This is a genomic window from Streptosporangium sp. NPDC023825, from assembly GCF_040639575.1.
Classification (GTDB): domain Bacteria; phylum Actinomycetota; class Actinomycetes; order Streptosporangiales; family Streptosporangiaceae; genus Streptosporangium.
The window spans coordinates 1-57,671 of record NZ_JBFAAE010000022.1 but is presented as its reverse complement, the minus strand read 5'-3'; the positions used below and the strand labels follow the sequence as shown (position 1 = coordinate 57,671).

Sequence of the window (57,671 nt, the reverse complement as noted above, 5' to 3'; positions counted from 1 at the left end):
GCCGCGTCTCCCAGATGGGAAAGGGACCGACGGCCCGCGTCCCTGAGGAAACCGCGGCCCGCGTTCCCGGGGAGACCGCGGCTCGCGCCCCCGATGAGACCGTGGCCCGCGCGCCCAGGGTCCTGGTGCGGCGGGCGCTGCCGACCGATCCCGCCGTGCGGGCCTCCGCGTCCCTGTTCTTCGCCGAGGCGGAAAGGCAGGGCGTCACACCGGGCCGCAGGATGCTCTACGTGGGCCCGGAGGCGGCCGGTGAGCACGTGGCCGCCTGCCTGCGCGTCGAACCCGGCGCCGAGGTGATCGCCCGCCGGAAGATGATGACGGCCGACGGGATCCCGGTGCGCATCGCCACCAGCTACTTCCGGGCGGACCTGTTCGGGGGCACCCGCCTCGCCGAGCCCGGGTTCGTCAAGCCGTCGCTCCAGTCGGCACTGGTCGCCCTCGGCCACACCTTCGGCCGTGCCGAGGAGAACCTGACGGCCCGCCCGCCGACATCCTTCGAGTACGAGACCCTGGAGCTCGAACCGGGGGAGTGGGTCGTCCAGGTCCTTCGCGCCGGCTACTCCGACGAGGACGTGCCCGTCCACGTCCTGGAGACCATCTGTGCCGCGAACAGGCACGTCTTCCCGATCGGCCAGGTCTCCGGGCACGACGAGTTCTGACCGGCCCCCGGCCGCCCGGCCCGGTCACGGCGGGCCGGCCGGAGGCGGATCGGGCCCGGCCGCCCGCGGTGCCCGCGGCGGCCTGGCGCGCGGCCGCGCCCACGCCGGGGAGGTGTTCCCCGCCCGTGAAAAGGGGAGGCCGGGGCGGGCGGGACGACTGTATGGTCGGTGGTGTGACCTGGCGACATTGATCCTCAACGATCGGTCGGTCCGGCGCGAGCTGCCGTGGACCTCCGGAGATGCCGAGCATCCCGAGTCCGCCCAGTCTCCGCGAGAAGGACCTCATGACCACTTCTTTTCACCGTGCGCCAGAAAAGCGGGCGAAGCGCCTGGCCGCGACCCTCTACGCCTACACCCTCCTTGATGAGTTCGTCCTGTTCTACCCGTTCTACGCATTGCTGTTCGTCGACACGGGTCTGTCGACCGCCGAGATCTCCTCACTCCTGGCGATCTGGTCGGTCACCTCCGTCGCGCTGGAGGTCCCCTCGGGGGTGTGGGCCGACGCCGTCTCGCGGCGCGCGCTGCTCGCCCTGGCGCCGCTGCTGGCCGCCACCGGCTTCGGCCTGTGGGTCGCGGCCCCCTCCTACTGGGCGTTCGCCGCGGGCTTCGTGCTGTGGGGCGCCTCCGGAGCGCTGCAGTCGGGCGCGCTGGAGGCGCTGGTCTACACCGAACTCGACCGACTGGGCGCGGCCGGCCGCTACGCCGCGATCATGGGCCGCGCCCGTGCCGTCGGCACCGGCGCCGTCGTGGTGTCCATGGCGGTGGCCACACCGGTGTTCGCCATGGGCGGCTATCCGCTGATCGCCGTCGGCAGCGTCCTGGCGTGCGTGCTCGCCACGGTGGCCGCGCTCGCCTTTCCCGAACACCGCGTACGCGCCGGACAGGAAACCGGACGGGAAGGCGAGGGGGCCGCGGAGGGGACCGACGAGGAGGAGACGCCCGCGGGCGGCTATGCCGCGATCCTGCGCGAGGGGCTGCGGGCGGCGCGCGCCGACCGGCCGACGCGCCGGGCGTTGCTGCTGGTGCCGGCGGTGACGGCCCTGTGGGGCTCGCTGGAGGAGTACACCCCGCTGCTCGCGATCGGCACCGGCGTCGCCACGCACGTCGTGCCGCTCCTGGTGATCATGATCTCCGTGGGGATCGCGGCCGGTGGCGTGCTCGCGGCGGCCGGGCGGAGCTTCACGGACCGGGAGTTCGCCGCGCTCCTCGCGTTCGGGGCGCTGGCGCTCGGCGCGGGCGCGGCCGGCGGGACCGCGGCGGGGTTCGTCGCCCTCGCGGCGGCCTTCTGCGCCTTCCAGATGGCGAGCGTGCTGGCCGACGTACGGCTGCAGGAGAGCATCACCGGTCCGGCCCGCGCCACCGTGACCTCGCTGGCCGGGCTGGGCACCGAGCTGGGGGCCGTCCTCGTCTACGGCGGCTACGCCGCGGCCTCGGCGCTGGCCGGCCATGCCGCGATCTTCACCGCCTCCGCGGTGCCGTACGCCGTCCTCGCCCTGGTCCTGTTCCTCGGCGGGTCCCGCTCGCGAAGATCGGCGACCGCCCGGGCCCCGCTCGGCGGTCCGTGAGACAGGCCGGGTCGGCGGGCCGTGAAGCGGTCCGTGAGACAGGCCGGGTCGGCGGGCCGTGAAGCGGGCCGGGAGGCGGGCCGGTCCCGAGCCGGGTTCGAAGCGGGCCGGGGGCGGGCCGGTCCCGAGCCGGGTTCAGCGCTTCGTGAAGCGGGGCAGGCCCAGCTCGGCGAAGACCGGGCGGTGGTCGGTGTCCGGGAGGCGGTGGACGCCGAAACTCCTGATCGCCATGCGCGAGTCGGCGAGCACGTGGTCGATCGTCACCCCGGGGACGGGCTCCCAGCCCTGCTGCGGCCAGGTCGGCGTCAGGCCGTGCCCGGTGACGTCGGCCGCGTCGCGGTAGCCGCTGTCGAGCAGGTCGCGTACCAGCCGGTGGTCGAGGGTGGCGTTGAAGTCGCCCGCGAGCACCCGCAGCTGCCCGCCCGCCCTGGGCAGCGCCCGCAGTCCCTGGTCCCAGCACGGCACCCTATCGCCGTACCGGGGCGCGCAGGGGTGGACCGAGACGACTTCGATCTCGTGGCCGCTCGGGTGCTTGACCACCCCTCGCGCCTGCCGGAACCTGCCCAGCGCGATCAGCGGCTTCTCGACGATGGGGTACTTGGAGTAGATGCCCGAGCCCCACACCCCGTCGACCGCGCGGTCCACGACGTGGGGCATGCGCCGGCGCAGCCCGGCCGCGTCCAGGCGCTCGCGCGCGGCCGGGGTGACCTCCTGGAGGGCCAGCACGTCCGGGTCGAGGGAGCGCACGAGCCTTATCAGGACGTCGGTGTCGCCCGCGCCGACGGCGAGGTTCGCGGCGAGCACCCGCAGCCGCCCCCCGTCGGCAGCGGGCTGATCCGTGTCGCCGAAGTACCGGGGGAGTACGGCAGTCGCCAGCACCGCGCTCGTGACCAGGGCGACGGCCGAGGCCGCCCAGCGGCGCAGTCCCAGCGCCAGGAGCAGCGGGATCGCCGAGGCCGCCGCCACGTACGGCGTGAAGGCCACCAGGGCGACCCACTGCCAGAGCGGGGTCCACCCGCCGGCCCTGAGCGCCGCCCAGGCCGCGAACGGCAGCACCGCCAGCCAGACCAGCAGGCCCACCCATCTCGATCTGATCATGCACCCGGAGCGTAACGGTCTTCTGTGCAGATTCGGTGGAGATCTACGTCTTTACCGGCACGGATGGGTGCTATCCGGTCCAGCGGCCCTCGCCGGACAACCGGCACGAAAGCCGGCGGAGGCGCCCGGTACCCGGGTCAGGAGCCGCCGGTGAGGTCGTACGCCTGGGCGATGAGCTCGAAGGAGCGGGCCCGGTCGGCGGTGCTGTGGACCATCGTGGTGATCATCAGCTCGTCGGCCTCGGTGCGCTTGCGGAGATCCTCCAGCCCCTGCCGCACCCCGGCGGCGTCCCCCAGCACCACCTTGGACAGGTGGTCGTCGAGGAAGTCCCGCTCCATCGGGCTGTACGGGTAGTTCTCGGCCTCCTCGGGCGTGGGGATCGGCTGCGGGGCCCCGCGCCGCAGCCGCAGCATGGACAGCCCGCCGGAGCGGGCCAGGCGCAGCGCCTGCTCGGGGGTCTCGGCGGCGACCGCGGAGACGCCGATCATGGCATACGGCCGGTCGAGGACGGCGGAGGGTTCGAAGGACGACCGGTACAGATCGAGGGCCGGGACGGTGTTGTTCCCGCTGAAGTGGTGCGCGAACGCGAACGGCAGGCCGAGCATCCCGGCGAGCTGGGCGCTGAAGCCGCTGGAACCGAGCAGCCAGATCGGCGGGCGGCCCGACTCGGGCGAGCGGGGCACCGCCACGACCCGCTCCAGCGGGTGGCCCTGCGGGAACGCGCCGTCCAGGAAGGCCGTCAGCTCGGCCAGCTGCTCGGGGAAGTCGTCGGCGTCCAGGCCGTGCCGCCCGCGCAGGGCCCTCGCCGTGGCGGGGTCGGTGCCGGGGGCCCGGCCGAGCCCGAGGTCGATACGGCCCGGGTGCAGCGCGTGCAGGGTGCCGAACTGCTCGGCGACGACCAGCGGGGCGTGGTTGGGCAGCATGACGCCGCCGGAGCCCAGCCGGATGCTCCTGGTCGCGGCGGCCAGATGGGCGATCAACACCGCGGGCGAGGAACTCGCCACGGACGGCATGCCGTGGTGCTCGGCCACCCAGATTCGGTGGTAACCCCACTCCTCCGCGCGCCTGGCCAGCTCGGTGCTCGCCTTCAGGGTCTCGGTGGGCGTCACTCCCGAACCGACGGTCGCCAGTTCGAGGATCGACAGGGGCACCTCTGAGGAGCCGCGGGCCGTCCCGCGGATGTTGCCGTCATCAGCCATGTAGGCGGCAACCCGGCGAGGCGAAGGTTTATTTCTGCCGGTCACCCGGTGTCGATCCCGCGCGAGCCGGCGACGGCGAGTCAGGAACCGCCCGCGGAGGCGTGCGAAGGGGCGGGCGGAGCGGCGCGCGGGGCGGCGTGGAGGTCGTGGCCGGAGCTCAGCCGCTGGGCGGTGGCGGTGAGGCCGGCGATCAGCTCGGGGAGCCGGTCGTCGCCGAGCCGCACGGCCGGGCCCTGGATGGCCAGCGCGGCCAGCACGTTGCCGTGGCCGTCGTGGACCGGGACGGCCACGGCCCGGACCCCGGCGACGCGCTCCTCGAAGTTGATGGCCGTGCCCCGGGCGCGGATGCGGTCGAGTTCGGCCTCCAGCCCGGCGCGGGTGGTGATCGTGGCGTCGGTGTAGCGGGCGAAGGGCTCCTCCATGCCCACCCTCGGGTCGCCGAAGGCGAGCAGGACCTTGCCCATCGCGCACACGTGGATCGGGTTGCGCTGGCCGGGCTCCTGCTCGTAGCGGAGCGGCTGCCGCGAGGGGACCTGGAGCAGCACGGCCACCTCGTCGCCGATGCGCACGCCCAGGTTCACGGCCTCCCCGGTCAGGTCGCGCAGGGCCTCCAGCTCGGGGATCATCGTGGTCGCGCCGAGGCGCTCCAGGGCCAGGCGGCCCAGCGTGGCGGTGGTGATCCCGAGGTGGTAGCGCTCGGTCACCGGGTCCTGGCCGAGCATCCCCGCCGAGTGCAGGGCTCGGACGATGCGGTGGGCGGTGCTGACCGACAGGTGGAGCAGCTGCGCCACCTCGGTGGGGGAGAGGGTCGTCGACCGCTCGAACGCGCGCAGCACCGCGATGGCGCGTTCGATCGCCTGGGTGCCCCTGCGGGTGGCGTCTTCGAGCTTCGGCTTCATCAGGTCCACCATCCCAGCTTAGGGCGGAAAGCTATTCCCTACACTCTTGACGGGTTTTTGGGGTATTACTACTATGTGGAATGAAGATCTTGCCATGTGGGATCTGGCTCGTTTCCCTGAGAGGACCCCCGTCATGCCTGTCCGTCGGCTTCTGCGACCGCTGGCCCTGCTCTTCTCGGTCGTTCTCGCGTTGACCGCCTGTGGTGGCGGTACCCAGTCGGCCACCACAGGCTCCGGCGGTGCGGGAGGCACCCTCAAATGGGGCTGGTCTCTTCCCACAACGTGGGATCCGGTCACCTCCAGTGCCGGTAACGACGTCAACGCCCTGTCCCTCGTCTACAGCGCCGTCACCCGTCTGGACGACCGGGGCGACGCCGCCCCCGGCCTGGCCACCGCCTGGAAGTACGCCGACGGGGGTGAGAGCGTCACCTTCACCCTCAGGGCCGGGCTGACCTTCTCCGACGGCTCCCCGCTCGACGCCGAGGCCGTGCGCAGGAGCGTCCTGCGCGGCCGGGACCAGAAGGACTCGCTGATCGCCTCCCAGCTGCGCGGGGTGAAGGACGTCGAGGTCGTCTCGCCCACCGAGTTCAGGATCCTGCTCGACCGGCCCGACTACCAGATCCCCAACCTGCTCGCGGGAAAGACCGGGATGATCGTCAACCCCCGGGCCTTCGAGGCGGACGCCAAGGCCGTCGGCGCCAAGCCCGCCGGCGCCGGGCCCTTCACCCTCACCCGGCTCGTCCCCGGCTCGCACGCCGACCTGGTCCGCAACCCGTCCTACTACGACGTTGCGAACATCTACCTGGCCACGTTCGAGCTGAAGAACGTCTCCGAGCCCGCCACCGTCGTCGCCGGGCTCCGGTCCGGTCAGTTCGACGTCGCGATACTGCCCGCCGCCCAGATCGACGCGGCCAGGGCGGCCGGGCTGAAGGTCGACCTCATCCCGTCGCTGACCGTCCGGGTCCTGGACGTCAACAACAGGATCGCGCCGTTCGACAGCCCCAAGGTCACCGAGGCGCTGAAGTACGCGGTCGACCGCAAGGCCCTGCTGGAGACCTCCGGCTTCGGCGTCGGCGAGGTCAACACGCAGCCGTTCCCCAAGGGCCACCTCGGCTACAACCCCGAGCTGGAGAACCTCTATCCGTACGACCCCGCCAAGGCCAGGAAGCTGCTCGCCGAGGCGGGGTTCCCCGGCGGCGTCGACATCCCGCTGACCACCGCCACCCCCGAGGGCCTGCCCGAACAGGTCCAGGAGCAGCTCAAGGCCGCCGGGATCAGGACCACCATCAAGCTCATCGCCCCGGCGCAGCACACCCAGCTCGTCTACGTCCAGCACAACGTGGCCCTCGCCCCCGACGGCTTCGTCGGCCGCGAGTCGCCGCTGCAGGCGCTCGGCGTCGTCTACGGGCCCGAGGGCCTGATGAACCCCGGCCGCAACACGCCCAAGGCGCTGCTGGAGCAGTTCGACAGGATCCGCACCACGCCGCCGGACGATCCCGGCTACGCCAAGGCCGTCCAGGACGCGGTCGCCATCGGCGTCAAGGAACTGCCCAACGTCTGGCTGTTCAGCACGCCGCGCATCTTCGCCCGCAGCCCCAGGGTCTCCGAGCTTCCCGCCAACCTCGCGGTGCAGCGCTTCGACGGCGTCCGGGTGGCGAACCCGTGACCGCGCCCGTGACCGCGCTGGGATCACGCGCCCCCGCGACCGCGCGGCAAGCCAGGCAAGCCAGGCAAGACAGGCAAGCCGGGGAGGCCGGGGAGGCCGGACGGGTTCGCGGACCCGTCGCGACGGGGGGCCGGACGGGATCCGCCCGCACCCGCCGGACGGCGGGGAGAGCCCGGTGGCGCGCGGTGGCGCGCGGATCGGCCGCCCTGGTGGTCGTGGCGCTCGCCTCCACCTTCATCACCTACGGGCTGGGCGCCCTCGGCGACGCCAACCCGGCGGCGGCCGTACTGGGGGAGACCGCGACCCCCGCGGACATCGCCAGGATGAGCCACGAGTTCGGGCTCGACCGCCCCTTCCTCGAGCAGTACGTCACCTGGCTGGGCAACGCCCTCACCGGAGACCTGGGCCGCTCCTGGTTCACCCAGATCCCGGTCGCCGAGAGCATCGCGCAGCGCCTCCCCGTCGACCTGTCGATCACCGGCCTGGCCGTGCTCATCGCCGTCCTCGCCGGGGGAGCGGCGGGCATCGGCGCGGCGGTGAGCAACGGCGGCGCGTTCGACCGGATCGTGACCGCCGTCTGCGCGGTCGCCTCCACCCTGCCCGCGTTCGTCGTGGGCATCGGGCTGATCGTGGTCCTCGCCGTGATCGTCCCGGTGTTCCCCTCGGGCGGGTACGTGCCGCTCTCCCAGGACCCCGTCCAGTGGCTGCGGCTGATCACCCTCCCGGCGATCGCGCTCAGCCTCGACGCCGCCGCGGACCTCGCCAGACAGCTCCGTACCGGCCTGGTGGCCGCGCTGCGGGAGAACTACGTGACCGGCGCGACGGTCCGCGGGCTCCCGCCCGGGCGGGTGCTGTTCCGGCACGCGCTGCGCAACGCCGCGGGCCCGGGGCTCACCGTGCTCGGGATGCACATCCCCCGCCTGATCGGCGGCGCGGTGGTCACCGAGGCGGTGTTCGCGCTGCCGGGTCTCGGCCAGCTCACCGGCGAGGCGGCGCTCAAGCACGACGTCCCGGTGATCCAGGGCGCGTTGCTGACCACCATCGCGCTGGTGCTCGTCTCCAACGTCACCGTCAACGCGGCCGTCGCCAGGTTGCGGGGCGCGCGATGACCTCCTTCCGCAGGGCGTGGCGGCTGCCCTCCGTCAAGCTGTCCGTGGCGATCCTCGCCGTCGTGCTCCTCGTCGCCGTGTTCGGCGGCTCGCTCGCCCCGTACGACCCGATCGCGCAGAACCCGGGGCTGCGCCTGCTGGGGCCGTCGGAGGAACACCTTCTCGGCACCGACTACCTCGGCCGCGACGTGCTCAGCCGGCTGCTCGCCGGGACCGGCCTCTCGGTCGCCGGGGCGGCGGAGGCGGTCGCCGTAGGGCTGGTCCTGGGCGCGATCCCCGGCCTGGTCTCGGTGTTCTCCGGCCGGGTCTTCGAGTGGACGACGATGCGGCTGGTGGACGCGCTGCTCACGCTGCCGTTCGTCATCTTCGCCATCGCCGTCGCCGGGATCCTCGGCAACGGCCTGCACCAGGCGATGGCCGCCATCGGGCTGCTGCTCGCGCCGGTGTTCTACCGGGTCACCCGTACGGCGGCACTGGGTTTCACCCGCGCCCAGTACGTCGAGGCGGCCGAACTGCTCGGCGCGTCCCGCTCCCGGATCCTGCGCACCCACATCGCGGGCAAGGTGCTGCCGACGGTCGCGGTGACCGCGGCCGGGGCGTCCGCCGCGGCGCTGCTGGCCGTCTCCTCCCTGGCCTTCCTCGGCATCGGTGTCGAACCCCCAGCCCCCACCTGGGGCGGGATGCTGGCCAGTGACCTCGGCTACCTCCACCAGCGGCCGCTGGCCCCGCTCGCGCCCGCCCTCGTGATCATGCTGACCGTCGGCGCCCTCAACGCCCTCGCCGACGCCGTACGCGACGCGACCGGCCTCCACACGGAGGGACTCTCCATCGAAAGCGCCGGAGACCCTCACCTCGAGGGCCCCCGCGCCGCGGGCGTCCACACCGGGGGCCTTCACCCCGAGGGCCTCCGTGCCGAGGGTCTCCACATCGACGAGAGCGAGGAGCTCCATGCCCGCTGAAGCGCTGTTGAGCGTGCGCGACCTGCGCGTGACCGTCTCGGGAGGCCGGGCCGAGGCCGTACGCGGCGTCTCCTTCGAGGTCGCCCCCGGCGAGGCCGTCGGCCTGGTCGGCGAGTCGGGCAGCGGCAAGACCCTCACCTGCCGCGCCGTCCTCGGCGCCCTGGCCCCCGGCTGCTCGGTGAGCTCGGGCGAGATCGGGTTCGGCGGCCTCGACCTGACGGGGGCGAGCCGCAGGGAGTGGCTCGGGATCCGCGGGCGCAGGATCGGCGCGGTCTTCCAGGACCCGGCCTCCTACCTGAACCCGTCCCTGCCGGTCGGCGACCAGCTCGCCGAGGTGCTGCGGGTCAAGCTCGGCCTGCGACGGCGCGCGGCCCATGAGCGCGCCGTCGAGCTGCTGGACGCGATGGGCCTGCACGACCCGGCCCGGGTCCACGGCCAGTACCCGCACGAGCTGTCCGGCGGCATGCTCCAGCGCGTCCTGATCGCCATCGCCGTCTCCTGCGACCCCGAACTGCTGATCGCCGACGAGGCCACCACCGCGCTCGACGTGACCGTCCAGGCCGAGGTGCTGGAACTCCTCGCCCGGCTGCGCGCCGAGCGCGGCCTGTCGATCGTGTGCGTCTCCCACGACTTGGCGGTCATCGCGGCGCTCTGCGACCGGATCGTCGTCTTCTACGGCGGCGAGATCGTCGAGTCGGGGCCGGCACGGGAGATCCTGGCCCGGCCCCGGCACCCCTACACCGCGGCCCTGCTGCGGGTCGCCTCGGTCGGCGACTGGGGCCGGCGGGCACTGGAGGTCATCCCCGGCCGGCCGCCGGCCACGGGTGCCACCCTGCCGGGCTGCCGCTTCGCCGGCCGCTGCGCCTTCGCCGAGGAGGCATGCTCGGCGGCTCCCGTTCCTCTCACCACCCACCCCGGCGGGCGCGAGGTTCGCTGCCTGCGTTCGGAGCCGGCGGGTCGCGACGCGGTGACCGTCGGCGCCGGCGCACGGGGGACGGGCCTGTGACCGGCCCCGCGCGTGTCCCCGCGACCGGTTCCGCACGTGTCCCCGTGGCCGGTTCCGCACGTGTCCCCGTGGCCGGTTCCGTGGCGGGTTCTGTGAGCGTGGCCGATTCTGTGAGCGTGGCCGGTTCCGCGAGCACCCCCGGGACCGGTCCGGCGAGCGTGCCGCTGCTGGTCGTGCGGGGGGTGAGCGTGTCGCTCGGCAGGCCCGCGGTGCGGGTCCTCAGCGACGTTCACCTCACCGTCCGGGCCGGGGAGATCGTCGGGATCGTGGGGGAGACCGGCTCCGGCAAGACGACCCTGGCCAGGACCGTCGTCGGGCTGGTCAACCCGGACTCGGGCTCCGTCGAGGTGGACGGCGTCGAGATCTCCTCCCTGCGGGGGAAGGCGCTGCGGGCGCACCGCCGTGCCGGGAAGGTGCGGTTCGTCTTCCAGGACCCGCTCCGCTCGCTCGACCCCGACCACAGCGTGGAGACCGTCGTCGGCGAGGGCCTGGCCGTTCGCCGGGTGCCCCCGGCCGAGCGCGCGGCCAGGGTGCGGGCGGCGCTGGAACTCGTCGGCCTGGACCCCGCCCTCGCGGCCAGGGCCCCCGGCCGGATATCCGGCGGCCAGCGGCAGCGCGTCTCGATCGCCCGGGCGATCGTGTCGGAACCGTCGCTGCTGATCTGTGACGAGCCGGTCAGCGCGCTGGACGCCTCCAACCGCAACCACATCCTGCGCCTCCTGGACGACCTGCGCGGGCGGCTCGGCGCCGGTGTCGTCGTCATCTCCCACGACCTCAGCTCCCTGGCAGGCGTCGCCGACCGGGTCGCGGTCCTCTACCGGGGCCGGATCGTCGAGGAGGGGCCGATCGGCGAGGTGTTCGACGACCCCCGCCACCCCTACACCGCGCTGCTCGTCGCCTCCGCCCCGCGAGTCACCGGCAGCGCCCGCCACTCCCTGGAGCGGCTGAGGACGGCACCGGCCGGCACCACCGGCGCCACCGGCGGCTGCGTCTTCGCCCACCGCTGCCCGTTCGCCACCGAGGCCTGCTCGGCCGTCCCCGAGCCGGTCGCCGGGGACGGGCGCGTGGTCGCCTGCCACCACGCCGCCACCTGGCCCGCGCAGGCCGCCGGGCCCCGGCCCGCCGCCGTCCCGGTGAGTGTCCGGGTCGCCGGTCCTCTCCCGGCCGCCGCTCCTGGTCCCGGCCCGGCCTCCGTGCCCGACTCCCTCGATCCCGGCCCGGCCTCCGTGCCCGACTCCCTCGATCCCGGCCCGGCCTCCGTGCCCGGCTCCCTCGATCCCGCCCCCGCTCCCGTCCCCGATCCCCTCGATCCCCTCGATCCCGGCCCCGGCCCCGCCCCCGTCGCCGGTTCCGTTTCCCGCTTCGCCACCCGTTAAGGAGCACACACATGTCCATCGAGATCCTCGGCATGGTCGGTACGAAGGACTTCTCAGAGACCCACGGTTCCTTCGTCGACGGCCCGCCCATCGACGTCCCTTACCTGGCCGGGTTCGCCCGCGCCCACGAGGCCGCCGGGTTCGACCGGGTGCTGATCGGCTACGGCTCCTCCTCGCCCGACGGGTTCGCCGTCGCCGCGTCTGTGCTGCACACCACCGAGCGGCTGCGCGTGCTGATCGCGCACCGGCCGGGCTTCGTCGCCCCGACGGTGGTGGCCAGGAAGCTCGCCACCCTCGACCAGCTCACCGGCGGGGGCAGGGTCGCCATCCACCACATCACCGGCGGCGACGAGGCCGACCAGCGCCGTGACGGCGACTTCCTGGACCACGGTGCCCGCTACCGGCGTACCGGCGAGTTCATGTCCGTGCTGCGCCGCACGCTCACCTCGGCCGAGCCGTTCGACCACGAGGGCGAGTTCTACCGGTTCGAGGGCGCGTACAGCTCGGTCAGGGCCGACATCCCGCTCTATTTCGGCGGAGCCTCCCCGGCGGCCGTCCAGACCGGGGCCGAGCACGCCGACGTCTACATGCTGTGGGGCGAGCCGCTGGCCGAGACCGCCGAGCGGATCCGGCGCGTCAGGGAGGAGGCGGCCAGGCACGGCCGCGAGATCACCTTCAGCCTGTCCACCCGGCCGATCGTCGCCGCCACCGAAGCCGAGGCGTGGGAGCGGGCCGAGCGGATCAGGGCGGCGACCGCCGAGCGGGTCTCCGGCGGCGGGCTGCGCTGGAGTGCGGGGAAGAGCGAGTCCACCTCGGTCGGGGCCGCCAGGCTCCAGGAACAGGGCGCCGAGCGGGAGGTGCACGACGAGCGGCTCTGGTACGGCGTGACCAACCTGACCGGTCCCGGCGGCAACTCCACCGCCGTGGTCGGCACCGCGGAGCAGGTCACCGAGGCGCTGCTGAGGTACCACGACCTCGGCGTCACGACCTTCCTCATCCGCGGCTTCGACCCGGTGGGGGACGTCGTGCAGTGGGGTGACGAGCTGGTGCCGCTGCTCCGGCAGGGTGCCGAGCGGCGCGTACCCGCGGGCGTGGGCGCGTGAGCGCGACCCGCGCGGCCAAGGGATCCGGTCCCGAGCGGCCCGGGCGCACCCGGCAGGGCAGGGCCGGGCGCTCCCGGCGGACCGATCACCCGGGACACGGCACGGGAGGCACCCCGGCGAGCGCCGAGGCGGCCGGCGGCGGGCAGCCGCGCGACGTCTTCCTGTCCGCCTTCCGCAGGCACGCCGCCGGGGTCGCCGTCGTCACCGCCCCCGGTCCCGCCGGCTTCACCGCGACCTCGCTGACCTCGATGTCGCTCGACCCGCCGCTGCTGTCGTTCGGCATCTCGGCCGGATCGTCGAGCTGGCCGGCGATCCGCGACGCGGACGGGTTCGTCGTCCACATCCTCGCCGGAGACCAGCGGGACCTGGCGGAACTGTTCGCCAGGAAGGGCGCCGACAGGTTCGCCGACCGGGACCGCTGGGAATCGCTCCCCGGAGGGGAACCGCTGCTGTACGGGACGGCCGCGTGGCTGCGCTGCCGTACCCAGGAGCGGTTCATGGCGGGAGACCACCGGCTGGTCGTCGGCCGGGTCGTGGAAGGGCACACCGATCCCGCTCACCCCCCGCTGCTCTACCACGACGGGGGTTTCGGAGCGCTCGCGCCGCACCCCTCCGACCGAACCAGGAGCGACTGATGCCGATCGTCCTTCCCGAGGACCCGTTCCACCGCCGCCTGCACCACATCGCGCCCGGCGGCCTCACCTCCGAGACCGCCCAGACCGGCGGCATGCGCCGCCGCGCGGCCATCAGCGGCGCCACCGTCGGCGCCGGCCGCCTGTGGATGGGCCAGACCCACGTGGCGCCCGCCACCGTCTCGGCGAACCACCATCACGGCGAGTCCGAGACCGCCATCTACGTCGTCAGCGGCACCCCCTCGTTCGTCTTCGCCGACATCGAGGGGGAGGAGCCCGTCGAGGTGCGCATCGACACCGAGCCGGGCGACTACATCTTCGTGCCGCCCTTCGTCCCCCACCGGGAGGAGAATCCCGACCCCGACCTGGAGGCGATCGTGGTCATCGCCCGCAGCACCCAGGACGCCATCGTGGTCAACCTGGACGATCTCACGTGGACGGGGCCGGTCCTGACCTCGCGATGACGGCGGGTCCCGCCATCGCGAGGTTCCCGCCCACCCTCGGCCCGCCTGGTCGGCCGGGAGGAACCCCGCCCGATCACCTCCGCCGTCGTCCTTCGCCCGCCCGCCGGTGGATCCCGGCGGGCCGTTCATTCGCCGCCGGTGTCCCCGGCCGGTGGCCCGTCGGCCGCTCAGCCGCCGGTCGTCTCCCCCGCCAGCCGATCACTCGCCACGACTCCGGTGTACACCAGGGCGGGCGGTACGTTGCGCCAGATCGGGCCCAGGGTGTCGACGGTGGTGAACGTGCTGTTCATGAGACCGCGGAAGTGCCGAAATCGCCGGAACGGCATCACGGTCAGCGTCGTGATGGTGCTGAAGGCCCCGCCGGGGGTGAGTGAGGCCGCGATCTCCTCCAGGACGCGTTTCTGCTGGGCGTCGTCGAACAGGGTCCAGGGAAGCGAGGAGACGATCGCGTCCGCGTGGGACAGGCCGGCCTCCCGCAGCAGCTTGCCGAGGTCGCCCGCGTCGCCGGGGATCACCTCCAGCCAGGGTCTGCTGCGCCGCAGGTGGTCCACCATGCCTTCGTTGACCTCCACGGCGAGCTGCCGTCCCCCCGGGGGCAGCCGGTCGCGGATCGCGTCGCTGATCACTCCGCCGCCGGCGCCGAGTTCGACGACCACGGCTCCGGGGGCGGTGGGGACGATCGAGGACACCAGCCGGGCGACGGCCTTCGAGCTGGGAGCGATCGCCCCCAGTTGGTGGGGATTACGCATGATCGCGCCGAGGAAGGTGAGCGTGTCACTGCCGGCAGGACGAGTTTGAGAGAGCATCGACAGCTTATTCCCCCAGTTGAGGGGGTTATGCCAGTTTAACGGGCTTTGATGATCGGGCCTCCGCCGCCGTGCGGCCGCCGTACCACTGCTGTATCACCGCCGTACCAGCGCTGTACAGCCGCCGTTCCGGTGATCGGGGAAACGACACCGCGGAGACGGTTCCCACCCGCCCCTGCCCGGGGGAGGTGAGGGGAGGTACCGTCGTCTTATCGGATCCCGGTCATGAGGGGAGCCGCCATGCCAGACGATTCCGATCACGTGCTCGACTCCATCGACGGCGCCGTCGACGAATGGCTCGCCATGAGCGACGACTCGATGCGCTGGACGCCGCCGGAGAAGGCGCGGCCGAAGCCCCAGTTCGGCCTGCCGGTGCCGCCGCTGCCGCAGGTGCTGGAGGAGTTCCTCCAGGAGGTCGGCACCCGCCTCGGCCCGCCCGCCCAGGCCGTGGTCGACGCGTTCCGCCCGCTGGGGGAGGGGGTGGTCGACGCGGTCTCCACGTTCCTGGACAGCCCGCCTGTACGGCAGCTCATCGATCCGCCCGATCCGTCGGACGACCGTCCGGAGGCGCTCGGGGTCCGCGCGTTTCCCGACACGTTCGGGCCACCGCCGGAAGACGCTCCCCGGCCACCGCGCATGATCGAGGCGCGGCCGGACGAGGCGGAGCCGTTCCTCGGCCCGCCCGGCCCGCCGGACCCGCCGGGTTCACCCGGCCCGTCCGGGGCCTCTCCGGCCGGGGAGCGGCCGGACGCCGGGCCGTCGGGGCGTGACGAGTCCCCGGCCGGGTAGCCGCCCGCGCGGGCCGCGGTCACCGGGCCGGGCACGACGGGGAATTCGGTCGTGGTTCCCTCCGTGGTCACGCGGACCTTCCAGGACGGCGGCCATCATGACGTGCCGGGTGTGGCCGGGGACAGGGATGATCACGCCGAGCCGGATGTGGCGAGGGTGCGTCCTGGTGTTTGGGCGGAGTTCCGCCGGAGAGGCCGTCCTGTCGCCGGTGGTCGTCGGCGTCTTCTTGGAAAGTCGACGTCCCCTTGAAAACTCGTGGGATATCTCCCGTCCGGAAGAGGTGAGTCCGCGCGCCGAAAGGGAAGCGGGTCTGTCCGGCAGGGAGCGACCTCACGGCCTCACTTTCCCCAAAGTGCCCCGTGAAGTGCGGAACTCCTTTTTTCGGGCAAAGAACAAAAAACCCCATGAACCGGCGTACTTCAGGAGTGATGAAATGGCGGGTCTGGCGGGGCCGATCGCGGTCGGTGTCGAAGAGGAGTTCCACGTCGTCGATGTCGACACCCGGCACCTCGTCCCACGAGCCGGTGTCCTGCTCGAGCAGTTGCCGGCGGAGCGCTTCACCCACGAGCTGCAGCGTTCGGTGGTCGAGGCCAACAGCAGGCCCTTCATGCACCTGGAGGACCTCGGGCACGATCTGACCGCGCTGCGCCGCACGGTGATCCAGGCGGCGGACGGCCTCGGACTGGGAATCGTGGCGGCGGGAAGCGTGCCGCTGGTGGATCTGGAGGCGTTGAAGATCTCCCCTGATCCTCGCTACGAACAGATGCTCGCCGACTACCAGCTGCTCACCCGCGAGCAGCTGATCTGCGGGACGCAGTTCCACGCCGACGTCGAGGACCGCGACCTGGCGGTGGCCGTCGCCCACCGCCTGGCCCCCTGGATCCCCCCGCTGCTCGCCCTGAGCTCCAGCTCGCCGTACTGGCTGGGATCCGACACCGGGTACGCCAGCTACCGCCCGCTGCTGTGGCAGCGCTGGCCCACCGCCGGTCCGGTGCCCAGGTTCGAGTCGGCCGCCGAGTACGACCAGGTGGTGCGGGACCTCGTCGCCTCCGGGGTGATCACCGACCCCGGCATGATCTACTTCGACATCCGGCCCTCGGCGCACCTGCCCACCATCGAGCTGCGGGTCTGCGACGCCTGCCCCCGGGTGGGCGACATCGTGCTGATCGCCGGGCTGTTCAGGGCGCTGGTGGCCAGGGAGCTGGAAGCGACGCAGAAGGGCCCCGAGCGCACGGTCCGGCTGGAGATGGTCCGCGCCGCCTCGTGGCGGGCGTCGCGCTCCGGGCTGGAGGGCGACCTCGTCGACCCGGTCGACGGCACCCCGGCACCCGCGGGCGAGGTGATCCGGCGGATGATCGACGGCCTGCGCCCGCAGTTGGAGCGGTACGGCGACTGGGAGCTCGTCACGTCCCTGGCCCGGGAGTCGCTGGCGCGGGGAAGCTCCTCGGCCCGCCAGCGCGAGGCGTACGCCCGCAGCGGCCGGCTGTCCGACGTGGTCGACCTCGTCATCGCCGAGACGCGCTCCCAGGAGTGGGAGACCGCCTTCGGCGGTCCGACGCCGAGGATGCACACCAGCCTCCTCGACGGCTACGAGGCCCCCGGCGACGAGGCGATCATCGAGGGAACGGTGCGCGAGTCCTACCAGCCGGTGCTGCGGGTCCTCGACCGCCTGGGCGTGGAAGGGCTGCGCGACCGGGAGGAGAAGCGCGACGCCTACCAGCGCCGCAACGGCATGACCTTCCAGGTGGAGGGCGGCGGCGAGAGCCGGATCTATCCGTTCGACCTGGTCCCCCGCCTGGTCCAGGGCGGCGAGTGGGCCGAGATCCAGCGGGCCCTGCCGCAGCGGGTGCGCGCGCTGGAGGCGTTCCTGCACGACGTCTACGACGGGCGCGAGATCATCAGGGACGGCACGATCCCCGCGTGGGTGGTCGACGAGTCGCCCGGCTACCGCAGGCCCGGCCGCAGGGTGCCGCAGGGCACCGTGCGCTGCGCCGTGGCCGGGCTGGACCTGGTCCGCGACAACGTCGGCCGCTGGGCGGTGCTGGAGGACAACCTGCGGGTGCCCTCGGGCCTCGGATACGCCGTGACCAACCGGCGGCTGGTCACCGAGCTGATGCCGGAACTCGCCCGCGGCGAGGAGCTCGCCGATCCGAGGGAGGGCCTGCGGACGCTGCGGGAGGCACTGCTCGCGGCGGGCTCCGGCGATCCGTCGGCTCTCGCCGTGGTCTCGGCGGGCCCCGGGGACTCCGCCTACTACGAGCACAAGATGCTCGCCGAGGAAATGGGGGTGGTCCTGGCCGTACCGGCCGACCTGTCCTTCAGGAACGGGAACCTGGAGATCGACGGGCGCAGGATCGAGGTGCTCTACCGCAGGATCGACGAGAGCGACCTGCTCGGCGGCCACCTCGGGCTGGAGATCATGGACGCGGTCGAGCGTTCCGCGCTCGTCCTGGCCAACGCGCCGGGCAACGGCGTCGCCGACGACAAGTGCCTGTACCGGTACGTGCCGCGCCTCATCGAGTACTACCTGGGCGAGCGGCCTCTCATCGACAACGTCCCCACCTACCTGTGCCGGGACGACGAAGACCGGGAACAGGTGCTCGACCGGCTGGCCGAGCTGGTCGTCAAGCCGGTGGACGGGTTCGGCGGGCAGGGCGTGGTCGTCGGCCCCGACGCCTCCGCCGAGGAGCTCGAGCGGGTCAGGAAGACGATCCTCACCGCGCCCGAGGGCTGGGTCGCCCAGGAGACGGTCCGGCTGTCGACGCACCCGACCTTCGACGGGCGGCGGCTGAGCCCGCGCGTGGTCGACCTGCGGGCCTTCGTCTGCTCCGGGGAGACGGCGACGGTGCCGCCGACGGCGCTGACCCGCGTCGCCCCGGCCGGCAGCATGATCGTCAACTCCTCCCAGGGGGGCGGTTCCAAGGACACCTGGCTGCCGAGGGAGGTCGCCGGTGCGCGGCTTGAGCGGTGAGCCCGGGCGTGGACCGGTCACCGAGGGGTTCGATGCGCGAGATGTGTGAGATGCGTGAGATGTGCGAGATGTGTGATCCAGGCGGCGGGCTCCGGCCCGAGCCGGTCACCGGGGGGTTTCGATGTGTGGTCTGAGCGGTGAGCTCCGGTTCGACGGCCGCCCGGCGGACGTCGCCGCCGTGGCCCGGATGAGTGACGTGATGCACGACAGGGGACCCGACGGGGCCGGCCTGTGGTCGCTGGGGCCGGTCGCCCTCGGCCACCGGCGCCTGAGGATCATCGACCTGTCGGACCGGGGCGCCCAGCCGATGGTGGACAGCGACCTCGGCCTGGCGGGGGTCTTCAACGGGTGCCTGTACAACTACCGCGAGCTGCGCGAGGAACTGGAGGGCCTGGGCTACCGCTTCTTCTCCACCTCCGACACCGAGGTGCTGGTGAAGTCCTTCCACCGCTGGGGGACCGGCTGCGTCGACCGCTTCAAGGGCATGTTCGCCTTCGCGGTCGCCGAGCGCGACACCGGCAGGCTCACGCTCGGCCGCGACCGGCTGGGGATAAAGCCGCTGTACGTCACCCAGGACGCCGACCGGCTGCGCTTCGCCTCGTCGCTGCCCGCGCTGCTCGCCGGGGGAGGGGTGGACACCGGCATCGACCGGGTGGCCCTGCACCACTACATGACCTTCCACTCGGTGGTGCCCGCCGAGCGCACCATCCTCGCCGGGGTGCGCAAGCTTCCCCCGGCCACCGTACGCACCGTCGAGCCCGACGGGACCGTCACCGACCACCTCTACTGGCAGCCGCCCTACACCCGGTCGGCCCTGCCCGAGTACGCAGGGCTGACCGCGGACGAGTGGGGCGAGGTCGTGCTCGACCGGCTGCGGGCGGCCGTACGCAGGCGCATGGTCGCGGACGTGCCCGTGGGCGTGCTGCTCTCCGGAGGCCTGGACTCCAGCCTGATCGTCGCGCTGCTGGCCGAGGAGGGGCAGAAGGGCCTGTCGACCTTCAGCATCGGGTTCTCCTCGGCGGGAGGAGAGCGGGGGGACGAGTTCGCCTACTCCGACCTGGTCGCCGCCGAGTTCGGCACCGATCACCGGCGCATCCCCATCGACGACGGCCGGCTGCTGCCCGCCCTGGAGCACGCGGTGCGGGCCATGAGCGAGCCGATGGTCAGCCACGACTGCGTCGCCTTCCACCTGCTGTCGGAGGAGGTCTCCAAGCACGTCAAGGTCGTCCAGTCCGGCCAGGGCGCCGACGAGGTGTTCGCCGGCTACAGCTGGTACCCGCCGCTTGCCGGCGTGCCGCGCGAGGACGCCGCCGCCGTCTACGAGAGGGAGTTCTTCGACCGCTCGCACGGGACGCTGGGCGCGATCCTGTCGCCCGACTACATGCCGGACGAGGACGTCAGCGGCGACTTCGTCCGGCGCCACCTCGCACGGCCCGGCGCCGACACCGCGCTCGACGCGGTGCTGCGCCTGGACACGAACGTCATGCTCGTCGACGACCCGGTCAAGCGCGTGGACAACATGACCATGGCCTTCGGGCTGGAGGCCAGGACCCCCTTCCTCGACCACGAGCTGGTCGAGCTGGCCGCCGCCTGCCCGCCCGAGCTCAAACTCGCCTCCGGCGGCAAGGGCGTCCTGAAGGGCGCCGGCCGCAAACTGCTGCCCGCCGAGGTCGTCGACCGGCCCAAGGGATACTTTCCGGTCCCCGCGATCAAGCACATCCACGGCCCGTTCCTGGAGCTCGTCAGGGACGCGCTGACCGGTCGGACCGCCAGGTCCCGGGGCCTGTTCGACCAGCCGTACGTCGACAAGCTGCTCGCGGCACCGGACGAGCACCGCACTACCCTGGGTGCCAACGCGTTGTGGCAACTCGGACTCCTGGAGCTGTGGTTGCAGGCACAAGGAGTTTGATGACCGAAATTCTTGGCGCCCGTTCTCGTCCCTCGATGGGCACGGGCCTGACCGCATGGAGCTGCCGGGCGCCCGCGCTGGCGCCCGACCTGAGCGCCGTCGCCTTCGTCGGCGACCGGGACGGCTCGCCGCGCGTCTGGGTCCAGCCCCTCGGCGCGGAGCTGGAGGCGTGGCTTCCGGGGGAGACCCCGGAGGCCCTCCAGGAGGAGGATCCGGGGGCCTGGCCGGTCGACACGGGACCCGAGCCCGTCGCCGACGTGAGCTGGTCCCCCGACGCCCGGCGCCTGGCCGTCCTCGTCGTGCCGGGCGGCGGGGAGCACACGCAGGTCTGGACGGTGCGGCCCGACGGCGGCGACCTGCGCCCGCTGTCCGCGCCCGAGGGCGGATCGGCGTCGTTCGTGCGCTGGACCGGTCAGGGGGAGGTCCTCCTCGTCGCCGAGGTCTCCTCCTCGGGCCGTACGGACGCGGTGCTGATCGACGCGGCCTCGGGAAGCCGGGAGGTCATCGCGGGCGGGGCGCTCCTGCAGCCGGCCGCGGTCAGCCGCGACCACCGGCGGATGCTGCTGCGGCGCGGCCCGCGCGGCGTGCGCCGGATGTACGTGGCCGATCTTCCGGCCCTTCCCGGCGACCCCGCGGGCCACCCTCCCGCGCATCCCGGAGGCCTCGTCACCGGCCTGTCCCATCCGGGTGGCCTCGTTTCCGGCCTGTCCCATCCCGACGGTCTCGTCACCGGCCTGTCCCATCCGGGTGGCCTCGTTTCCGGTCTCTCCCATCCCGGAGATCTCCCCTCGGACCCGCCCGGTGGGCTCTGCGCCGACCTCCCCGCCGCGATCCGCCTCGATCTCCCTTCCGGCGATCTCCACGACGTCCCGCCCGGCCTGCCCGCCGACCCTCCGGCCGGGATCCGCTTCGACCTTCCTGCGGGCCATCTCTCCGACGTCCCGCCCGGCCTTCCCGCGAACCTTCCCGACGAGGCCGCGGGCGACCTGCCGGGCCACGGGGAGCGGCCGTTGCTGGCCGGGATGACCGGCACCACCGACTACGGGATCCTCTCTCCCGACGGGACGACCGCCTACCTGCTGTCCGACGTCGGCCGCGACCGGGCCGCGCTGGTCGCGGTGGGCGAGGACGGGGCGGGGGTCGTGCTGGCCGAGCGTCCCGACGCCGAACTGGACCAGTTCGCGCTGAGCGCCGACGGCCGTCTCGCCGTCCTGGTGTGGAACGCCTCCGGCCGGTCGGAGCTGGAGGTGATCGAGACGGCCACCGGCGAGAAGCGCCCGCTCCCGCCCCTGCCCGCCGAGGTGGTGTCCTCGATCAGGGTGTCCCTGGACGGCAGCCTGGCCGTCCTGGCGGCCGAGGGGCCCGGCCACCCCTCCCACGTACTGCTCTGCGACCTGGCGACCGGCGGTTACCGGCGGATCGCGGGATCCGGGCGGATCCCCGGGGCGGCCGGCGCGGAGCTGGTGCGCTTCCAGGCGCGCGACGGCATGGAGCTGACCGGCTGGCTCTACCGGGTCCCGGGCGCCCGGGGCCCGGCGCCCTTCGTCGTCTACCTGCACGGCGGTCCCGAGAGCCAGGAGAGGCCCACCTTCAACCCGCTGTTCCAGAACCTGCTGGCCGCCGGGATCGGGGTGCTCGCGCCGAACATCCGCGGCTCGTCGGGATTCGGGCGGGCCTTCCGCAACGCCGACAACCACGCCCTCCGCTTCGACGCGATCAACGACGTCGCCGACTGCGCCCTGGAACTGGCACGGGCGGGCGTCGCCGACCCGGCCAGGATCGCGTGCATGGGACGCTCGTACGGCGGCTACCTGACGCTGGCCGCCCTCGTCACCCACCCGCGCCTCTTCCGCGCCGGGGTCGACGTCTGCGGCATGGCCGACTTCGAGACCTTCTACGAGCGGACCGAGCCGTGGATCGCCGCGGCGGCCGTCAGCGAGTACGGCCACCCCGTCGCCGATCGCGAGCTGCTGCGGGCCCTGTCGCCCCTGCACTCCTTCGACCGGCTGGCCGCCCCGCTGCTGGTCGTGCACGGCGCCCGCGACACCAACGTCCCCCTGTACGAGGCCGAGCAGGCGCTCCAGGCGGCGCGGGCCCGCGAGGTGCCCTGCGAGCTCCTGCTGTTCGAGGACGAGGGGCACGAGATCCGGCAGATCGCCAACCGGGTGACCTTCGTCAAGAACGTCGTCGAATGGTTCAGATGGCACCTGGAGGTCCCCGACTCGGCGTGACGCCTCTTTCCCGGCGTTTCTCACGTTCCTGGCGTTTCCCGTCTGACGCCTCGTTTCCCGCCCGGCTCGCCTCGGTGACAATGGCGGTATGCCGCGTACGGAAACACCGTGGGGCCCGTGGGAACCGGCTCCGCCGGCCGCCGGGGACGAGGGCGATCACCGCGGGGCGGAGTACGTTCCTTTGGCCCGGCCGGCACTTTGGGCGAGTACTTCCAGGGGGTTGGCCAGCACCTCGGAGAAGGCGAGCTCGGCCGCGCCGGTCAGGGTGGCGTCGTCCCCGAGGGCCGAGGTGCGCAGCCGCACCCTCTCCCGGGAGATCACCAGCACGTTGGCCTCGACCCGGCTGTGGACCTGGGCCGCCGAGCCCCGGTAGACCTCGCGCAGCATCCCGCCGAAGATCACCAGGCCGGGGTTGAAGAGGTTGATCAGGTTCGCCACCCCGATGCCGAGCCAGTCGCCGATCCGGCGCAGCGCCTCCGCGGCCGCGACGTCCCCGCGCCCGGCGGCGTCCACCACGGCCCGTACGCCCTCGCGGCCGGTCAGCTCGGAGGACCGGCCCGCGGCGTCGATCAGGGCCTGCTCGCCGACCTCCGCCTCCAGGCAGCCGCGCGAGCCGCACCCGCAGGGCCGCCCGTTGTACGGGTTCACCATCATGTGCCCGAGCTCGCAGCCGTACCCGCCGTCGCCGTCGAGCAGCTTGCCGCCGACGATGATCCCGCCACCCACACCGACGTCCCCGTGCAGGTAGACCAGGTTCTCAAAGCCGACGCCCACCCCGCGCTCGTGCTCGGCCAGCGCGCCGAGGTGGGCCTCGTTGCCCACCGACACCGGCAGCCCGAGTCCCAGCCTGAGGCCGAGCTCGGTACCGAAGGCCTGGTCCACCCAGCCCATGTTCGGCCCGAAGCGCACCATCCCGTCACCGGGCCGGATCATGCCGCAGTAGGCCGCGCCGACCCCGACGCACACCGCGTCCGGGGGTGCCTCGCGGTACATCCGGCGGGCGAACCCGGCGAGGGTGCCGACCACGTCGTCGAGGTCGGCCCCGGCACGCGGCCGGACCGCCTCCCTGCGGTCCAGGATCGTTCCGCCCAGCCCGACCCTGGCGGCGACCAGCCGGTCCACCCGGACGTCGAAGGCGATCACGTAGACCCGGTCTGACTCCGGCCTGACCACCAGCGACGGCCGGCCCGCCCTGCCGGTCTCCTTGGGGAGTTCCTCGCGCACCAGGCCCGCCGAGGTGAGCTCCCCGGTCAGTCCCATGATCGTGCTGCGGTTCAGGCCCATCCGGTCGGCCAGCTCGGTGCGGGAGAGCGGGCCGCCCAGGTGCACGTGCCGGAGCAGAGCGCCAAGGTTGTGCTGGCGGATCTCCTCCTGGGACCGACCGGCTTTCAGCATCGTGAGGATCCTGACGACTCGGGGCTTGCCATCGCTGCGCGCCGCAACGGCGGGACGGGGCGGCCACGCCGACCGCGAGCACTGCAACAGATCCTGTCACACCGCGGGAACACCGGCCGGTGGCCGCGGGAGTATTTCCCCGTTGCCCCCGGCCGGCGGGTTCGGCATGTCCGGATGCCCCTCCAGGTCATGGTCCGAGGTCCGTCCTCGTTCACTTTCCGTGCCATGTGATCATTCCGGTCGCCCCGGAGCTCGGGAGGAAGGACCCCGGCGAGCGGCGAGCGGGATGAGCGGAACAGCGGTGTCGACACGACGAGGCCGAGCATCGCCAGGGCCTACGCCGTCGTCCTCGCGAGGCGGCGGATCGGGGCGGAACGAGCTCGGCTCACTTCAAGGTGTACTTGCACGTACTCTCGCCGCCGTCGTTGGTGGCGACTTCCTTGCCGTCGACGAGAATGCGGCACCTGGCCGGTTTGAGCATGCGGTTGGAGTCGCGGACCGCGCCGGGGATGACGGAGAGCGGGTAGCCGACCTTCTGCTCGGCCTTGGTGAGTTCGATTGTCACGGTCTTCTTCCAGGGGAGGGTGACATCCGACTCGCTGCCGTTGGTGTCGGCGAAATACGCGATCGGCTGGTAGATCCTGCCCTTGCCGTTCACCTCCAGAGTGACCTCATAGGTCTTCGTCTGGGGCGCGGAGGATCGCGCGGGCGACTGGCTCGCCGGGGAGGTCGTGGCGGGGGGTGACGCGGACGCCGCCTTGTCGGCACCGCCACAGGAGGCAAGGCCCAGAACGGCCATCGCAAAAAGTCCGGTGGCTCGCCTGTTCATCATCAACGAGGACATGACGGCCAAGGTTATCGATCTCCATGAGCGGTCGCGCGCAGTTTGCTGCCGTACGCGTCCTCCGGCCTGGCTCGCACGGCAAACAGTGGGCCCCATCCCCTCGACCACGAGATCCAGATGTCCGCACGCGGCGCCCGCCCCATCGGTCAAGCTGGTTTTTCATCGTATTTATTTATCTTTGCGGCCTGCTGCTGATAACAGATCGGTAAGACCGTACTGTCATGGGCCGCATACAGTGGGTGATTTTGCCAGGGTGGGGAGGCCAGACGCGACACGGGAGGCGAGATGCACGGTGAGCACGATCGCACTCACGGCCACGGCCTCAAGGCGAGACCGCGAGGGCGCATGCCGTACGCCGACCCGCCGCTCCCGCACCTCGCCGAACCTCCGCACCCCGCCGGACTCCCCGGCGCCGCGGGACCTCCGGAGCCGGCCGGGCCGTCGCGATCCGTACGCTCTCCGGCCTCCCCGGAACCTTTGCGCGCCGGACGCGTTCCGGCGCCCTCGGAGCCTCCGCGAACCGGACGAGCTCCGGAGCCCGCCGAGCCGCCGCGACCCGGAGGCTCCCCGGAGTCCCGGACGCCCGCGGAGCCCGCGCTCCCCTCGGATCCCGGCCGGTGCGAGGGGGAGCGCGAGGGGGAGGGGACGCCGGCGCCGCGCGGGCCCGCGCGGCACCGGAAGGACGAGGCGGCGGACGACGCGGACGACGTGGATGACGCCACCCGTCCGATGGTCCGCCGCTCCTGGACCTACCTCGACAGCAGGCCGTTCTCCATGCCCCCGCCGCCCAGCCCGTGGCGGCGGCCCTGGGCCCGTCTCTCGCGCGACCAGCTTCTGAGACCGGCGCTGATCGCCGGGTTCCTCGCCGCCGCGGGGGTCGGCGTCTGGTCGTCCGGCTGGTCCCCGTGGGAGGGGACGCCCGTCGCCGGGCCGTCGCCGGCGTCTCCCGGGGAACGCCTCCTCGCCGGGCACGACACTGTGATCACCCCCTCGCGGGCCCCGGTGGTGGCCGAGACGGACGCGAAGGCGCCGGCGGGGAAGCGGAAGGCCCTCGAGGACGAGAAGGGGCCGGGCGCGGCGGGGGCCGGCGGGGGCGCCGGGAAGAAGGTCCCGGGGCGTGATCCGGAGCGGGTGCCCCCCGCGGAACGGGCCCTTTCCGGCGCCGGAGACATCCGGGACGAGTGGGTTGAGCGGGTGGAGCGTGCCCAGCCTGTCAAGAAGCCGGTCAAGCGGGCCGGGCGGCGTCACGAGGGCTCCGCGCGGGCCGGTACCGGGCAGGGAGGGGCGGGCGGGACGGGAGCCGCCGCGCCGGAGGCCGGTGCCCGGCGGGCGGACGGGGGCGCGGGGCACGAGAGCGGCCGGGGCGGCGGAGGCGCCGGGCGGGGCACCGCGAGCACCGGCGGGGACGCCGGGAGTGCCGGGACGGAGGGACGGCCGCGCTCCGGGAAGCAGGGCGCCGAAAAGCAGGACTCCGGGGCACAGGGTTCCGGGGGGCAGCAGGGCCGGTCACGGCCCCGGGCGGGCAGGACGGGCGCGCCGGCCACCAGGTCGCCGTCGCCCTCGGCCTCCAGGAACAGGCCGCCGGCCACCGGGGGCGCCGCCGGCATCAGCGCCGCCTACGCCTGCCGCCACCTGCCTTCCGGTGACTGGCGCCACGCCTACTGCGTGCGGGTATGGAACGACTACAAGACCAGGAACGGCCTGCGCTGAGAACTTTCAGCGGAATGAGCGGGCGTCCTGGGTCGCGCGCCGCCGACGTGCGCCGAACCGCGCTCCGTATTTCGGTGGGAGTCATGGGTGCGCCGCGAGCCGGCGGCGGTACCGGCCGGGGGCCACGCCGAACTCCCGCTTGAAGGCGTTGCCGAAGGCGAACTCCGACCCGTACCCCACTCGCTCGGCCACCTCCGCCACCGACGCGTCGGACTCGCGCAGCATGCGCGCCCCGCTCACCAGCCGCCACCACGTCAGGTACGCCAGCGGCGGCTGCCCGGCCAGCCCCGTGAAGCGGCGGGCGAAGCCGGCGCGCGACATGCCCGCGTGGGCGCCGAGCGACTCGACCGTCCAGCGGCGGGCCGGGTCGCGGTGGATGGCGTCGAGCGCGCGGCCGATGGCGGGGTCGGCCAGCACGGCGGCCCAGCCGGACAGCGTGCAGGGCTCGTCCTGGGTCTCGAAGTAGGCCCGCAGGACGTACAGCTGCAACATGTCCAGCAGGGACGACACGACGGTGTCCGTGCCGGGGCGCGGGGTGTCGATCTCAGCGGCCAGCAGCTCGACGGCGGCCCGCAATCCCGGATGGCTGCCGAGCGTCGCGGGCAGGTGGATCACGCCGGGTAGCGAGGCCAGGATCGGGTGAGTCCTGTCGGGGTCGAGCCGGTAGCCGCAAGAGAGGATCACCGTCTCGGGCCCGGTGCCACCGAAACCGGCCGAGGCGAACAGCTTCGAATGCGGGGCGCAGTCCGCCTCGACCAGCGGCCTCGCGGGATCGTCGGCCAGCCCGAACGGGTCGCTGTGCGGCAGGAACACCACGTCGCCCACGCTCAGCGGAACGGGCTCGCCGTCGGGGGGGACGAGCCAGCAGGACCCGCGCAACACCACATGGAAGCCCGCGGACCCGGGCACCGCGCGAAACGACACACCCCAGGGAGCCCGCCAGGAGACGCGGACAGAGGAAGGGCGCCCGCATCGCATGAAGGACACCACGTCGCTCAGCATATCCATACGTCGAGTCTACAGCCTGAGACGCTGGCGTATAAAACTTGGATTTATAAGCATTCAGTATCTCAGCAGCTCTCCCTACTGTGGTTCGCGTAACCAATCGAGCAACCGATCGAGGGAGCATCGACATGCTGAAGGTAGGCATCATCCTGAGCAGCACCCGTCCCGGCCGCAAAGGCGAGATGGTGGCGCACTGGGTCCGCGATCTGGCGGTCAAGCGAGGTGACGCCGAGTACGAGATCGTCGATCTGAAGGACTACGACCTGGGCAACCTGGACGAGCCCGAGCACCCCGCCACGGGAGACTACCGGCACGAACGTACCAGGCGCTGGTCGGCCAGGATCGCGCCCCTGGACGCGTTCGTGATCGTGACCCCCGAGTACAACAACTCGTACCCCGGCGCGCTCAAGAACGCCCTCGACTTCCTGTACGCGGAATGGAAGAACAAGGCGGCCGGTTTCGTCGGCTACGGCGTGGACGGCGCGCCCCGGGCGATCTCGCACCTGCGGGACGTCCTGGGCCTGCTCAGCGTGGCCACCGTGTCGAACCAGGTCGGGCTGTCGATCCTCACCGACTTCGCGGACGGCTTCAAGCCCGCCACCGCCCATGAGGACCGGCTGAACCTCGTCCTCGACCAGGTCCTCGCCTGGGGCTCCGCCCTGCGTCCGCTCAGGGGGTGAGCCGGCGACGGGCGGGCGTCCCGTCGGTCGCCGTCAGGCGACCGTCCCGGCCGTGAACCGGGCCGACGAACCGGGCCGACGAACCGGGCCGTGAGCTGATCGTGAACCCGGTCGACGAGCCCGGCGTGAACCGGCCGTGCGGGATCAGTACCTCCCGGCGCGGCGCATGGCGCGGGGGCGGCCGTCGGGGTCGCAGAGGAAGCGGTAGAACGGGGTGGCCCAGGCGGTGGTCCACGGGGACATCCGCGGCACCTGGTAGGCCCGGAGCCGCCCGGGCGGGCGGGGACCCTGACGACCCCCCGCGTACCAGCGTTCGAGTTCCGCCGCGGAGGAGGCGAAGGCGTCGAAGAAGGAGGCGGGGTCGAGCAGATCCGCGTCGGAACCCTCCTGCCGGTCGAGGTGCTCGCGGGCGAGGGTGAGGCGCAGGTCCCTGGGCAGGCGGCGGGCGCCGTCGCCGAGCCCTCCGGGGTCGAGCGGTTCGCGGCCGTCGGGGGTCTCGTCGAGCACCGCGCAGGTCAGCTCGGAGTCGTAGGTCCAGGAGCGCCGGTTGAAGTTGTCGGAGCCGATGGTCGACCACACGTCGTCGATGACGCAGACCTTGGCGTGGACGTACACCGGGGTGCCCTCCCGGTTCTCGACCCCGTAGACCGCGACCCGGTCACCGCCCGCGCGCTTCAGGACGTCCAGCGCCTGGTTGCGGCCCAGGATCTGCGGGACACCGCTGATCAGGCCGTCCTGGTCGGGGTGGAGCGGCAGGATGCTGATCATCCTCAGCTCCGGGTTGGCCTTCAGCGCCTCGGCGAAGGACTCGGCGACCTGGGGTGACCACAGGTACTGGTCCTCGATGTAGATCAGGCTGCGGGCGCGGCGCAGGGCCTTGAGGTAACCGCGGGCGACGCTGCGCTCCCCGCGCGGCGCGAAGGAGTAGCGGGTCCTGCGGTGGGCGTAGGTGCGCAGGAGCTGTACGGCGTGCGGGCCGCAGGCGGGCGGGTCGGGCGGCTGCGGGGGCAGCGGATCCGGCCGGGTGTCCTCGCGCCGGACCAGGTCGGCGACGCGGTGCACGGGGTTGCGGGTCAGCGGCTGGGGATCCTCCCAGCGCTCCCTGAAGACGGTCTCGACGTCGCCGACGGCCGGTCCCTGGATCGCGGCCTGCACGTCGTGCCAGGGCGGGCGGCTGCCGTACACCTTGGCCATGGGCGCGGCCTGCGCGTCGCCCTCGTGGGAGGAGTCGTCGCGGCGGCTCCAGCACAGGTCGATGCCGCCGACGAACGCGATGTCGCGCCGGGGGTCGTCGCGGTGGCGCAGCACCACCAGCTTCTGGTGGTGCGAGCCTCCCATGGGGACGCGCATGTCGCGCAGGCACTCCCCGCCCGCCTCCTCGATGGCGTCGCCGAGGTGGCGGTTCTCCTCCGCGCTGAAGAAGAGCTTGTCCCAGTGCGAGCGCCACAGGAGGCCCTTGACCACGACGCCGCGCCTGGCGGCCTCGGCGAACACGCCGGCGACCTCCGTGCCGGGGCCGTCCAGCCTTTCCCCGGGGTCGCCGCGCCAGTCGGTGAACATCAGCAGGTCCCCCGAGCGCAGCTCGCGGACGCGGGAGAGCAGCTCGGTGAAGTAGGGCGCGCCGTGCGGGATGGGCCGCACGGTGTTGCCGTGCGACCAGGCGGTCCCGCCGTCGTGCCGGGTGTCGATCCGGGACGCCGGGTTGCCGCGCTCCTCGCGGTCGAGAAACCAGTTCTCTTCGGTCACCATGCCCGATCTACCCAATTTTTGTATGTTCCCACCCGTCGGGACTGGACGATCACCGGTTCGGCTCGCCGCCCCTGAGGTTGCGGGGGCACGGGCGCGTAACTTCCGGCGCTCCCGCATCAGGGGACTGACCTGGGAAGCCTTGACAGGGGGTTTACACGAAGTTGCTTGCGTGTTAAAAATCTGTAACTCGTACATCGAGTCGCGAAAAAAACAGACTGCTGGCCTCCATCGGTCTGTCCCGGAGACGGCACCCTCCGGGACCGCGCGCAACAACCGCACCACCGCACCAACGAACCCGGCATCATCCGGTCGCGCGTGACAGCGCTGCCGGACGGCATAAGCGCGGCGGCGCGCGCCTTGCCTGACTGATCCCCCCAAGTCAGGAAAGGACCCTCCATGTCCCCACGCCCTCGGCCGTGGGCCAGGCTGCTGACCGCAGCCCTGCTCATCACCACCGGCGCCGCGGCCACCGGCCCGGCGGCCCACGCGGCCACCGGATCGGCCACCGGCGCGGCGGCCCGCGCGATGGTCGACATCCCGGCCTCCGACTACCAGCAGGTCCCCCTGGCCACCGGCCCGAGCGAGCTCGGCGAGGCCATGTCGCTGACGGTGCTGCCCGACAGGTCGATCCTGCACACGGCGCGCGACGGCACGATCCGCCGTACGACCGCCGCCGGCGACACCACGACCGCCGGCAAGCTCGACGTCTACACCCACGACGAGGAGGGGCTGCAGGGCATCGCCGCCGACCCCGCCTTCGCCACCAACCGCTACGTGTACGTGTACTACTCGCCGAAGCTGAGCACCCCCGGGGGCGACGCGCCCACCAGCGGCAGCGCGGCGACCTTCGAGGCGTGGAAGGGACACCTGAACTTGTCCCGGTTCACCCTCAAGTCCGACAACACGCTGGACATGGCCAGCGAGAAGGTCGTGCTGGAGGTGCCCAACGACCGTGGCCAGTGCTGTCACGTGGGCGGTGACATCGACTTCGACGCGGCCGGGAACCTGTACCTGACCACGGGCGACGACACCAACCCGTTCGAGTCGAACTCCTACACCCCCATCGACGAGCGCACCGACCGCAACCCGCAGTTCGACGCCCAGCGCTCCTCGGGCAACACCAACGACCTGCGCGGCAAGGTGCTCCGCATCAAGCCGCAGGCGAACGGGACCTACACCATCCCCAGCGGGAACATGTTCGCCCCGGGCACGGCCAAGACCCGTCCCGAGATCTACGCGATGGGCTTCCGCAACCCGTTCCGGATGTCGGTCGACAAGGCCACCGGCATCGTCTACCTGGGCGACTACGGGCCGGACGCCGGCAGCAGCAACTCCAGCCGCGGCCCCTCCGGCCAGGTGGAGTTCAACCGCATCACGGGCCCGGGCAACTACGGCTGGCCGTACTGCACCGGCACCAACACCACCGCCGAGACCTACAACGAGTACACCTTCCCGTCCGGACCGTCCCAGGCCAAGTACAACTGTGCCGGAGGCCCGACGAACAACTCGTTCCGCAACACCGGCCTGACCACCCTGCCCGCGGCCAAGCCCAGCTGGATCCGCTACGGCGGTGACGCCGGTTCGCCGCCGGAGTTCGGCGGCGGCTCCGAGTCGCCGATGGGCGGCCCGGTCTACCGCTACGACGCGGCCCTGAACTCGGCCGTCAAGTTCCCCGCCTCGCTCGACGGACGCTACTTCGCCGCCGAGTACGGCCGCCGCTGGATCAAGGCCATCGAGGTCACCTCCTCCGGCGCGCCCGGCACGATCGACGCCTTCCCGTGGACCGGCACCCAGGTCATGGACCTGACCTTCGGCCCCGACGGCGCGCTGTACGTGCTCGACTACGGCACCGGCTCCGGTAACCAGGCCCTCTACCGCGTCGAGTACATCGGGGGCAGCAACCGCAACCCGATCGCCAAGGCCGCCGCGAACAAGACCTCCGGGCCCGCCCCGCTGGCCGTCACCTTCTCCTCGGCGGGCAGCTCCGACCCCGAGGGCGGCGCGCTGACCTACTCGTGGAACTTCGGCAACGGCGCCACCTCCACCGCGGCCAACCCCACCTACACCTACACGACGAACGGCACCTACACCGCCACGCTGACCGTCAGGGACTCCGGCGGGCTGACCGGCACCGCCAACGTCACCGTCACCGTCGGCAACACCGCGCCCACGGTGAACCTCGCCCAGCCCGTCAACGGGCAGCTGTTCTCCTTCGGTGACACGGTGCCCTTCCAGGTCAACGTCAGCGACCCCGAGGACGGGACCATCGACTGCACCAAGGTCAAGGTCACCTACCTCCTCGGCCACGACAGCCACGCGCACGAGATCACCAGCAAGAACGGCTGCTCGGGAAGCATCGCGGTCCCGACCGACGGTGAGCACGACAGCGCCGCGAACATCTACGGCGTCTTCGTCGCCAGCTACACCGACAAGGGCGGCCTGGCCGGCGAGAGCACCCGCACCCTGCAGCCTCGCCACCGCCAGGCCGAGCACTTCGGCGCCCAGTCCGGCATCCAGATCGCCGAGCACGGACCGGCCGAGGGCGCCAAGACCGCCGGGTTCATCGACAACGGCGACTGGATCTCCTTCACGCCGTACGCGCTCGGCAACGCGACCTCCATCACCGCCCGCGTCTCCTCCGGCGGTGCCGGCGGCACGCTCGAGGTGAGGGCGGGGTCGGCCACCGGCACGCTCCTCGGCACGGCCACGGTGCCGGTCACCGGCGGCTGGGAGAACTTCCAGAACGTCTCGGCCAACCTGAGCAACGCGCCCTCGGGCACCACCACGCTGTTCCTGGTCTTCAAGGGGGTCACGGGTCAGGGCAACCTCTTCGACCTCGACGCCTTCACCCTGAACACCGGTGGCAGCGGCACCAGCACCACGGTCGAGGGGGAGGCCTACACCTCCAACTCCGGCGTGCAGCCGGCCGCCCACGCCGGCGCCAGCGGCGGCACGACCATGGGCTACATCGACAACGGTGACTGGGCCGGGTACACCACGCTGACCGCGTCGGGGGCGAAGACCTTCAGTGCGCGCGTCTCCTCGGGCGGTCCCGGCGGGACCATCCAGGTCCGCGCGGGCTCGCAGACCGGGACGGTGCTCGGCTCGGTGGCCGTGCCGAACACCGGTAGCTGGGACACCTTCCAGAACGTCACCACCAACCTCACCGGGACGGGTTCAGGGTCGATCTTCCTGACCTTCACCGGCGGCTCCGGCGCGCTGCTGGACGTCGACACCCTCACCATCACCAAGTAGTGACGGATCCCCGGTGCGGCGGCCCCCCGCCGCACCGGGGATCTTTCCGCACACGAAAGGACAGCGATGCGCAGTCTCATCGCACGCGGGCTGGCGACAGTCGCGGCGGCCACCATGGCGGCCGCGACCGTGCTCGTCCCGGCCGCGGCCCAGGCCGCCGCGGCCCCGTACGAGGTACTGGTCTTCTCCAAGACGGCCGGATTCCGCCACGACTCCATCCCGACCGGCATCCAGACCATCAGGGACCTGGGCGCCGCCAACGGCTTCAGCGTCACCGCGACCGAGGACGCGAACGCCTTCAACGCGTCCAACCTGGCCACGTACGAAGCCGTGATCTTCCTCAGCACCACCGGTGACGTGCTCAACGACACCCAGCAGACCGCGTTCCAGAACTACGTCAACGGCGGCGGCGGCTACCTCGGCATCCACGCGGCGGCCGACACCGAGTACGGCTGGGCCTACTACGGCCAGCTCGTCGGCGCCTGGTTCAGCGGCCACCCCGCGATCCAGCAGGCCACCGTGCGGACCGAGGACAACACCCACCCGGCCACCTCCCACCTCGGCGCCACCTGGAGCCGCAGCGACGAGTGGTACAACTACGGCACCAACCCCCGTTCCACCGCGCGGGTCCTGCAGTCTCTCGACGAGAGCAGCTACAGCGGCGGCACCATGAACGGTGACCACCCCATCACCTGGTGCCACCCGCAGGGGTCGGGCCGCTCGTTCTACACGGGCCTGGGCCACACCATCCAGTCCTACGGGGAAGCGGCCTTCCGCAGCCTGCTCCTCGGCGGCATCAGGTACGCCGCGGGACAGGTCGCGGCCGACTGCAGCCCGAGGACCGGCGGGTCCACCACGGTCGAGGGGGAGGCCTACACCTCCAACTTCGGCGTGCAGGTGGCGAACCACGGCCCGGCCAGCGGCGGCAGGACGGTGGGCTACATCGACAACGGCGACTGGGCCGGGTACGCGTCGGTGAACGCCTCCGGGGCGAAGACCTTCAGCGCCCGCGTCTCCTCGGCGGGTGCCGGCGGCACCATCCGGGTCCGCGCCGGTTCGCAGACCGGGACGGTGCTCGGCACGGTGTCCGTGCCCAACACCGGCAGCTGGGACACCTTCAGGACCGTTTCCACCACCCTCACCGCGACGGGCTCGGGGCCGATCTTCCTGACCTTCAGCGGCGGCTCCGGCTCGCTGTTCGACGTGGACACCTTCACCATCACCAGGTAGTTCCCGGCGGTCGGCGAGTGCCTCACACGATCGTGATCAACTTGATCAGTTGCTCGCGGAAGTGGTCGTACTCGTCGACCGCACCCAGCAGGACGTCGGAATCGCGCTCCTCGCGCCGCGCGGTCTCCAGCACCTCCCGCCCCGCGGGAGTGATCTCGATGAGGGTGCGCCGCCGGTCGCGCTCGTCGGTCCCGCGCCGCACGTATCCGGCCCGGTGCAGCCCCTCGATCGTCCGGCTCATCGTCTGGTCGGTCACCCGGCACAGCGTCGCGAGCTCCCGCTGCGACAGGCGGCCGTCGACGACGTGGTGCAGGGCGATCATGCCGGCGTGGGTGAGGTCGTGCGCGGCGAGGAAGTCGTGAAAGCGGCCCTCGACCATGCGGGCGGCCACCGACAGCAGGCGGCCCGTGGGCCATGAACGGATGTCCGCGCGCATCGCCTGCGGATCCGGAGCGACTCGGTGCTCATCTCCTTCGGCCACCTGGCCATTGTCACAGATGCGAGAGCCACGGGACCCCGCCCCACCCGGTGTCGCGGGCCGGCGGTCCCGGAGCCGCGAACGTCGTGCCGCAGGCGGGCGGTCCCGGAGCCGCGAACGTCGTGTCGCGGCCCGGTGATCCTTAAGCCGCGAACGTCATGACGGCGCCCGCCTCACGGGGCGGCCGTCGCGGTGATGAGCCAGATCCCGGTCGTCAGCCGGTAGCCGGACGCCGGCTCGCGGAAGCGGGCCAGCAGCCGGGCCGCCCCGGCGCGTGCGGCCGCCCGCCGCGATGGTGCGGCGTCACGGTACGCGGCCCCGGCCGGGCCGATCTCGATCAGCCATTCGGCCACGGTGCCGGGGTCGTCGGGGGCGTGCAGGGCGATGTCGTGCGGCTGGACGGTGACGGCCTCGAAACCGGCCTCGATCAGGATGCGCTTCACCCGTTCGGAGTCGGCGAACGCGAACGGGCCCGGCTCGTCGCCGGCGGGCATCGGCGCGAGCGGCCCGAGGTGCGGCGCGGCGCCGAGCAGCACCGCGTGCATCCAAGGACTGGTCGCACCGTCACGGAAGACGGTGGCGGCCATGCGCCCGCCCGGACGCAGCGCCCGCCGGATCGTGGAGCAGCCGGCGACGGGGTCGGCCAGCAGCATGAGGGCCGTCCGGGAGAAGACCGCGTCGAAGGGCGCCCCCGCGACGGTGCCGGCGGTCTCGATGTCGGCGGCGGTGAAGCTCAGGCCGGGATGGCGGTCGCTCGGGAACCGCGCGGCCGCGGCGGCCACCATGGACTCGTCGAGGTCCAGACCGACCACCGCGCCGGTCGGGGCGACCGCCGCCGCGAGTTCCGCGGCGGTGCCGCCGCACCCGCAGCCGACGTCGAGGATCCGCTCTCCGGGCCTGGCGCGCAGCCGGTCGAGCGCCGCGGCACCCAGCGGCCGGCCGTACTCGTCCTGACGGTCGGCGTGGTGGATCCATCCGGGCGCGGCCTGCGCCCAGAACGTGACGTTGCGGGCCCGCATGTCGGCGATGTCGATCACGGGAAGGGCATCTCGGCGCCGTCGACCGTCACGGACCGGAAGTTCGCGGCCTTGCCCGCGTCGAACCCGTCCGTCTGGGCGGCCAGGCCGGCGGCGCGCATGAGCCGCTCGGACTGGAAGCGACGGAACGCCTCCGCGTCCTGCCAGACGTTGATGATGCGCCAGCCGCCCTCGACCGGCCCCGCGACATGGGCGAGCAGGCCCGGCGGCCGGTCCGGGCCCAGATTGCGCTCCACCGCGAGGTATTCCTCCTCGGTCACGCCGGGCATCTCCTGCAGCACTCCGAACGGCATCGCGACCACCTCTCAATTGGATAGAGCGAAACTCTATCTAATGGAACCTTATACTAAAGCGGGTGGACGGCAAGCGGAGCTACCAGTCGGCGCAACGCCGGGAGCAGGCCCGCAAGACCCGGCGGGCGATCCTGGAGGCGGCCGGCAGGCTGTTCGTCGACCCCGGCTACGCGGCCACCCCGCTGACCGCCGTCGCCGCCGAGGCCGGTGTGGCGGTCCAGACGATCTACGCGGCCTTCGGCAGCAAACACCAGCTGCTCTCCGAGCTCGTCGACGTCACCGTCGCCGGCGACGACGAGCCGGTCGCGCTGCCCGACCGGCCGTTCGTGGCCGAGATCCGGGCCCTGTCCGATCCTCGCGCCAAGCTCGCCCGCTACGCCCGGCACCTCGCCGTCACCCACGCCCGCCAGACCGAGGTGATGCTCGCGCTGGCCGGCGCGGCCACCGCGGACGCCGACGCCGCGCGCATCTGGAACAAGAACGTCGAAGACCGCAGGCGCGGCATGACCATGCTCGCCGCCGAGATCGTCGCCACCGGATCCGCGCGTCCCGACCACGACGTCGACAGCGTCGCCGACGTCCTGTGGCTGGCCATGGACTTTCGCAACTACGACTGGCTCGTACGCCGGCGCGGCTGGCCGGCCGAACGGTTCGAGCGCTGGTACGTCGACACGGTCGCCGCCGCGGTGCTGACGTGAGCGGCCCGAAACGGACGCGGCGGGAACGTAAGGCCGTCCACGTACCGGCACCGTCCGCGACAACCCGCTGCAAGTGGATCCGACGGCGGATGACGACCGCCTGAGCATGTCTTTCGGCGCGAGCGCTCTCACCGGCGGTTGCAGCCGGACGGTCTCGAACGACCTTTTCCTTACTCCACAAGTCAGATAACGCTTGAATAATCAACTAAATCGGGAGAGGATCTTTCGCGTCAACGGATCCACACGATGGAGATGTTCAGTGCGCAAAACAACGGCGATCGGCTCTGCCCTGCTCACCGCTACAGCTCTCGTGCTCGGGGGCGGTGCCGCCGCGTCGGCGGCTTCCGCCGTCTCGGCGAACGTTTCCGACCCTTCGGGCCTCTACTTCTTCGACGCGGCACGGAACGTGGTCGCCCACTACCCGGCCCCGCCCGCCGGGTGCACCCCGGTGCCCTCGACCGCGACCCTCCACGCCGCATGGGGGGCCGGCTTCTCAAGGTTCCAGTTCTTCAACACGGCGGACTGCACCGGGAGTTTCACGGTCCTGGACACCCTTCGCAGCTACTCCGCCGAGCGGTTCAAGTCCTTCGTCCCCATCCCCTAGTAGAAGATCGCTTCCCCTGGTGGAAGCTCACTGAAAATCCCGCTTGACCCCGGGCCGGGTGGACGCCCATCCGCCGTCAAGCGGACGGGCGTCTCCGGTGACCGGACTCCGCCGGTGCGGATGAGCGGATGAGCCGAGGTGGGCCAGGACGCGGAGGTTCACCTCGGCGGCGCGGGGACGCCCTCCACGCTGACGTGGCCACCGACGTCGTCGGTCTCGGCCGCGGCCAGCACCGTCCGCACCAGTCCGGGAAAGCGCGCCTGCAGATCCTCCCGGCGCAGGACCACGTAGCAGCGAGTCCCCTCCTGCCGGGTGCGGGTCAGCCCGGCGTCGCGCAGGACGCGCAGGTGATGGCTGAGTGTCGATTTGGCGACCGGCGCCCGCAACTCTCCCCAGCCGCGCTCGCGGCCGTCGGCCAGCACGCGCACCAGCCCGACCCGGATCGGGTCGCTGAGGGCGGCCATCACCGTGGTCAGTGCGATTTCGCCAAGCTCGGGGTGGTGTGCCTGCCTCATTCGCCCATGTTATACGTTGTTCGATGTTTCATAAACATCGAACATCGGGGGATACCGTGACCGACCAGCCCACCGGCCGCCTGCAGGGCAACGCCGTGATCGTGACCGGAGCCGGATCCGGGATCGGCCGCGCCACCGCGCTCGCCTTCGCCCGCGCCGGAGCGCACGTCCTCGGGGTGGGACGCCGCGTGGAACCCCTGCGGGACACGGCCGACCGGCATCCCGGCATCGCCTTCCTGGCCGTCGACATCCGCGCCGACCAGGCCGCCCAGACGATCGTCGACGCGGCGATCGACCGGTGGGGGCGTCTGGACGTCCTGGTGAACAACGCCGGAGCCACCGCGATGATGTCGCTGGCCGACACCGACGCCCGGCGCGTCAACGACCTGTTCGCCCTCAACGTCACCGCGCCCAGCGTGCTCGCCCGCGCCGCGTTGCCCCACCTTCGTGCCGGCCGGGGCACGATCGTCAATGTCTCCTCCACCTACGGACATCGGCCGCTGCCCGGTGCGGCCCACTACGCCGCGTCCAAGGCCGCCCTGGAACAGCTGACCCGCAGCTGGGCACTGGAGCTGGCCGCCGACGGCATCCGGGTCAACGCGCTGGCCCCCGGTCCCACGGAGAGCGAGGCCCTGGCCGCCGCCGGGCTGTCAGAGGCGGCGGTCGAGCAGATCAAGCAGGACGAGGCCGCGAGCATCCCGCTCGGCCGCCGCGGGAGCCCCGAGGAGGTGGCCGCCTGGATCGTGCACCTGGCCGACCCCGCGGCCACCTGGATCACCGGCCAGATCCTCACCGTCGACGGCGGCCTGGAACTCACCTGAGGCGGCACGAGGACCGCCCCACTCCGGCCGTCCTCTCTGCGGGGGCCGTTCTCGCGCACGCCTCTCTGCGGGGGCCGTTCTCGCGCACGGCTCCCCGCCGTCGAGCATCACGTTCGCACGGCTGCTCGCCGTCGAGCATCACGCTTGCGGAGCGCGATCCGCACGTGCGGCTCCCCGCCGTCGAGCGTCGCGTACGCGGCGTGCGGTCTACTTCAGCCAGTCGGTGTAGCGGGTGGGGGCGATGCGGGCGCCGCCCTTGGCGGTGAGGACGTCGCCGGGGACGGCGGCGAACATGCCGCCCTCGTCGTCGGTGGTCACCGAGCGCTTGTCGCCCTTGGCGGCGAGGGTGATCCGGCCCAGCTCGTCCAGCGGGTACACGTCGGGCCCGGCCAGGTCGAGAATGCCGTTCAGGGGCGCCCCGGCCGCTACGTCGGCGACGGTGGCGGCGACGTCCGCCGCGGCGACCGGCTGGAGGGGGGTGCGGGGCAGGCGGACGGTCTCGTCGTCGGCGGTCCAGGACAGGATGTCGCCGATGAACTCCATGAACTGGGCGGCGCGCACGATGGAGTAGGGGATGGGGCCGGCCTTGAGCAGGTCCTCCTGGAGGGTCTTGGCACGGTAGTAGTCGGTGGGGACCTGGTCGACGCCGATGATGGACAGGATGACGAAGTGCCCGGCGCCCGAGCGCTGGGCCGCGGCCAGCAGGTTGTCCATCGAGGTCCGGAAGAACGCGGGGGAGGCCTCGTCGAAGGTCGGGGAGTTGGTCAGGTTGACGACCACGTCGGCGCCGGCCAGCGCCTCGTCCACCCCCTGGCCGGTGAGCACGTCGACCCCGGTGGACAGCGAGTGCGGCACCGCCTCGTGCCCGGCCTCGTTCAGGATCTTCACGACCTTGGACCCGATCAGCCCGGTTCCGCCGATGACTGCGAACTTCATGGCACGTCCTGCCCTTCTTCGATGATCCATGCCCGCTAACTCGGACATCTGTTGTCCGAGACAATACACGGACATTTTTTGTCCGAGTCAAAGGGGGGTAGATAGAGTGAAGGGGTGAAGATGTCCGGTGGGGTCGAGTGGGCTCTGCACTGCTGTGTCGTCCTGACCTCGGTGGAAGAACCGGCGCCGGCCGCGCGGCTGGCGCGACTGCACGACGTCTCGCCCAGCTATCTCGCCAAGCAGCTCCAGGCCCTCTCGCGTGCCGGTCTCGTCCGCTCGGTCCAGGGCAAGGCGGGCGGCTACGTCCTCACCCGCCCTCCCGAGCTGATCACCGTGCTCGACGTCGTCGAGGCCGTCGACGGGCCCGGCCCGGCCTTCGTCTGCACCGAGATCCGCCGGCGCGGCCCGCTGGCCGCCGCGCCGGAGTCCTGCACCGCCCCCTGTGCCATCAAGCGCGCCATGGCCGGTGCCGAGAACGCCTGGCGGGACGCCCTGCGATCCGTCACGGTGGCCGACCTGGCCCGCGACGTCACCTCCGACTACGGCCCCGGCGCGCTGGCCGGGATCAGCGCGTGGCTGGGCGCGGCCGAGGCGTAGGACCCCCTGCCCCCCGGGGTGGTGAATCTGTGAGGGGGCGAATTCCCAGAGGTGCCCTCGCCCCGATGCGTGAGGCCGCCGGTGCGGGAGGAGACCGGAACACCTGTTTGTTCAGCAAGCTGAGTAAATACATAATGCTCAGTGTGCTGAACGATATTCGCCGCCCGAGCGCCGGCCGTACCCTCCTGCTGGGGATCGTGGCCAGCGCGGTTCTCGCCGGGCTGGTCTGGCTGCTGGGCCATCGGCTGCACGGCATCCGGCTGCTGCCCGACCAGGGCGCCTCCTGGTACTACTGGAAGCTGCCGGAGCCCACCGCCTGGACCCGCGCCTCCGCGTGGCTCGGCTACGCGGCCCACCAGCTCGCCGCCTGGGGGCTGATCTACTACGCCCAGACCAGGGTCCGCCGCTACACCGGCGGCTTGCACCGGGTGAACGCCGTGGCGCTGGCGGTCAACTTCGGCTTCGTCGTCCTGCACACCCTGCAGACCCACCTGTTCTACGACGGGCTCGCGCAGGACGTGTCGATCTTCAGCTCGCAGGGGTCGGTGGTCCTGCTGCTGGTCGTGGTCCTGCTGATGGAGAACGGCCGCCGCGGCCTGTTCGCCGGGCGTCCCGCCCCCATCTCCACGGAGGTGGTGGGATTCGCCCGCAAGTATCACGGCTACCTGTTCAGCTGGGCCGCGATATTCACCTTCTGGTACCACCCCATGGAGAACACGAACGGCCACCTGATCGGCTTCTTCTACATGTTCCTGCTCCTGCTCCAGGGCAGCCTGTTCATGACCCGCGCGCACACCAACCGCTGGTGGACCGCGACGCTGGAGCTCCTTGTCGCCGTGCACGGCACCCTCGTGGCGGTGATGAACAGCGGCCCCGGCGGCATGTGGCCGATGTTCCTGTTCGGTTTCCTCGGGATCTTCGTGATCACCCAGATGCACGGCCTCGGGCTGTCCCGCGCCACCAGATGGGTCCTCGCCGCCGTCTACGCCGGTGCCGTCCTGGTGGTGTACGGCGCACGCGGTTCCGGCAGGATCGACGAGATCGTCCGCATCCCCGCCATCGAATACCTGCTGGTCGCCGTACTGGCCGTGCTGTTCTGGCTGGGACTGCGCACCGCCAGGCTGTTCGGGGGCGGCGGGCCGGGGAACGCGGGCGGCGACATCGGGGAAGGCGCCGCCCGCCTTCCCCTTCGCGGTTCCGGCCGCGTCGTTCGGCATGAACACGGACGTCCGGTCGCCGAAAAGTCCCGGCGATCCCGCGAGTGAGACCGTACTCGAGGGCGGGCATGGTTCCCCCGGACGGCCGGCGGCGGGGGCCGGTTGTTCCGTGCCCCTACGCCGCCACGGGGCGACGGTTTCTCAGCAGGCCGCGGGCGAGGGCGGCGCCGCGCTTCACGTCCGCGGTCGGGGCGGGTCTCCCGCTCTGTGCGGTGTCGTCGCACCGAGAACACACACCGAGGGACGTCACCGGGCGCCCGCACTCGTCGCACTCGTCGCGGGTCACCGGCCTCGGAGCCGTCGAGACAACGGCAGGAGCGGGCATCTTGCTCCGCAGCCGGTGAACGATCAGTTTCGCGGGCGAGCGGACCTCGTCGGGCAGCCCGACGGTCAGGACCGTCCGGATCTGCGCTTCGGTGCCGCCTCGGGCGAGCCACTCGGCGAGGAGGGGCAACACGGGGGCCATCTCGGATTCGCCGACGGTCAGCCGGGGGTCGGCGCGGCCGAGGCAGGTGAGGAGCACGACACCTGGAGCCGTCGATCGAGGGACGGAACCTGGAGCCGTCGATCGAAGGCCAGCACCTGGAGCCGTCGATCGGGGAGCGGAATCGGGAAGCGTCGACCCGTCCTCGCCGTCCCCCGTCGGGAGCGGGGCGGACCGCACGCGATCGCCCGGCGCGCACCCCCGGGGGGAGGGGGTGGTTTCTTTCTCTTCTTTCTTCACTCCCGTAGGGAGAGCGCTCGGCTCGCCGGGACTCGGCTCACCGGGTCTCGGCGAGCCGAGACCCGGTCTGACCTGCTCTTTGACGCCTTGATGGCCACCCTGGGGGGTGTCGTAGACGTCCACCACGGTGGAGATGCGTCCTGACGCGTTCCGGACGTGCTCGCGGGTCAGGTAGCCGTAGGTGATCAGCTCCCGCATGGCCCGCGCGATGGCCTCCTGGCCCTCGGGGTTGTCGGCGGCGAGAGTCTTGATGTCCTGGCGGATGCTCTCGGGATGGGACAAAAGGTAGGAGAGCAGACCGCGCGCGGCGAAGGACAGCCGCCGGTCTCTGAGAGAGAAGTTCGGCAGGACCGTAAAACCGGTCGTGTGCTTGGTACGGTGTACTCGCATGCGGAAGTTGCTCCGTTTGCCGTGTCCCGGGGGTGTTGCCAGCACCCGCCGGGGCTTTTACTTTTTCGACACGAAGAGTAGCCCTGCGTGATGGTCCGGCGGGCCGTAATCTCTGCTCGCGTTGCATGACAATCCCCAGCTCCTGGGCCTTTTGTCTCTCTCGCCCAACTTGGCGACGCCCATATCTCCCTCCCTTGCTTTTCGTGCGGGCAGGCGGGGCGCCGCGTCTTTCGCGCGACGCTTCGGCATGGAGCCCCCGACAGGGTGCGGTTGATTCCGCTATCGCGCTTTTATGCTTCTTGCGTGATTCCTGCTCCCAGCAGGCAGGTCGCCGCCCCTGCGGAAGGATCCCGCCGTAAGGCGGCGGGTGACGCGAGTCGATGGGAAAAGGTCACATCCGGAGCAGGCGCTTCCCGTTTTCGGATGAATGGGTTTGATTTCCGGAAAAGAGCCACCGAGGCTCTCCTGGCCTCCCCGGGAACGCCTAGGTAAAATATCGATCATGCGCCTGGCGAGGACACGATTTCTGGCAGGGATCGCATTCTTCACGATTTCGGTCACCGGGATGACGGGGCCCGCCGCGCCGGTGGCATCGAAGACGCGGACGGCCGATCCGTGTCCGCCCGGATACGTGCCGCCCCGTCCCGCCCAACCCGGCGTCCCGGCCGCGCACATCCCTTACCGCAACCCCATCGCCCAGGTCGGCTTCTCCTACCGCGACATCATGGACCGCGACCCGGATCTCGGCCGTGACGTCGAACCGGATCTCGGCGACCACCGCAACGGCGCGTTCAACCCCTACCTCAACGTCGCGGTGGGATTCGTCGACGTGACCGGATGCGCCACCGACGAGTTCGACCGGAGATTCCTCCGGACGGTCGACGAGCTGCGCCGGGAGAACCCCGCCCTGCTCGAGGCGCTGAACCTGCCGCCGGAGGTCAAGGCGCTCCTCGTGGTGCCCCGGTTCAACGCCAACAAGACGCGCAAGGGCAGGAAGGGGCGGGTCGAGCGGATCGCGACCGCGATCGAGCACTCCGAGCAGCGCATCCTCAAGAGCCTCGCCCAGCGGGGCATCGACGAGGGACGGCTGCTGGCCCTCTACACCGACCTCGCCCCGTGCAGCCCGAGGAGCGCGGACTGCAGGACACGCCTGCTCCGCACGAACGCCGCCGTCTACCACTCCTTCGTCTCTCCCTTCGGCGATCTGCTGCCCGCGTTGAGGGAGGCTCTGGCCAACATGACGCGGGCCGACGTGCTCGCCACCGACCCGGACACCCTGGCCGACGAGATCGCGGCGGGCCGGCGGTCGGTCCCGTCGATCTTCCAGCCACGTGACGACGCCTTCGGCGCCCCGCCGACCGGCGACGCGGATGACGCCGGCCTCGCCCGGGCCGCCGCCGACCCGAACGGCGGCGTCGATTTCTCCTCCCTGGAGCTGCGCTACCTCGCCGACGCGGGCACCGACCGTCCCGACGGCGTCCGGTACGGCTTCACCAGGAAGACCGCGAAGGCGGCGGGGGACGGCGACCCGGACACCGATCCGGCGACCGCGCTGCGGGTCACCCGGCAGGCGTCCGACGCCTTCTTCGTCTGGCTCGCGCTGCGGCCGTCGACGTTCACGGTGAACCTCAACCCCTCCGAGCCCGACCGGATCGTCGACGCGGACCTGGGCCGGACCGACGCTGGCCGGATCCTGCTGGAGGCCGACTTCCGGATGAAGAAGACCGTGGCCGGGCTCATCCACCCGGACAGCGCGACCGGTAGACGGTACTGGAGGGCCGCCGACGGCACATGCCTGGTGTTCCGGCAGTGGATCGTGCCGGGCCCGGCCACCGTGCACGAGCACGGCGACGAGCTGTACATCCTCGACGCGCCGTTGCGGGTCAAGCTGGAGAACGAGTATCTCGCGGGCCGCGACCCCGGCCTGACCCTCCTCAAGGGCTGCGCGGGGCAGTCCGAGCGGCAGAGCAGGCAGTCGGAGCGGGTCTTCCGCGAGATGATCCTGTCCCGGGTGGAGAAGGCGGTCAACACCGCTCCCGAGTACGCGGCGCTGCGGCGCGTCTACCTCAGCCGCGTGGCCGCCGAGTGGTACCGCAAGCGCAGCCGTACGGCGAGCACGACCTTCACGCCCCTGATCGACAGCGGCGACATCGGCCCCTGGACCTCCCGCCGGCCGTGGAAACCGGTCGACGTCTTCGACGCCTACGTGCGCTCGTACAGGAACGGCGAGTTCAAGGTGACCCGTGACGTCGGCAGCCTCCGCTACTCCTACTTCTACGGCGGCGTCGACTTCACCACCGTCTCCTACGGCACCGCGACCGAGGCGGACCTGCGCCGGAGATGGAGCACGCTGCCCGGCACCCAGGGCGCCCGGTCGACGTGGCTGACCGGAGCGTCCCGGAGCGCGGAGAACCCGGCACGGGAGACGACACCGTTACGAACGATGACCGTCATCGCCGCGTGGGTGGGCTCGTTCGGCCTGGCCGTGGTCGTGGTGCTGGCCTACCACCGGCACCGGCACCGGCACCGCCCGCGCCCGCCCGTGCCCTACGGCCCGCCGAGAGATGGATGACGACGATCGGCCGGCGCCCGGCGTGACCCCGCCGCGCCGACCCGCGCCGGCCGGGGCCCATGACGGTATATGGACAGGGTCTTTCCGAATCGTGGACCATTGTTTGGCGTCTTGTTCCAACCCTCGGTATTCTCGATCTCAAGGCCGAGAGGCGCTGCAACGGGCTCAGGCCCGCCACGCTCGGCCTGGACCTTCCGGTAAGGGCGCCTCCCACGACGGGAGGCTGACCGGTGAACGGATCTTCGAAGCACGACGAGCACGGGCACGACCTCGTACCCGGTGGCGCGCCGGGAGCCGAGGACCGCGCGCGATCCCTGCGGGAACTGCTGGGCCAGCGGATCCTGGTGCTCGACGGAGCCTGGGGCACGATGCTGCAGGGAGCCTCGCTCACCCCGGCCGACTACCGTGGCGACCGGTTCCTCGACCACCCGCGCGACGTGACCGGCGACCCCGACCTGCTGAACCTGACGCGCCCCGACGTCATCCTGGACATCCACCGGCAGTACCTCGCGGCCGGCGCGGACATCACCACCACCAACACCTTCACCGCCACGAGCATCGGCCAGGCCGACTACGGGCTGGAGTCGCTGGTGCGGGAGATGAACGTGCGGGCCGCGCAGCTGGCCCGCCAGGCCGCGGACGAGGCGGGCGGGCGTTTCGTGGCCGGTTCGATCGGCCCGCTGAACGTCACGCTGTCACTGTCCCCGCGCGTCGAGGACCCCGCCTACCGGGCGGTGTCGTTCGACGAGGTCCGTGCCGCGTACGCCGAGCAGATCAGCGCGCTGGCCGAGGGCGGCGTCGACCTGCTGCTGATCGAGACGATCTTCGACACGCTCAACGCGAAGGCCGCGATCGCCGCCGCGCGCGAGGTCGCGCCGCACCTGCCCCTGTGGATCTCGGTGACGATCGTCGACCTGAGCGGGCGCACGCTGTCGGGACAGACCGTCGAGGCGTTCTGGAGCGCGATCCGGCACGCCGAACCGCTCGTGGTCGGCGTGAACTGCTCGCTGGGCGCCGAGCAGATGCGACCGCACGTCGCCGAGCTGTCGCGCCTGGCCGGCACCTACGTCGCCTGCCACCCCAACGCGGGCCTGCCCAACGCGTTCGGCGGCTACGACGAGACCCCCGAGGAGACGGCGGCGCTGCTCGACGAGTTCGCCAGGTCGGGGATGGTCAACGTCGTCGGCGGGTGCTGCGGGACCTCGCCGGGGCACATCGAGCGGATCGCGGCCGCGGTGTCCGGCCTCCCGCCCCGCAAGGTCGCGGAGCCGTCGGCCCGCACCCGTTTCAGCGGCCTGGAGCCCTTCGAGATCGGCCCGGACACCGGGTTCGTCATGATCGGCGAGCGCACCAACGTCACCGGTTCGGCGCGCTTCCGCCGCCTGATCGAGGGCGGCGACCACCAGGCGGCGGTCGACGTCGCGCTGGAGCAGGTGCGCGGCGGGGCCAACCTGCTCGACGTCAACATGGACGCCGACCTGCTCGACAGCGTGCAGGCGATGACCACCTTCCTGAACCTGATCGCGACCGAGCCGGAGGTCGCCCGCATCCCGGTCATGATCGACAGCTCGCGGTGGAGTGTGCTGGAGGCCGGGCTCAAGTGCGTGCAGGGCAAGGGCGTCGTCAACTCGATCAGCCTCAAGGAGGGCGAGGAGGCGTTCCTGGAGCAGGCGCGGATCATCCGCGACTACGGCGCCGGCGTGGTGGTGATGGCCTTCGACGAGCAGGGGCAGGCCGACACCGTCGAACGTAAGGTGTCGATCTGCGCCCGCGCCTACGACCTGCTGACCCAGCGGGCCGGGTTCGCCCCCGAGGACATCGTGTTCGACCCCAACGTGCTCGCGGTCGCCACCGGCATCAGCGAGCACAACGGGTACGCCAAGGCGTTCATCGAGGCGCTGCCGCTGATCAAGGAGCGCTGCCCGGGAGCGCTGACCAGCGGCGGCATCTCCAACCTGTCGTTCTCCTTCCGCGGCAACGACGTCGTGCGCGAGGCGATGCACTCGGCGTTCCTGCTGCACGCGGTGCGCGCCGGGCTGGACATGGGCATCGTCAACGCCGGGCAGCTCGCGGTCTACCAGGACATCCCCGCCGACCTGCTCGAACTCGTCGAGGACGTCATCTTCGACCGGCGCGAGGACGCCACCGACCGGCTCGTCTCCTTCGCCGAGACGGTGAGCGGATCGGGCACGCGCCGGGTCGTGGACCTGGCCTGGCGCGACGCCCCGGTGGAGGAGCGCCTGTCGTACGCCCTCGTGCACGGCATCGTCGACTTCATCGAGGCCGACACCGAGGAGGCCCGGCAGCAGAAGGCACGCCCCCTGGAGGTGATCGAGGGGCCGCTCATGGACGGCATGAAGGTCGTGGGCGACCTGTTCGGGTCGGGGAAGATGTTCCTGCCGCAGGTGGTCAAGAGCGCGCGGGTGATGAAGCGCTCGGTCGCCTACCTCGAGCCCTACATGGAGGCCGAGAAGGAGCAGGCACGGCTGGAGGGGCGCATCGACACCGGCCGCGGCCAGGGCAAGGTGGTGCTCGCCACCGTCAAGGGCGACGTGCACGACATCGGCAAGAACATCGTGGGCGTCGTCCTCGGCTGCAACAACTACGAGGTCGTCGACCTCGGGGTGATGGTCCCCGCCTCGGTCATCCTGGACACCGCGGTCGCCGAGGGCGCGGACGTCATCGGGCTCTCCGGGCTGATCACCCCGTCGCTGGACGAGATGGTCGCCGTCGCCGCCGAGATGCAGCGCCGCGGGCTGAAGCTGCCCCTGCTGGTCGGCGGCGCCACCACCTCGCGCCAGCACACCGCGGTCCGCATCGCCCCCGCCTACGACAACCCCACGGTCCACGTGCTCGACGCCTCCCGCGTCGTCGGCGTGGTCTCCGACCTGCTGGACGCCGACCGGGCCGAGGCGCTGGCCGTGAGCAACGGCGCCGACCAGGAGCGCCTGCGCGAGCAGTACGCCAACAAGCAGCGCACCCCGCTGCTCACCGTCGACCAGGCCCGCGCGAACCCCGAGCGGGTCTCCTTCGAGGACCTGCCGGTCCCCGCCTTCACCGGCGTCCGCCTCGTGGAGCCGGACCTGGAGACCCTCCGGGCGATGATCGACTGGCAGTTCCTCTTCCTGGCCTGGGAGCTGAAGGGCAAGTACCCGGCCATCCTCGACCAGCCGGTGGCCCGCGAGCTCTTCGACGACGCCAACACCATGCTCGACCAGATCATCGCCGAGGGGAGCTTCCAGGCCAAGGGCGCCTACGCGTACTGGCCGGCCCACTCCGAGGGCGACGACATCGTGCTCGAGGACGGTCTTCGGCTGCCGATGCTGCGCCAGCAGACGGCCAAGCCTGACGGCCGGCCCAACCGGTGCCTGGCGGACTACATCGCCCCGGCCGGGGACCACCTGGGCGGGTTCGCCGTGGCCGTGCACGGCGCCGAGGAGCTCGCGGCCCGCTACGAGGCCCAGAACGACGACTACCGGTCGATCATGGTGAAGGCCCTCGCCGACCGCCTGGCCGAGGCGTTCGCCGAGCACATCCACCTGCAGGCGCGGCGCGGCTGGTTCGAGCCGGATGCCGACCCCCTCATCGAGGACCTGCACGCCGAGCGCTTCCGCGGCATCCGTCCCGCGCTCGGCTACCCCGCGAGCCCGGACCACAGCGAGAAGCGGGAGCTGTTCGAGCTGCTCGGCGCCGACAAGCTCGGCATGGGCCTGACCGAGTCCTTCGCGATGACCCCGGCCGCGAGCGTCAGCGGGCTGATCTTCGCACACGAGTCGTCGCGGTACTTCACCGTGGGACGCCTCGGCAGGGACCAGGTCGAGGACTACGCCCGGCGCCGCGGCCTCGACCTCGCGGAGGTCGAGCGCTGGCTGCGCCCCAACCTCGCCTACGAGCCCGAGTGATCCGAGTCGTCGGTGAGGGGCCGTGGGTCGTTGACAGACCCGATCCACGGCGTGATTTCTGTTGACCGTTTCTCGGTCCAATTCCTCCACGAGGGCCGTTTCGGGTGGTGAGACACGGTCCCGCACCCCGGACAGGCCCGCGCTCACCCGCTCCAGGATCTGGTCCTCGTTGTCGACCTGACCGTCGGTGACCAGCACCAGGACCCGGTCGCGTGCGGCGTCGCCGAGCAGCGCGAGCCCGTCGTGGAGCAGATCTGGGCCCGCTGCCTCATCTGAACCCCGGGCGCGTCCGGGTGGACGCGAACAACCGGGCGCGCACGGATCACTCGCTCAGCCCGATCCGCGCGTGCAGCCGCCGCAGGGGGCCGGGCGCCCACCAGTTGGCCCGGCCCGCGAGCCGCATGAAGGCCGGTACCATGATCGCCCGGATGATCGTGGCATCCACCAGGATCGCCACCGCCATCCCGACGCCGAGCATCTGCACGAAGGAGACGCCCGCGGTGACATAGGCCGCGAAGGAGATCGCCAGGATCGCACCGGCGGCGGTGATCAGCGGAGCACTGCGCTGGAGCCCTGCCGTGACGGCGGCGACGGTGTCGCCCGTGCGGTCGTACTCCTCCTTGATCCGCGACAGCAGGAACACCTCGTAGTCCATCGAGAGCCCGTACCCGATGCAGAACATCAGGATGGGAATGCTCGGATCGAGGGTGCCCGTCGCGGTGAAGCCGAGCAGGCCCGACAGGTTCCCATCCTGGTAGATCCACACGAGCGCGCCCAGCATCACCGACAGGCTCAGCAGGTTGAGCACCGTGGCCTTCAGCGGGATCAGCAGGCTTCCCGTCATCAGGAACAGGATGACGAACGTCACCACGAGGATCAGCCCGAGCAGCAGCGGGAGCCGGTCCACTACCGCCTGCCGGTAGTCGCCGAGCTCTGCTGGGTAGCCGCCGACCAGCACCTCGAACGGCGCCGCCTGCGCCCGCACGTCCCGCACCAGACCCACCGGATCACGCTCCATCAGCTCCGCGGTCGGCACCACGGACAGCCAGGTCCCCTCGTCGCCCTGGAACCGCCCGGGATCGCCGTCGCCGACCCGCTGCCCCTCGGCGTAGGATCCCGCCGCCGAGTCCACCTGGGCGACCCCGGGCAGCCGCGACAGCGCGGCCGCGTAGCCGGGCACCCCCGCCGCGTCGGCGGCCCCGGCGGAGACGACCTGCAGCGCGTCGCTCTCCTCCGCGGGGAACTCCGCCCGGATCACCTCGGAGGTCTGCCGCGCCGGCGCCGAGGTGGGCAGGATGCGATCGTCTGCGACGCCGAAGTTCAGCCCGAGGAAGGGCGAGCCGAGCAGCAGGAGCACCACCGTCGCCACTCCGCCGAAGATCAGCGGCTTGCGCATGACGCGCGTGGCCAGGCCGCGCCAGAACGTGCCGTTCTCCTCCTTCGTGCGGCGGGGCAGCACCCGGTCACCGATCGCGGCGAGCACCGCGGGCAGGACGATCACGGCACCGACCATTCCCCCGATGACCACCGCGATCCCCGCGTAGCCGAAGGACCGGAAGAAGTCGAAGGGCATCAGCAGCAGCACCGCGAGCGAGGCCGCCACGGTCACCCCACTGAAGATCACCGTGCGGCCTGCCTTCTCGACGCTTCTGGCGACCGCCTCGTGCCGGTCATGGCCCAGCCCTACCTCCTCGCGGAACCGCGAGACTACGAACAGCGCGTAGTCGATGCCGAGGCCGAGGCCGAGCGCCAGCGTCAGGTTGAGCGCGAAGGTGGAGACATCGGAGTAGAGCAGCGGCAGGCGGATCAGAGCCAGTGAGACCACCATCACGAAGACGCCCAGCACGATGGGCACCACGGCGGCCACCAGGCGGCGCAGGAAGATCCAGAGCAGTACGAACACCAACGGAAAGATCACCATCTCGGCCCGCACGAAGTCCTGCCTGGCCAGCGGGACGGTCTGGCGGTAGACCTCCTCCCCGCCGCCCGCCTGAACGGTGATCGTGTCGTTGCCTCGGGTCACCTCGGGGATGATTCGCGGCAGGAGCTGTCCCCTGACCAGGTTGGCGTCCCCCGGGATGCGCGCGAGCACGAGCGCGTGCGCGCGGTTCTCGCTGCGCAGCGTCGCGGGGGTACCCCGCGACCAGTAGGAGGCGGCCTCGGCCACGCCGTCGAAGGCGGCCAGCCGGCTCGTCAGCTCCCGGCCGGCGGCGGCCACGGCGGGGTCGTCCACGTTCCCGCCCCTGGCGGTGACGAGCAGGACGAGGTCGGCACTACCCGTGCCGAACCGCTCGGCCAGCTCGTTCTGCGCCTGGTCGGACTCCGAGCCCGGCGCGTCGTAGCGGGCGAGGGACAGCCCGCTCACGGTGCCGGCCGCCAGCGTGCCCATGACGACCGTGCCGAGCAGGGCCAGGATCATCACCAGGCGGCGGCGCCGTACCAGCAGGTGGCCGAGGCGGCGCAGCGGGGGCACCGGAGGCATCGGCGGCGCGGTCGGCGGAGGGGCATGGGTGCGGACGGTCATCTTGATCAACCCCGAAGTCGGTAAACTGCTCGCATTTAGCGCTGGAATCAGAAATACAAGTAAAAGCTCGTATTTGTCAACGTGGACGGTGATCCGTGGTCGAGACACGCAAGCCTGTACGCCGCCAGGCGCGCGGCCTCAAACGCATGGAGGAGATCCTCGACGCGGCGGAGGAGGTGATCGCCGACATCGGCTACGCCGAGGCGACCACCAACGCGATCGCCGCGCGAGCCGGGATGTCGCCGGGCTCGCTGTACCAGTTCTTCCATAACAAGGAAGAGATCCTGGAGGCCCTGATCGCCCGGTTCACCGACGGCAGGCGGCAGCACTGGAACGAGCGGCTGACCGGCGACGTGACGCGGATACCGCTGCCCGAGCTGGTCGACCAACTCGTCGACGAGATCGCCGACTTCAAGGGCAGCCGTCCCGCCTACTGGGCACTGCTGCACGGCTCGGCGACCGGCGACCGCCTGGCCTGGGCCTCCGAGCAGCTCCACACAGGCATCGCCACGCGCGTCGCGCAGGTCCTCTCGATGCGCGCCCCGCACCTGGACCAGGAGCGCTGTCTCACGCTGGCCACCATGTCGCTGGCGACGGTGAAGGCGGTCATGCCGCTTGTCGCCTCGGCGCCGCCGCAGCGCTCCGCCGAGCTCATCGCCGAGCTGAAGACGATGCTGGTGGGCTACCTGACCCCCGCACTCGGCGAGTGAGGGGCGGGTCGGCGCTCGCCACGTGCTCGCCCGCCCGCCCGTCCAGACCGCGGCGCTCGGCCGGCCGCATCACCGACACCAGCCCCGCACAGGCGACCAGGTGCTCCTCGTCGAAGATCGCATGAGTCCTGACCGGAGCACGAAAGCCGGAGCATGAAAGGCTTGCACTTTGGAGGTGCCATCTCGAACCGGTTGACGGAAGCCTCAGGAACTCCCGTCATCCCAGGCCGGAGAGCAATTCCTCGCGTTTTACGGCATTCGTGTCAGATTCGGCTCGGTGGATCCAGGCTGAGATGCTCCGCCGGGGCGTTGGCGATGAAGCCGGGCGGGCACTGCTACGGATCGGCCTCCGCCGCGGGCGGCGAGACCGCTCTGCCCCGCTGCCCGGCAGAGGCCGAGCTTGATCAGTCGACGCACATCGCCTGGTGAGTGGACTGGAAGACCCATGTGCCGCCGCCCGGGGAGATATAGGTCGTTATGGTGCTATAGGTCCCAGGGGTGCAGTCGTGGCCGACCGCGAGGACGGCCGCCCGAGCCCGCTGTTCGGCCGCCGCCAACCCGGCCGCGTAGGTGTTGCCCGCCCCCACGGCGGTGGCGCTGCGGGGAGTGTCATAGCCGTCGGCGTGTGCGGCCACGGGCGTGGTCGCCAGGCCGGCCGCCACTATCGCTGAGACGAGGCCGAGCCGGCGGAGCCGAATACCTTTTTGCATGCTTCTCCTATGGGACGGATCTTTTGATCGACCGAGGATAATTTTCAAACGGGCCGAGGTAAAGACGGTATTGAAAACTCGGCTACCGGAATCTGGCCCATCATGTGTTTCTTCGTGGCGGGTCATGTAATTTACAGGCGGACGAAGCTTCCGCCGAGGCGGCCCGCTGTGCGGTCGAAACAGCGGACGCGGTGGTGGCGGATCTGTCAATTCCCGTTCCTCGGCGAGTTCGACGCTCCGCTGCCGGGTGCCCATCAGGACGTGGAAGGCGACCTTGGGATTCTTCGCCGGCATTCCAGGCCGATACTCCCGCCGCTCGACATGACGAGCAAGCCCTGCAAGACGGCGAAGACACGCGGAAACAATTCCGGAGAGACGCGGATCCGCGACGGATCCGCGGTCAGGACCTCGGCGATCACCGCAGGATCGAAGATCTTGCGAGGTGCGGAAATCCGGGTGTGGCCTCTGGTCCGCGGTTATCCGCCTCGTCGATGCGGGCCGCCGGTACTGGTTGATCAGGCCGTCGAGTATCTGTCGGCGTCGCAGGCGGACCTGATCGAGATCTCCGGGTGGAGCAGGGGCACGTGGTGGTCGAGGTGGTCGACGGTCTCGTGAGCGATGGGGACGGTGCCGGTTGTCATGCCGTTCGTTCGCCCGCTCACCGTCGCCGGAGTCGAACGGCCCACTCCCATGTCCACCTATGATCTTTGCATCTGAAATCTGCCCAACCGCCGGAAGAGCCTTCATGACCCACCCCCTCAGCCGGCGGTCCGCCCTGCTGGGCGCCGCGACAGTGGCCGGTCTCGCCCTCTGGGACAGACCGGCCGAGGCGGCCGGCGCCGCGGCGTTCGACGCTGCGGCGTTCGACGCCGCGCGTGAGCGGTGGGTGAGCCTGCTGGCCGGTGGGTCGCACGACTCCGCTCATGCCGACAGGACCTATACCGACAGGACACGGGCGCTCGAGGGCTCGGCCAACGCGGTGCTGCGCAAGCTGAGGCCCGCCGCCGGTCGCCCGAGCCTGTGGCCCGACCTGCCGCTGTCGGACCCCCGGACGGGTAACTTCAACCGCTCCTACAACCGCATGCGCACACTGGCGCTGGCCTGGGCCACGCCGGGCACCGCCATGCACCGGGACGGCCAGGTCGCCGAGACCGCCGTCAGGGCGCTGGACTTCCTCTACGAGCACGCCTACCACGAAGGGCTCGATCGGCGGGGCAGCAACTGGTTCTGGTGGGAGATCGGTGTCCCGCGCGCGCTGACCGACACCTGTGCCCTGCTGTACGACGGCCTGCCCTCAGGCCGCATCGAGCGCTGGTTGCGCCCCCTGCGCCGCTGGTGCCCCGACCCGGAGCGCCGCGTCAGCCACCCCGGCGTCGTCGAGACCGGCGCCAACCGCGCGGGCAAGGCCATGGCGGTGGCGATGCGCGGACTGCTCACCCACGACGCACGCCTCGTCAGACGGGCCAGGAACGCGGTCTCCGACCTGCTGCGGCCGACAAGGGGCCCCGGCGACGGCTTCTACCGTGACGGATCGTTCATCCAGCACGACGTGTACCCCTACACCGGCAGCTACGGCGTGGACTACCTGGAGAGCGTGGCCAAGCTGATCGCCATGCTCTCCGGGTCACCGTGGGAGATCACCGGAATCGGCAACGTCTACGACATCGTGGACCGCTCGTTCGTGCCGTTCGTCTTCGACGGGCTGATGATGGACTGCGTGCGCGGCCGGCAGATCTCGGTGCAGGGCCACCGCGACCACCACTCGGGACACAAGGCGGTCGAGGCCGTCCTCACCCTGCTGGAGACGGCACCCGAGCGCCATGCCCGGCGTTGGCGACCGCTGGTCAAAGGCTGGCTCACCCGCAACCAGGCCACCCCCTACGGCGCGTTCGCACCGCCGGCGAGCATCGCCAGGGCCACGGCCCTGCTGGCCGACCCGTCGGTGCCGGTCGGCCCGCGCATGACGGGCACGTACGTCTTCGCCGACATGGACCGGGTCGTGCACCGCCGTCCCACCTGGGCGTACGCGATCGCGATGAGCTCGGAGCGCATCGGCGCGGCCGAGGCCATGAACCGGGAGAATCTGCACGGCTGGTACACCGGCGACGGCATGACCTACCTCTACACCGGCGACCTCACCCACTGGAACGACGACCTGTGGCCCACGATCGACCCGTACCGGCTGCCGGGCACGACGGTCGACACCCGCAGACGCGCCGATCTTCCGCACGACCACCGTCGCCTGCCCCCCACCCCGTGGGCGGGCGGCGTGGCGCTCGACGGCGAGTACGGCGTGGCCGCCATGAGGCTGATCGCCGGTGGCTCCTCGCTGCGAGCGAAGAAGGCGTGGTTCCTGCTCGACGACGCGGTGATCGCCCTCGGCGCCGGCATCACCGCCTCCGACGGCCGCCGTGTCGAGACCGTCGTGGAGAACCGCAACACCCACGACCGGCATCCACCGCTGACCCGGGGCGACGGCTGGATCCACCTGTCCGGTGTGGCCGGCTACGCGCTGCTCGACGGCGCCGATGCGAAGGTGATCCGCAAGGAGCGCACCGGCCGCTGGCGCGACATCGACAAGGGCGCCACCACCGGTGGCGACACCTCCCCTGTCACCAGGCACTACACGACGATCCTCATCGACCACGGCGTCGATCCCCGCAGGGCCCGCTACGCCTACGCCGTCCTGCCCGACGCCTCCATCACGCAGATGGAGGCCTATGAGGGGCGGATCGAGATCCTCGCCAATTCCGCGGCGGTGCAGGCCATCTCGCGCGACGGCGTGATCGCCGCCGTCTTCTGGCGTGCGGGGACCGTCGAGACCGCGGACGGGCCGCTCGCCGTCGACGGCCCCTGCACGCTGCTGGTCCGCCGCGCCGGCGAGCGGGTACGGCTCGCGGTGTCCGACCCGTCCAGGACCGTCGACGAGCTGAAGATCACGTTGCCCTGGCCGGTGAAATCGGTCAGGGAGAGCGACCGCAGCGTGCGCAGGGCCAGGACCGCGCTCAAGGTGGAGGTGCGTGGCAGCCGCGGGTACGCCCACACCGCGGAGGTGCGCGTCTGACTCCGAGAACCGCTCGTCCAGTCCTGCGACCTGGTGTTCCGGTGTGAGTTCTGCCCGGTCGACGCCATCTCGGAGGCTTCGGGGAAATCTGGGTCGCGCATCGGTTCCGCCGGAGGCTGCCCCCAGGGAAAATCATTCGGAAATGAACCTTTCATACGTTTTGTGGCGTATGGCCAGCTCCAGGCCGGTCTCTCTTCGGGAGCCGCGGACCACTGTTGCCCCCCGCACGCGGATTGGGCGACGGTGGGGACCCTCTGGCGTGAGAACTCCGCCCTCACTTGGCGCGCCAGGACCCGTCCCCCGGCACTCGAAAAGGAGACCTGTACCCGATGAGGCCACGTACGCTCCGACTCCTGCGCGACCAGTCCCACGCGCCCGGCGTCGCCTCCCTCCACCGGATCCCGGTCTGGCGGATGGTCGTCGCGGCGGCGGTCGCGGTCGCGACCGCGCTCGCGCTCACCACCGTGACGGCGGGCCCCGCCGCGGCGCACGGCTCGATCAGCGATCCGCCCTCGCGCAACTACGGCTGCTGGGAGCGCTGGGGGGGTGACTTCCAGAACCCGGCCATGGCCCAGCAGGACCCAATGTGCTGGCAGGCCTGGCAGAGCAACCCCAGCGCGATGTGGAACTGGAACGGATTGTTCCGCGAGGGCGTCGGCGGCAACCACCAGGCCGCGATCCCCGACGGGCAGCTGTGCAGCGGCGGCCGGACCGAGGGCGGCCGCTACAACTCCATGGACACGGTCGGCGCGTGGAAGACCGTGGACCGTCCCGCCTCGTTCACGATGAACCTGCTGGACCAGGCCTCGCACGGCGCGGACTACATCCGCGTCTACGTCACCAAGCAGGGCTTCAACCCCAAGACCCAGCCGCTGAGGTGGAGTGACCTGGAACTCGTCAACCAGCTGGGCAGCAGGCCCACCGGCACCACCACGGCCATCCCGGTGAACGCGCCCGGCCGCAGTGGCCACCACATCGTCTACACCGTCTGGCAGGCCAGCCACCTCGACCAGTCCTACTACTTCTGCAGCGACGTCAACTTCACCGGTGGCACGAACCCCACCCCGACCCCCACGCCCACCCCGACCCCCACGCCGACTCCCGACCCGACCCCCACGCCCACCCCGACCCCGGCCCCGGGCGGCTGCTCGGCCACCTACAGCGTCACCTCCCAGTGGTCCGGCGGCTTCCAGGCGGACGTGAGCGTGACCGCCGGCTCCAGGGCGATCACCGGCTGGACGGTGAACTGGACCTTCGCCAACGGCGAGAAGGTCAACTCCGCGTGGAGCGCGACCGTGACCACCAGCGGGTCCGCGGTCACCGCCCGCAACGTCGCCTACAACGGCTCGCTGGGCGCCGGCGCCTCCGCTAGCTTCGGATTCACCGGCTCCGGTACCGGCGGCACCCCCACCCTCACCTGCACGGCGGCCTGACCCCCTCCCGCCGGACACAAGGCGCCGGCCCGCCATCGGGAGGGCCCGGCAGGACCCGGCCCGGCAGGACCCGGCAGGGCGGGGCTCAGCCAGGCCGGCGGGGCCGGGAGCCTGAAGCGGTCGCCGGACCGCTCCAG

The 57,671-nt window shown here is 71.7% G+C and carries 45 protein-coding genes and 1 riboswitch (1 of these 46 running past the window's edge); of the genes, 28 read left to right on the top strand and 17 right to left on the bottom strand.

Features of this window, described 5'->3' with window-relative positions; genetic code table 11:
- Both AB0G15_RS20515 and AB0G15_RS20510 read left to right on the top strand, forming a co-directional pair.
- A protein-coding gene (locus AB0G15_RS20515) for a UTRA domain-containing protein (RefSeq protein WP_362841891.1) crosses the window boundary here: on the top strand, positions 1-659 show its 3' portion. 196 nt of this gene lie to the left of the window's left edge; only the last 659 of its 855 coding nucleotides appear in the window; its start codon lies off the left edge, out of view; its stop codon occupies positions 657-659.
- Positions 660-943: 284 nt separating this feature from the next.
- Positions 944-2,224: an MFS transporter gene (locus AB0G15_RS20510; protein WP_362841888.1), complete on the top strand. Its 1,281-nt coding sequence runs from the start codon at positions 944-946 to the stop codon at positions 2,222-2,224.
- Positions 2,225-2,359: 135 nt separating this feature from the next.
- Here the strand turns inward: AB0G15_RS20510 and AB0G15_RS20505 are convergent, their stop codons facing one another.
- The 3 genes from AB0G15_RS20505 to AB0G15_RS20495 form a co-directional block, all read right to left on the bottom strand.
- Positions 2,360-3,322 (bottom strand): endonuclease/exonuclease/phosphatase family protein, encoded by a 963-nt coding sequence (locus tag AB0G15_RS20505; RefSeq protein WP_362841885.1) that lies wholly within the window; start codon positions 3,320-3,322, stop codon positions 2,360-2,362.
- A gap of 137 nt (positions 3,323-3,459) precedes the next feature.
- Positions 3,460-4,521: an LLM class flavin-dependent oxidoreductase gene (locus AB0G15_RS20500; RefSeq protein WP_362841882.1), complete on the bottom strand. Its 1,062-nt coding sequence runs from the start codon at positions 4,519-4,521 to the stop codon at positions 3,460-3,462.
- Positions 4,522-4,601: 80 nt separating this feature from the next.
- Positions 4,602-5,420: an IclR family transcriptional regulator gene (locus tag AB0G15_RS20495; protein ID WP_362841879.1), complete on the bottom strand. Its 819-nt coding sequence runs from the start codon at positions 5,418-5,420 to the stop codon at positions 4,602-4,604.
- Positions 5,421-5,553: 133 nt separating this feature from the next.
- On the opposite strand from AB0G15_RS20495, the gene AB0G15_RS20490 reads away from it, so the two are divergent.
- The 8 genes from AB0G15_RS20490 (at position 5,554) to AB0G15_RS20455 (ending at position 13,735) form a co-directional block, all read left to right on the top strand.
- Positions 5,554-7,086, top strand: a complete 1,533-nt coding sequence (locus AB0G15_RS20490; RefSeq protein WP_362841876.1) for an ABC transporter substrate-binding protein — start codon at positions 5,554-5,556, stop codon at positions 7,084-7,086.
- A 185-nt stretch (positions 7,087-7,271) separates the two neighbouring features.
- Entirely contained in the window at positions 7,272-8,195 is a 924-nt protein-coding gene (locus tag AB0G15_RS20485) for an ABC transporter permease (protein ID WP_362841873.1), read from the top strand.
- A complete protein-coding gene (locus AB0G15_RS20480; protein ID WP_362841870.1) occupies positions 8,192-9,154 on the top strand; it encodes an ABC transporter permease in 963 nt (320 codons plus the stop codon). Before AB0G15_RS20485 ends, AB0G15_RS20480 begins: the two co-directional genes overlap by 4 nt.
- Positions 9,144-10,160 (top strand): ABC transporter ATP-binding protein, encoded by a 1,017-nt coding sequence (locus tag AB0G15_RS20475; RefSeq protein WP_362841867.1) that lies wholly within the window; start codon positions 9,144-9,146, stop codon positions 10,158-10,160. Before AB0G15_RS20480 ends, AB0G15_RS20475 begins: the two co-directional genes overlap by 11 nt.
- A gap of 98 nt (positions 10,161-10,258) precedes the next feature.
- Positions 10,259-11,536 carry an ABC transporter ATP-binding protein gene (locus tag AB0G15_RS20470; protein WP_362841864.1) on the top strand — a complete coding sequence of 426 codons (1,278 nt, stop codon included), beginning with the start codon at positions 10,259-10,261 and terminating at the stop codon, positions 11,534-11,536.
- Between the two features lie 11 nt (positions 11,537-11,547).
- On the top strand, positions 11,548-12,639 hold the full coding sequence (locus AB0G15_RS20465; protein ID WP_362841861.1) for an LLM class flavin-dependent oxidoreductase: 1,092 nt from the start codon (positions 11,548-11,550) through the stop codon (positions 12,637-12,639).
- Entirely contained in the window at positions 12,636-13,274 is a 639-nt protein-coding gene (locus AB0G15_RS20460; protein WP_362841858.1) for a flavin reductase family protein, read from the top strand. Before AB0G15_RS20465 ends, AB0G15_RS20460 begins: the two co-directional genes overlap by 4 nt.
- Positions 13,274-13,735, top strand: a complete 462-nt coding sequence (locus AB0G15_RS20455) for a cupin domain-containing protein (protein ID WP_362841855.1) — start codon at positions 13,274-13,276, stop codon at positions 13,733-13,735. The genes AB0G15_RS20460 and AB0G15_RS20455 overlap by 1 nt, the downstream gene beginning before the upstream one ends.
- A gap of 167 nt (positions 13,736-13,902) precedes the next feature.
- Here AB0G15_RS20455 and AB0G15_RS20450 read toward each other — a convergent pair whose 3' ends face one another.
- On the bottom strand, positions 13,903-14,541 hold the full coding sequence (locus AB0G15_RS20450; protein ID WP_362841852.1) for a methyltransferase domain-containing protein: 639 nt from the start codon (positions 14,539-14,541) through the stop codon (positions 13,903-13,905).
- A gap of 240 nt (positions 14,542-14,781) precedes the next feature.
- On the opposite strand from AB0G15_RS20450, the gene AB0G15_RS20445 reads away from it, so the two are divergent.
- The 4 genes from AB0G15_RS20445 to AB0G15_RS20430 all read left to right on the top strand — a co-directional run bounded on the left by AB0G15_RS20445 (position 14,782) and on the right by AB0G15_RS20430 (position 22,441).
- On the top strand, positions 14,782-15,330 hold the full coding sequence (locus tag AB0G15_RS20445) for a hypothetical protein (RefSeq protein ID WP_362841849.1): 549 nt from the start codon (positions 14,782-14,784) through the stop codon (positions 15,328-15,330).
- A 433-nt stretch (positions 15,331-15,763) separates the two neighbouring features.
- A complete protein-coding gene (locus AB0G15_RS20440; protein WP_362841846.1) occupies positions 15,764-18,301 on the top strand; it encodes a carboxylate--amine ligase/circularly permuted type 2 ATP-grasp protein in 2,538 nt (845 codons plus the stop codon).
- 121 nt (positions 18,302-18,422) lie between these two features.
- Positions 18,423-20,210, top strand: coding sequence for an N-acetylglutaminylglutamine amidotransferase (locus AB0G15_RS20435; protein WP_362841843.1), 1,788 nt, complete (start codon positions 18,423-18,425; stop codon positions 20,208-20,210).
- Entirely contained in the window at positions 20,210-22,441 is a 2,232-nt protein-coding gene (locus AB0G15_RS20430) for an alpha/beta fold hydrolase (RefSeq protein WP_362841841.1), read from the top strand. The genes AB0G15_RS20435 and AB0G15_RS20430 overlap by 1 nt, the downstream gene beginning before the upstream one ends.
- A 156-nt stretch (positions 22,442-22,597) precedes the next feature.
- On the opposite strand, the gene AB0G15_RS20425 is transcribed toward AB0G15_RS20430, so the two are convergent.
- Positions 22,598-23,836 (bottom strand): ROK family transcriptional regulator, encoded by a 1,239-nt coding sequence (locus AB0G15_RS20425; RefSeq protein ID WP_362841838.1) that lies wholly within the window; start codon positions 23,834-23,836, stop codon positions 22,598-22,600.
- Between the two features lie 385 nt (positions 23,837-24,221).
- Positions 24,222-24,680 (bottom strand): hypothetical protein, encoded by a 459-nt coding sequence (locus tag AB0G15_RS20420; RefSeq protein ID WP_362841835.1) that lies wholly within the window; start codon positions 24,678-24,680, stop codon positions 24,222-24,224.
- 708 nt (positions 24,681-25,388) lie between these two features.
- On the opposite strand from AB0G15_RS20420, the gene AB0G15_RS20415 reads away from it, so the two are divergent.
- Positions 25,389-26,390 (top strand): hypothetical protein, encoded by a 1,002-nt coding sequence (locus AB0G15_RS20415; protein ID WP_362841831.1) that lies wholly within the window; start codon positions 25,389-25,391, stop codon positions 26,388-26,390.
- An 81-nt stretch (positions 26,391-26,471) separates the two neighbouring features.
- Here AB0G15_RS20415 and AB0G15_RS20410 read toward each other — a convergent pair whose 3' ends face one another.
- Positions 26,472-27,398 carry an AraC family transcriptional regulator gene (locus AB0G15_RS20410; protein ID WP_362841828.1) on the bottom strand — a complete coding sequence of 309 codons (927 nt, stop codon included), beginning with the start codon at positions 27,396-27,398 and terminating at the stop codon, positions 26,472-26,474.
- Between the two features lie 125 nt (positions 27,399-27,523).
- Here AB0G15_RS20410 and AB0G15_RS20405 point away from each other — a divergent pair, with 125 nt between their 5' ends.
- Entirely contained in the window at positions 27,524-28,075 is a 552-nt protein-coding gene (locus AB0G15_RS20405; protein ID WP_362841825.1) for an NAD(P)H-dependent oxidoreductase, read from the top strand.
- Between the two features lie 144 nt (positions 28,076-28,219).
- Here AB0G15_RS20405 and AB0G15_RS20400 read toward each other — a convergent pair whose 3' ends face one another.
- Complete coding sequence (locus AB0G15_RS20400; RefSeq protein WP_362841822.1) at positions 28,220-29,824, bottom strand: phospholipase D family protein; 1,605 nt, start codon at positions 29,822-29,824, stop codon at positions 28,220-28,222.
- Positions 29,825-30,220: 396 nt separating this feature from the next.
- Between AB0G15_RS20400 and AB0G15_RS20395 the strand changes: the two genes are divergently transcribed.
- Both AB0G15_RS20395 and AB0G15_RS20390 read left to right on the top strand, forming a co-directional pair.
- Positions 30,221-33,079 (top strand): carbohydrate-binding protein, encoded by a 2,859-nt coding sequence (locus AB0G15_RS20395; RefSeq protein WP_362841819.1) that lies wholly within the window; start codon positions 30,221-30,223, stop codon positions 33,077-33,079.
- A 66-nt stretch (positions 33,080-33,145) separates the two neighbouring features.
- Positions 33,146-34,309 (top strand): ThuA domain-containing protein, encoded by a 1,164-nt coding sequence (locus AB0G15_RS20390; RefSeq protein WP_362694125.1) that lies wholly within the window; start codon positions 33,146-33,148, stop codon positions 34,307-34,309.
- Between the two features lie 22 nt (positions 34,310-34,331).
- On the opposite strand, the gene AB0G15_RS20385 is transcribed toward AB0G15_RS20390, so the two are convergent.
- From AB0G15_RS20385 to AB0G15_RS20375, 3 genes are all read right to left on the bottom strand, one after another.
- Positions 34,332-34,790 carry a MarR family transcriptional regulator gene (locus AB0G15_RS20385; protein ID WP_362694128.1) on the bottom strand — a complete coding sequence of 153 codons (459 nt, stop codon included), beginning with the start codon at positions 34,788-34,790 and terminating at the stop codon, positions 34,332-34,334.
- 170 nt (positions 34,791-34,960) lie between these two features.
- Positions 34,961-35,824, bottom strand: coding sequence for a methyltransferase domain-containing protein (locus AB0G15_RS20380; RefSeq protein WP_362841816.1), 864 nt, complete (start codon positions 35,822-35,824; stop codon positions 34,961-34,963).
- Positions 35,821-36,117, bottom strand: coding sequence for a hypothetical protein (locus tag AB0G15_RS20375; protein ID WP_362694134.1), 297 nt, complete (start codon positions 36,115-36,117; stop codon positions 35,821-35,823). The genes AB0G15_RS20380 and AB0G15_RS20375 overlap by 4 nt, the downstream gene beginning before the upstream one ends.
- A gap of 62 nt (positions 36,118-36,179) precedes the next feature.
- Between AB0G15_RS20375 and AB0G15_RS20370 the strand changes: the two genes are divergently transcribed.
- Positions 36,180-36,815: a TetR/AcrR family transcriptional regulator gene (locus tag AB0G15_RS20370; RefSeq protein ID WP_362841813.1), complete on the top strand. Its 636-nt coding sequence runs from the start codon at positions 36,180-36,182 to the stop codon at positions 36,813-36,815.
- Positions 36,816-37,074: 259 nt separating this feature from the next.
- Positions 37,075-37,419 carry a hypothetical protein gene (locus AB0G15_RS20365; protein ID WP_362841810.1) on the top strand — a complete coding sequence of 115 codons (345 nt, stop codon included), beginning with the start codon at positions 37,075-37,077 and terminating at the stop codon, positions 37,417-37,419.
- Positions 37,420-37,577: 158 nt separating this feature from the next.
- Here the strand turns inward: AB0G15_RS20365 and AB0G15_RS20360 are convergent, their stop codons facing one another.
- Positions 37,578-37,934: a metalloregulator ArsR/SmtB family transcription factor gene (locus AB0G15_RS20360; protein ID WP_362841808.1), complete on the bottom strand. Its 357-nt coding sequence runs from the start codon at positions 37,932-37,934 to the stop codon at positions 37,578-37,580.
- 56 nt (positions 37,935-37,990) lie between these two features.
- On the opposite strand from AB0G15_RS20360, the gene AB0G15_RS20355 reads away from it, so the two are divergent.
- The gene (locus AB0G15_RS20355) at positions 37,991-38,755 is read left to right on the top strand and encodes an SDR family oxidoreductase (RefSeq protein WP_362841805.1); all 765 of its coding nucleotides are present in this window, start codon (positions 37,991-37,993) and stop codon (positions 38,753-38,755) included.
- Positions 38,756-38,962: 207 nt separating this feature from the next.
- Here AB0G15_RS20355 and AB0G15_RS20350 read toward each other — a convergent pair whose 3' ends face one another.
- Positions 38,963-39,691 (bottom strand): NAD(P)H-binding protein, encoded by a 729-nt coding sequence (locus AB0G15_RS20350; RefSeq protein WP_362841803.1) that lies wholly within the window; start codon positions 39,689-39,691, stop codon positions 38,963-38,965.
- 120 nt (positions 39,692-39,811) lie between these two features.
- On the opposite strand from AB0G15_RS20350, the gene AB0G15_RS20345 reads away from it, so the two are divergent.
- Together AB0G15_RS20345 and AB0G15_RS20340 are read left to right on the top strand one after the other, a co-directional pair.
- Positions 39,812-40,288 (top strand): Rrf2 family transcriptional regulator, encoded by a 477-nt coding sequence (locus AB0G15_RS20345; RefSeq protein WP_362842049.1) that lies wholly within the window; start codon positions 39,812-39,814, stop codon positions 40,286-40,288.
- Positions 40,289-40,422: 134 nt separating this feature from the next.
- Entirely contained in the window at positions 40,423-41,553 is a 1,131-nt protein-coding gene (locus AB0G15_RS20340) for a hypothetical protein (RefSeq protein WP_362841800.1), read from the top strand.
- A 67-nt stretch (positions 41,554-41,620) separates the two neighbouring features.
- On the opposite strand, the gene AB0G15_RS20335 is transcribed toward AB0G15_RS20340, so the two are convergent.
- Entirely contained in the window at positions 41,621-42,619 is a 999-nt protein-coding gene (locus AB0G15_RS20335; RefSeq protein ID WP_362841798.1) for a hypothetical protein, read from the bottom strand.
- A gap of 631 nt (positions 42,620-43,250) precedes the next feature.
- Here AB0G15_RS20335 and AB0G15_RS20330 point away from each other — a divergent pair.
- A complete protein-coding gene (locus tag AB0G15_RS20330) occupies positions 43,251-45,191 on the top strand; it encodes a nucleic acid/nucleotide deaminase domain-containing protein (RefSeq protein ID WP_362841796.1) in 1,941 nt (646 codons plus the stop codon).
- Between the two features lie 140 nt (positions 45,192-45,331).
- Positions 45,332-45,407, top strand: a riboswitch (S-adenosyl-L-homocysteine riboswitch).
- A gap of 14 nt (positions 45,408-45,421) precedes the next feature.
- Positions 45,422-49,093 carry a methionine synthase gene (metH, locus tag AB0G15_RS20325; protein WP_362841794.1) on the top strand — a complete coding sequence of 1,224 codons (3,672 nt, stop codon included), beginning with the start codon at positions 45,422-45,424 and terminating at the stop codon, positions 49,091-49,093.
- Between the two features lie 322 nt (positions 49,094-49,415).
- On the opposite strand, the gene AB0G15_RS20320 is transcribed toward metH, so the two are convergent.
- Positions 49,416-51,575: an MMPL family transporter gene (locus tag AB0G15_RS20320; protein WP_362841792.1), complete on the bottom strand. Its 2,160-nt coding sequence runs from the start codon at positions 51,573-51,575 to the stop codon at positions 49,416-49,418.
- Positions 51,576-51,712: 137 nt separating this feature from the next.
- Here AB0G15_RS20320 and AB0G15_RS20315 point away from each other — a divergent pair, with 137 nt between their 5' ends.
- Positions 51,713-52,327: a TetR/AcrR family transcriptional regulator gene (locus AB0G15_RS20315; RefSeq protein ID WP_362841790.1), complete on the top strand. Its 615-nt coding sequence runs from the start codon at positions 51,713-51,715 to the stop codon at positions 52,325-52,327.
- 404 nt (positions 52,328-52,731) lie between these two features.
- On the opposite strand, the gene AB0G15_RS20310 is transcribed toward AB0G15_RS20315, so the two are convergent.
- Together AB0G15_RS20310 and AB0G15_RS20305 are read right to left on the bottom strand one after the other, a co-directional pair.
- Positions 52,732-53,037 carry a hypothetical protein gene (locus AB0G15_RS20310; RefSeq protein WP_362841787.1) on the bottom strand — a complete coding sequence of 102 codons (306 nt, stop codon included), beginning with the start codon at positions 53,035-53,037 and terminating at the stop codon, positions 52,732-52,734.
- A 515-nt stretch (positions 53,038-53,552) separates the two neighbouring features.
- Positions 53,553-53,678: a hypothetical protein gene (locus AB0G15_RS20305; protein ID WP_362841785.1), complete on the bottom strand. Its 126-nt coding sequence runs from the start codon at positions 53,676-53,678 to the stop codon at positions 53,553-53,555.
- 104 nt (positions 53,679-53,782) lie between these two features.
- Between AB0G15_RS20305 and AB0G15_RS20300 the strand changes: the two genes are divergently transcribed.
- Entirely contained in the window at positions 53,783-56,101 is a 2,319-nt protein-coding gene (locus AB0G15_RS20300; protein WP_362841783.1) for a polysaccharide lyase 8 family protein, read from the top strand.
- A gap of 329 nt (positions 56,102-56,430) precedes the next feature.
- On the top strand, positions 56,431-57,534 hold the full coding sequence (locus tag AB0G15_RS20295) for a lytic polysaccharide monooxygenase (RefSeq protein ID WP_362841781.1): 1,104 nt from the start codon (positions 56,431-56,433) through the stop codon (positions 57,532-57,534).
- The last annotated feature ends 137 nt before the right edge of the window (positions 57,535-57,671 follow it).

Excerpts from the sequence above, each read along its gene's own strand:
- AB0G15_RS20510 (WP_362841888.1), top strand. The coding sequence starts at position 944 with ATGACCACTTCTTTTCACCGTGCGCCAGAAAAGCGGGCGAAGCGCCTG.
- AB0G15_RS20505 (WP_362841885.1), bottom strand. The coding sequence starts at position 3,322 with ATGATCAGATCGAGATGGGTGGGCCTGCTGGTCTGGCTGGCGGTGCTG.
- AB0G15_RS20500 (WP_362841882.1), bottom strand. The coding sequence starts at position 4,521 with ATGGCTGATGACGGCAACATCCGCGGGACGGCCCGCGGCTCCTCAGAG.
- AB0G15_RS20495 (WP_362841879.1), bottom strand. The coding sequence starts at position 5,420 with ATGAAGCCGAAGCTCGAAGACGCCACCCGCAGGGGCACCCAGGCGATC.
- AB0G15_RS20490 (WP_362841876.1), top strand. The coding sequence starts at position 5,554 with ATGCCTGTCCGTCGGCTTCTGCGACCGCTGGCCCTGCTCTTCTCGGTC.
- AB0G15_RS20480 (WP_362841870.1), top strand. The coding sequence starts at position 8,192 with ATGACCTCCTTCCGCAGGGCGTGGCGGCTGCCCTCCGTCAAGCTGTCC.
- AB0G15_RS20475 (WP_362841867.1), top strand. The coding sequence starts at position 9,144 with ATGCCCGCTGAAGCGCTGTTGAGCGTGCGCGACCTGCGCGTGACCGTC.
- AB0G15_RS20465 (WP_362841861.1), top strand. The coding sequence starts at position 11,548 with ATGTCCATCGAGATCCTCGGCATGGTCGGTACGAAGGACTTCTCAGAG.
- AB0G15_RS20455 (WP_362841855.1), top strand. The coding sequence starts at position 13,274 with ATGCCGATCGTCCTTCCCGAGGACCCGTTCCACCGCCGCCTGCACCAC.
- AB0G15_RS20450 (WP_362841852.1), bottom strand. The coding sequence starts at position 14,541 with ATGCTCTCTCAAACTCGTCCTGCCGGCAGTGACACGCTCACCTTCCTC.
- AB0G15_RS20445 (WP_362841849.1), top strand. The coding sequence starts at position 14,782 with ATGCCAGACGATTCCGATCACGTGCTCGACTCCATCGACGGCGCCGTC.
- AB0G15_RS20440 (WP_362841846.1), top strand. The coding sequence starts at position 15,764 with ATGGCGGGTCTGGCGGGGCCGATCGCGGTCGGTGTCGAAGAGGAGTTC.
- AB0G15_RS20435 (WP_362841843.1), top strand. The coding sequence starts at position 18,423 with ATGTGTGGTCTGAGCGGTGAGCTCCGGTTCGACGGCCGCCCGGCGGAC.
- AB0G15_RS20430 (WP_362841841.1), top strand. The coding sequence starts at position 20,210 with ATGACCGAAATTCTTGGCGCCCGTTCTCGTCCCTCGATGGGCACGGGC.
- AB0G15_RS20425 (WP_362841838.1), bottom strand. The coding sequence starts at position 23,836 with ATGCTGAAAGCCGGTCGGTCCCAGGAGGAGATCCGCCAGCACAACCTT.
- AB0G15_RS20420 (WP_362841835.1), bottom strand. The coding sequence starts at position 24,680 with ATGTCCTCGTTGATGATGAACAGGCGAGCCACCGGACTTTTTGCGATG.
- AB0G15_RS20410 (WP_362841828.1), bottom strand. The coding sequence starts at position 27,398 with ATGGATATGCTGAGCGACGTGGTGTCCTTCATGCGATGCGGGCGCCCT.
- AB0G15_RS20405 (WP_362841825.1), top strand. The coding sequence starts at position 27,524 with ATGCTGAAGGTAGGCATCATCCTGAGCAGCACCCGTCCCGGCCGCAAA.
- AB0G15_RS20400 (WP_362841822.1), bottom strand. The coding sequence starts at position 29,824 with ATGGTGACCGAAGAGAACTGGTTTCTCGACCGCGAGGAGCGCGGCAAC.
- AB0G15_RS20395 (WP_362841819.1), top strand. The coding sequence starts at position 30,221 with ATGTCCCCACGCCCTCGGCCGTGGGCCAGGCTGCTGACCGCAGCCCTG.
- AB0G15_RS20390 (WP_362694125.1), top strand. The coding sequence starts at position 33,146 with ATGCGCAGTCTCATCGCACGCGGGCTGGCGACAGTCGCGGCGGCCACC.
- AB0G15_RS20375 (WP_362694134.1), bottom strand. The coding sequence starts at position 36,117 with ATGCCGTTCGGAGTGCTGCAGGAGATGCCCGGCGTGACCGAGGAGGAA.
- AB0G15_RS20360 (WP_362841808.1), bottom strand. The coding sequence starts at position 37,934 with ATGAGGCAGGCACACCACCCCGAGCTTGGCGAAATCGCACTGACCACG.
- AB0G15_RS20350 (WP_362841803.1), bottom strand. The coding sequence starts at position 39,691 with ATGAAGTTCGCAGTCATCGGCGGAACCGGGCTGATCGGGTCCAAGGTC.
- AB0G15_RS20345 (WP_362842049.1), top strand. The coding sequence starts at position 39,812 with ATGTCCGGTGGGGTCGAGTGGGCTCTGCACTGCTGTGTCGTCCTGACC.
- AB0G15_RS20340 (WP_362841800.1), top strand. The coding sequence starts at position 40,423 with ATGCTCAGTGTGCTGAACGATATTCGCCGCCCGAGCGCCGGCCGTACC.
- AB0G15_RS20335 (WP_362841798.1), bottom strand. The coding sequence starts at position 42,619 with ATGCGAGTACACCGTACCAAGCACACGACCGGTTTTACGGTCCTGCCG.
- AB0G15_RS20320 (WP_362841792.1), bottom strand. The coding sequence starts at position 51,575 with ATGCCTCCGGTGCCCCCGCTGCGCCGCCTCGGCCACCTGCTGGTACGG.
- AB0G15_RS20310 (WP_362841787.1), bottom strand. The coding sequence starts at position 53,037 with ATGCAAAAAGGTATTCGGCTCCGCCGGCTCGGCCTCGTCTCAGCGATA.
- AB0G15_RS20305 (WP_362841785.1), bottom strand. The coding sequence starts at position 53,678 with ATGACAACCGGCACCGTCCCCATCGCTCACGAGACCGTCGACCACCTC.
- AB0G15_RS20300 (WP_362841783.1), top strand. The coding sequence starts at position 53,783 with ATGACCCACCCCCTCAGCCGGCGGTCCGCCCTGCTGGGCGCCGCGACA.
- AB0G15_RS20295 (WP_362841781.1), top strand. The coding sequence starts at position 56,431 with ATGAGGCCACGTACGCTCCGACTCCTGCGCGACCAGTCCCACGCGCCC.